55 protein-coding genes and 2 tRNA genes (2 of these 57 running past the window's edge) are annotated in these 55,844 nt (G+C 67.0%); 40 read left to right on the top strand and 17 right to left on the bottom strand.

What is annotated here, in order from left to right:
- On the bottom strand, positions 1-69 hold the 5' end (the start) of the coding sequence (locus tag IEV64_RS06470) for a radical SAM protein (RefSeq protein WP_188423470.1). 927 nt of this gene lie to the left of the window's left edge; the window shows 69 of its 996 coding nt (coding positions 1-69); it begins with the start codon at positions 67-69; its stop codon lies beyond the left edge, outside the window.
- 108 nt (positions 70-177) lie between these two features.
- On the opposite strand from IEV64_RS06470, the gene IEV64_RS06475 reads away from it, so the two are divergent.
- Positions 178-2,049, top strand: a complete 1,872-nt coding sequence (locus IEV64_RS06475; protein WP_188423471.1) for a PAS domain S-box protein — start codon at positions 178-180, stop codon at positions 2,047-2,049.
- A gap of 126 nt (positions 2,050-2,175) precedes the next feature.
- A complete protein-coding gene (locus IEV64_RS06480) occupies positions 2,176-3,309 on the top strand; it encodes a DUF373 family protein (protein WP_004969013.1) in 1,134 nt (377 codons plus the stop codon).
- Positions 3,310-3,387: 78 nt separating this feature from the next.
- On the opposite strand, the gene IEV64_RS06485 is transcribed toward IEV64_RS06480, so the two are convergent.
- The 5 genes from IEV64_RS06485 to IEV64_RS06505 form a co-directional block, all read right to left on the bottom strand.
- Positions 3,388-4,230, bottom strand: a complete 843-nt coding sequence (locus IEV64_RS06485; RefSeq protein WP_004973663.1) for a polyprenyl synthetase family protein — start codon at positions 4,228-4,230, stop codon at positions 3,388-3,390.
- A 121-nt stretch (positions 4,231-4,351) separates the two neighbouring features.
- Entirely contained in the window at positions 4,352-4,531 is a 180-nt protein-coding gene (locus tag IEV64_RS06490; RefSeq protein ID WP_007275460.1) for a DUF4177 domain-containing protein, read from the bottom strand.
- 255 nt (positions 4,532-4,786) lie between these two features.
- Positions 4,787-5,740, bottom strand: a complete 954-nt coding sequence (locus IEV64_RS06495) for an electron transfer flavoprotein subunit alpha/FixB family protein (RefSeq protein WP_188423472.1) — start codon at positions 5,738-5,740, stop codon at positions 4,787-4,789.
- Entirely contained in the window at positions 5,737-6,534 is a 798-nt protein-coding gene (locus IEV64_RS06500) for an electron transfer flavoprotein subunit beta/FixA family protein (RefSeq protein ID WP_188423473.1), read from the bottom strand. The genes IEV64_RS06495 and IEV64_RS06500 overlap by 4 nt, the downstream gene beginning before the upstream one ends.
- Before the next feature lie 85 nt (positions 6,535-6,619).
- The gene (locus IEV64_RS06505) at positions 6,620-7,780 is read right to left on the bottom strand and encodes a helix-turn-helix transcriptional regulator (protein WP_188423474.1); all 1,161 of its coding nucleotides are present in this window, start codon (positions 7,778-7,780) and stop codon (positions 6,620-6,622) included.
- 144 nt (positions 7,781-7,924) lie between these two features.
- On the opposite strand from IEV64_RS06505, the gene IEV64_RS06510 reads away from it, so the two are divergent.
- Positions 7,925-9,316, top strand: a complete 1,392-nt coding sequence (locus IEV64_RS06510; RefSeq protein ID WP_188423475.1) for a DUF7094 domain-containing protein — start codon at positions 7,925-7,927, stop codon at positions 9,314-9,316.
- A gap of 39 nt (positions 9,317-9,355) precedes the next feature.
- The gene (locus IEV64_RS06515; RefSeq protein ID WP_188423476.1) at positions 9,356-9,838 is read left to right on the top strand and encodes a type IV pilin domain-containing protein; all 483 of its coding nucleotides are present in this window, start codon (positions 9,356-9,358) and stop codon (positions 9,836-9,838) included.
- A gap of 76 nt (positions 9,839-9,914) precedes the next feature.
- Here the strand turns inward: IEV64_RS06515 and IEV64_RS06520 are convergent, their stop codons facing one another.
- A complete protein-coding gene (locus tag IEV64_RS06520; RefSeq protein ID WP_004969020.1) occupies positions 9,915-10,538 on the bottom strand; it encodes a methyltransferase domain-containing protein in 624 nt (207 codons plus the stop codon).
- Between the two features lie 155 nt (positions 10,539-10,693).
- Between IEV64_RS06520 and ahaH the strand changes: the two genes are divergently transcribed.
- The 11 genes from ahaH (at position 10,694) to IEV64_RS06575 (ending at position 22,188) form a co-directional block, all read left to right on the top strand.
- Positions 10,694-11,026 carry an ATP synthase archaeal subunit H gene (gene ahaH, locus IEV64_RS06525; protein WP_004969021.1) on the top strand — a complete coding sequence of 111 codons (333 nt, stop codon included), beginning with the start codon at positions 10,694-10,696 and terminating at the stop codon, positions 11,024-11,026.
- On the top strand, positions 11,013-13,202 hold the full coding sequence (locus IEV64_RS06530) for a V-type ATP synthase subunit I (protein WP_229722529.1): 2,190 nt from the start codon (positions 11,013-11,015) through the stop codon (positions 13,200-13,202). Before ahaH ends, IEV64_RS06530 begins: the two co-directional genes overlap by 14 nt.
- A 173-nt stretch (positions 13,203-13,375) precedes the next feature.
- Positions 13,376-13,633, top strand: coding sequence for a F0F1 ATP synthase subunit C (locus IEV64_RS06535; RefSeq protein ID WP_007275011.1), 258 nt, complete (start codon positions 13,376-13,378; stop codon positions 13,631-13,633).
- 21 nt (positions 13,634-13,654) lie between these two features.
- Positions 13,655-14,239, top strand: a complete 585-nt coding sequence (locus tag IEV64_RS06540; protein ID WP_004969024.1) for a V-type ATP synthase subunit E — start codon at positions 13,655-13,657, stop codon at positions 14,237-14,239.
- A complete protein-coding gene (locus IEV64_RS06545; RefSeq protein WP_004969025.1) occupies positions 14,236-15,282 on the top strand; it encodes a V-type ATP synthase subunit C in 1,047 nt (348 codons plus the stop codon). Before IEV64_RS06540 ends, IEV64_RS06545 begins: the two co-directional genes overlap by 4 nt.
- Entirely contained in the window at positions 15,279-15,599 is a 321-nt protein-coding gene (locus tag IEV64_RS06550) for a V-type ATP synthase subunit F (protein WP_004044608.1), read from the top strand. The genes IEV64_RS06545 and IEV64_RS06550 overlap by 4 nt, the downstream gene beginning before the upstream one ends.
- A gap of 6 nt (positions 15,600-15,605) precedes the next feature.
- The gene (locus tag IEV64_RS06555; protein WP_007275010.1) at positions 15,606-17,366 is read left to right on the top strand and encodes an ATP synthase subunit A; all 1,761 of its coding nucleotides are present in this window, start codon (positions 15,606-15,608) and stop codon (positions 17,364-17,366) included.
- A gap of 4 nt (positions 17,367-17,370) precedes the next feature.
- The gene (locus tag IEV64_RS06560) at positions 17,371-18,777 is read left to right on the top strand and encodes an ATP synthase subunit B (protein WP_007275009.1); all 1,407 of its coding nucleotides are present in this window, start codon (positions 17,371-17,373) and stop codon (positions 18,775-18,777) included.
- 129 nt (positions 18,778-18,906) lie between these two features.
- Complete coding sequence (locus IEV64_RS06565; protein ID WP_049920533.1) at positions 18,907-20,886, top strand: bacterio-opsin activator domain-containing protein; 1,980 nt, start codon at positions 18,907-18,909, stop codon at positions 20,884-20,886.
- A 134-nt stretch (positions 20,887-21,020) separates the two neighbouring features.
- Positions 21,021-21,716 carry a V-type ATP synthase subunit D gene (locus tag IEV64_RS06570; RefSeq protein ID WP_007275006.1) on the top strand — a complete coding sequence of 232 codons (696 nt, stop codon included), beginning with the start codon at positions 21,021-21,023 and terminating at the stop codon, positions 21,714-21,716.
- An 88-nt stretch (positions 21,717-21,804) separates the two neighbouring features.
- A complete protein-coding gene (locus IEV64_RS06575; RefSeq protein ID WP_188423477.1) occupies positions 21,805-22,188 on the top strand; it encodes a DUF6276 family protein in 384 nt (127 codons plus the stop codon).
- A 57-nt stretch (positions 22,189-22,245) separates the two neighbouring features.
- Here IEV64_RS06575 and prf1 read toward each other — a convergent pair whose 3' ends face one another.
- Entirely contained in the window at positions 22,246-23,490 is a 1,245-nt protein-coding gene (prf1, locus tag IEV64_RS06580; protein ID WP_188423478.1) for a peptide chain release factor aRF-1, read from the bottom strand.
- A gap of 155 nt (positions 23,491-23,645) precedes the next feature.
- Between prf1 and minD the strand changes: the two genes are divergently transcribed.
- A complete protein-coding gene (gene minD / locus IEV64_RS06585) occupies positions 23,646-25,427 on the top strand; it encodes a cell division ATPase MinD (RefSeq protein WP_188423479.1) in 1,782 nt (593 codons plus the stop codon).
- A gap of 39 nt (positions 25,428-25,466) precedes the next feature.
- Positions 25,467-25,604, top strand: coding sequence for a hypothetical protein (locus tag IEV64_RS06590; RefSeq protein WP_004969033.1), 138 nt, complete (start codon positions 25,467-25,469; stop codon positions 25,602-25,604).
- Positions 25,605-25,649: 45 nt separating this feature from the next.
- On the opposite strand, the gene argS is transcribed toward IEV64_RS06590, so the two are convergent.
- Positions 25,650-27,413: an arginine--tRNA ligase gene (argS, locus tag IEV64_RS06595; RefSeq protein ID WP_188423480.1), complete on the bottom strand. Its 1,764-nt coding sequence runs from the start codon at positions 27,411-27,413 to the stop codon at positions 25,650-25,652.
- A gap of 211 nt (positions 27,414-27,624) precedes the next feature.
- Here argS and IEV64_RS19945 point away from each other — a divergent pair, with 211 nt between their 5' ends.
- The 3 genes from IEV64_RS19945 to ribB all read left to right on the top strand — a co-directional run bounded on the left by IEV64_RS19945 (position 27,625) and on the right by ribB (position 29,636).
- Positions 27,625-27,777: a DUF7563 family protein gene (locus tag IEV64_RS19945; RefSeq protein ID WP_198526076.1), complete on the top strand. Its 153-nt coding sequence runs from the start codon at positions 27,625-27,627 to the stop codon at positions 27,775-27,777.
- Positions 27,778-28,209: 432 nt separating this feature from the next.
- A complete protein-coding gene (locus IEV64_RS06600; RefSeq protein WP_007274997.1) occupies positions 28,210-28,950 on the top strand; it encodes a DUF120 domain-containing protein in 741 nt (246 codons plus the stop codon).
- Positions 28,947-29,636: a 3,4-dihydroxy-2-butanone-4-phosphate synthase gene (ribB, locus tag IEV64_RS06605; protein WP_007274996.1), complete on the top strand. Its 690-nt coding sequence runs from the start codon at positions 28,947-28,949 to the stop codon at positions 29,634-29,636. Before IEV64_RS06600 ends, ribB begins: the two co-directional genes overlap by 4 nt.
- A 39-nt stretch (positions 29,637-29,675) precedes the next feature.
- Here the strand turns inward: ribB and IEV64_RS06610 are convergent, their stop codons facing one another.
- The gene (locus tag IEV64_RS06610) at positions 29,676-30,566 is read right to left on the bottom strand and encodes an NAD-dependent epimerase/dehydratase family protein (RefSeq protein WP_188423481.1); all 891 of its coding nucleotides are present in this window, start codon (positions 30,564-30,566) and stop codon (positions 29,676-29,678) included.
- Between the two features lie 90 nt (positions 30,567-30,656).
- On the opposite strand from IEV64_RS06610, the gene IEV64_RS06615 reads away from it, so the two are divergent.
- On the top strand, positions 30,657-31,595 hold the full coding sequence (locus tag IEV64_RS06615; RefSeq protein WP_004969041.1) for a branched-chain amino acid transaminase: 939 nt from the start codon (positions 30,657-30,659) through the stop codon (positions 31,593-31,595).
- A gap of 96 nt (positions 31,596-31,691) precedes the next feature.
- Here the strand turns inward: IEV64_RS06615 and IEV64_RS06620 are convergent, their stop codons facing one another.
- Together IEV64_RS06620 and IEV64_RS06625 are read right to left on the bottom strand one after the other, a co-directional pair.
- Complete coding sequence (locus IEV64_RS06620; RefSeq protein WP_007274994.1) at positions 31,692-32,339, bottom strand: DUF502 domain-containing protein; 648 nt, start codon at positions 32,337-32,339, stop codon at positions 31,692-31,694.
- 81 nt (positions 32,340-32,420) lie between these two features.
- The gene (locus tag IEV64_RS06625; RefSeq protein WP_188423482.1) at positions 32,421-33,260 is read right to left on the bottom strand and encodes a proline dehydrogenase family protein; all 840 of its coding nucleotides are present in this window, start codon (positions 33,258-33,260) and stop codon (positions 32,421-32,423) included.
- Positions 33,261-33,386: 126 nt separating this feature from the next.
- Between IEV64_RS06625 and IEV64_RS06630 the strand changes: the two genes are divergently transcribed.
- The 6 genes from IEV64_RS06630 (at position 33,387) to IEV64_RS06655 (ending at position 39,267) form a co-directional block, all read left to right on the top strand.
- Positions 33,387-33,929 (top strand): CDP-2,3-bis-(O-geranylgeranyl)-sn-glycerol synthase, encoded by a 543-nt coding sequence (locus IEV64_RS06630; RefSeq protein ID WP_007274992.1) that lies wholly within the window; start codon positions 33,387-33,389, stop codon positions 33,927-33,929.
- A 580-nt stretch (positions 33,930-34,509) separates the two neighbouring features.
- Positions 34,510-35,040, top strand: coding sequence for an orotate phosphoribosyltransferase (pyrE, locus tag IEV64_RS06635; protein WP_007274991.1), 531 nt, complete (start codon positions 34,510-34,512; stop codon positions 35,038-35,040).
- A gap of 74 nt (positions 35,041-35,114) precedes the next feature.
- Positions 35,115-35,828 (top strand): phosphoribosyltransferase family protein, encoded by a 714-nt coding sequence (locus IEV64_RS06640; protein ID WP_004969046.1) that lies wholly within the window; start codon positions 35,115-35,117, stop codon positions 35,826-35,828.
- A 186-nt stretch (positions 35,829-36,014) separates the two neighbouring features.
- Positions 36,015-37,427, top strand: a complete 1,413-nt coding sequence (locus IEV64_RS06645) for an NCS2 family permease (protein WP_007274990.1) — start codon at positions 36,015-36,017, stop codon at positions 37,425-37,427.
- A gap of 94 nt (positions 37,428-37,521) precedes the next feature.
- Positions 37,522-38,910: an aryl-sulfate sulfotransferase gene (locus IEV64_RS06650; protein WP_007274989.1), complete on the top strand. Its 1,389-nt coding sequence runs from the start codon at positions 37,522-37,524 to the stop codon at positions 38,908-38,910.
- Between the two features lie 102 nt (positions 38,911-39,012).
- Positions 39,013-39,267, top strand: a complete 255-nt coding sequence (locus IEV64_RS06655) for a glutathione S-transferase N-terminal domain-containing protein (RefSeq protein WP_007274988.1) — start codon at positions 39,013-39,015, stop codon at positions 39,265-39,267.
- A gap of 58 nt (positions 39,268-39,325) precedes the next feature.
- On the opposite strand, the gene IEV64_RS06660 is transcribed toward IEV64_RS06655, so the two are convergent.
- Entirely contained in the window at positions 39,326-40,300 is a 975-nt protein-coding gene (locus tag IEV64_RS06660; RefSeq protein WP_007274987.1) for a transcriptional regulator, read from the bottom strand.
- A 142-nt stretch (positions 40,301-40,442) separates the two neighbouring features.
- On the opposite strand from IEV64_RS06660, the gene IEV64_RS06665 reads away from it, so the two are divergent.
- On the top strand, positions 40,443-41,711 hold the full coding sequence (locus tag IEV64_RS06665; RefSeq protein ID WP_007274986.1) for a tRNA(Ile)(2)-agmatinylcytidine synthase: 1,269 nt from the start codon (positions 40,443-40,445) through the stop codon (positions 41,709-41,711).
- 24 nt (positions 41,712-41,735) lie between these two features.
- Here the strand turns inward: IEV64_RS06665 and IEV64_RS06670 are convergent, their stop codons facing one another.
- Positions 41,736-42,179 carry a DUF7382 domain-containing protein gene (locus IEV64_RS06670; RefSeq protein WP_007274985.1) on the bottom strand — a complete coding sequence of 148 codons (444 nt, stop codon included), beginning with the start codon at positions 42,177-42,179 and terminating at the stop codon, positions 41,736-41,738.
- Between the two features lie 75 nt (positions 42,180-42,254).
- On the opposite strand from IEV64_RS06670, the gene IEV64_RS06675 reads away from it, so the two are divergent.
- The 3 genes from IEV64_RS06675 to IEV64_RS06685 are packed head-to-tail and all read left to right on the top strand — an operon-like array spanning position 42,255 to position 44,013.
- On the top strand, positions 42,255-43,304 hold the full coding sequence (locus IEV64_RS06675) for an ATP-binding protein (protein WP_007274984.1): 1,050 nt from the start codon (positions 42,255-42,257) through the stop codon (positions 43,302-43,304).
- Positions 43,305-43,324: 20 nt separating this feature from the next.
- Positions 43,325-43,660: a CrcB family protein gene (locus IEV64_RS06680; protein WP_007274983.1), complete on the top strand. Its 336-nt coding sequence runs from the start codon at positions 43,325-43,327 to the stop codon at positions 43,658-43,660.
- Positions 43,657-44,013 (top strand): fluoride efflux transporter FluC, encoded by a 357-nt coding sequence (locus IEV64_RS06685; RefSeq protein ID WP_188423483.1) that lies wholly within the window; start codon positions 43,657-43,659, stop codon positions 44,011-44,013. The genes IEV64_RS06680 and IEV64_RS06685 overlap by 4 nt, the downstream gene beginning before the upstream one ends.
- Before the next feature lie 260 nt (positions 44,014-44,273).
- On the opposite strand, the gene IEV64_RS06690 is transcribed toward IEV64_RS06685, so the two are convergent.
- Positions 44,274-44,346: transfer RNA gene (locus IEV64_RS06690), tRNA-Asp, on the bottom strand.
- 29 nt (positions 44,347-44,375) lie between these two features.
- Positions 44,376-44,448, bottom strand: a tRNA-Asp gene (locus IEV64_RS06695).
- Positions 44,449-44,715: 267 nt separating this feature from the next.
- Here IEV64_RS06695 and IEV64_RS06700 point away from each other — a divergent pair.
- The 9 genes from IEV64_RS06700 (at position 44,716) to IEV64_RS06740 (ending at position 55,168) form a co-directional block, all read left to right on the top strand.
- A complete protein-coding gene (locus IEV64_RS06700) occupies positions 44,716-44,943 on the top strand; it encodes a DNA-directed RNA polymerase subunit H (RefSeq protein WP_004044577.1) in 228 nt (75 codons plus the stop codon).
- Positions 44,940-46,505, top strand: a complete 1,566-nt coding sequence (locus tag IEV64_RS06705) for a DNA-directed RNA polymerase subunit B'' (protein ID WP_004969057.1) — start codon at positions 44,940-44,942, stop codon at positions 46,503-46,505. The genes IEV64_RS06700 and IEV64_RS06705 overlap by 4 nt, the downstream gene beginning before the upstream one ends.
- 1 nt (position 46,506) lies before the next feature.
- On the top strand, positions 46,507-48,336 hold the full coding sequence (gene rpoB / locus IEV64_RS06710) for a DNA-directed RNA polymerase subunit B (protein ID WP_004044575.1): 1,830 nt from the start codon (positions 46,507-46,509) through the stop codon (positions 48,334-48,336).
- A 12-nt stretch (positions 48,337-48,348) separates the two neighbouring features.
- Positions 48,349-51,273: a DNA-directed RNA polymerase subunit A' gene (locus tag IEV64_RS06715; RefSeq protein WP_004969059.1), complete on the top strand. Its 2,925-nt coding sequence runs from the start codon at positions 48,349-48,351 to the stop codon at positions 51,271-51,273.
- On the top strand, positions 51,266-52,525 hold the full coding sequence (rpoA2, locus tag IEV64_RS06720; RefSeq protein ID WP_004969060.1) for a DNA-directed RNA polymerase subunit A'': 1,260 nt from the start codon (positions 51,266-51,268) through the stop codon (positions 52,523-52,525). Before IEV64_RS06715 ends, rpoA2 begins: the two co-directional genes overlap by 8 nt.
- 2 nt (positions 52,526-52,527) lie before the next feature.
- Positions 52,528-52,947 (top strand): NusA-like transcription termination signal-binding factor, encoded by a 420-nt coding sequence (locus IEV64_RS06725; protein WP_004044572.1) that lies wholly within the window; start codon positions 52,528-52,530, stop codon positions 52,945-52,947.
- A 54-nt stretch (positions 52,948-53,001) separates the two neighbouring features.
- Positions 53,002-53,895, top strand: a complete 894-nt coding sequence (locus IEV64_RS06730) for a mechanosensitive ion channel family protein (protein ID WP_007274978.1) — start codon at positions 53,002-53,004, stop codon at positions 53,893-53,895.
- A 227-nt stretch (positions 53,896-54,122) separates the two neighbouring features.
- Positions 54,123-54,551, top strand: coding sequence for a 30S ribosomal protein S12 (locus tag IEV64_RS06735; protein ID WP_004044570.1), 429 nt, complete (start codon positions 54,123-54,125; stop codon positions 54,549-54,551).
- Between the two features lie 2 nt (positions 54,552-54,553).
- On the top strand, positions 54,554-55,168 hold the full coding sequence (locus IEV64_RS06740) for a 30S ribosomal protein S7 (RefSeq protein WP_188423484.1): 615 nt from the start codon (positions 54,554-54,556) through the stop codon (positions 55,166-55,168).
- A 100-nt stretch (positions 55,169-55,268) separates the two neighbouring features.
- On the opposite strand, the gene IEV64_RS06745 is transcribed toward IEV64_RS06740, so the two are convergent.
- A protein-coding gene (locus IEV64_RS06745; RefSeq protein ID WP_188423485.1) for a DUF5781 family protein crosses the window boundary here: on the bottom strand, positions 55,269-55,844 show its 3' portion. 180 nt of this gene lie beyond the right edge of the window; the window shows 576 of its 756 coding nt (coding positions 181-756); its start codon lies off the right edge, out of view; it ends in the stop codon at positions 55,269-55,271.

Here is a 55,844-nt window from a genome sequence, read left to right on the forward strand (position 1 = left end):
GCAGTACCCGTAGACGAACAGCACCATCTTTCCGCCCATGGCGCACTGTTCGCATCCCTTCGAGATCATTCGATTACGGATGTCTACTTGGCGCATCGTCAAAAGGCGTCCGAATTCGGTCGGTTGCCTGTCCATTCCGCCGGTACGGTTATTGTTGTATATGACTGACAATACGCCATGTCTCTCGGTTCCGTCGTTCGTGCTGAGCCCCCGGTGCGGGTTCTCCTCGTCGACGACGACCCCGAGACCGCCGCGGACACGGTATCGGCGCTCGACGAATGCGACAGCCTCGACGTCACGGCGGTCGCCGATCCGACCGCGGCGCTCGACGCGCACGCCGAGTCGCCGTTCGACTGTATCGTCACCGAGTTCGAGTTCGACGGTACCTCCGGTCTCGACACGCTTCTCCGCGTCCGCGAGTCGCCGAACCCGCCGCCGGTGATTCTGTACACGCGACTCGACTCCGAGGACGTGGTCGCCGAGGCGTTCGCCGCCGGGGTCTCCGACGTGGTCGACAAGCGGCCGGCCGACGCGCAGACCGCGGTGCTCGCCCACCGCGTCTCGAACGCGGTCGTCGCGGCCCGCCAGTCGACCGAACTCGGCGAACTGCACGCGTGGCTCCGGCTCATCGCCGACCAGTCGCTCGTCGGCCTGTACGTGATACGCGACGGCCGGGTCGAGTTCGTCAACGAGTACCTCTCGAACCTGCTCGGCTACGACACGGACGAGGTGGTCGGTCGACCCATCACCGACTTCGTCGTCGAGGAAGACCGCGCCATCGTCGACGAGAGCCTGCGAAACAGGTCCCACGGGAGCGTCGAATCGATGTCGTACACCGTCCGCGTCCGCAACTACGACGGCGAGCTGACCGCGCTGGAAATCACGGGCCAGCGGACGGCGGTCGACGGCGAGCCGGTCGTCGTCGGGACCGCGATGGACGTCACGGCCCGACTGGAGTCCGAACGACTCCTCAGGCGCTCCGAGCGCCTCACCAGACAGATAATCTCGTCGCTCCCGGACATGGTGTTCATCTCGGAACCGACCGAGTTCGACGTCGTCTACATCAACGACCAGTTCGAAGACGCGTGGGGACGAGACGTGTCGTTCCTCTACGACGACCCGCATTCGTTCCTCGACCTCATCCACGTCGACGACCGCGACCAACTGATGCGGGCTATCGACGAGATGTACGCCGACATCCGAGACGGTTCCGTCGACGACCAGTACGAGTTCGAGTTCCGGTTCGTTCCCGAGGGGAGCGAAACCATCCGCTGGGCCACCGCCCGCGCGGTCCCGCTTCTCGGCGAGAACGGCGACGTGACGAACATCATCGGCGTGATTTCCGACCTCACGGAGCGCATCAGCCACGAGCGCGAACTCGCCCAGCAGAACGCCCGGCTCGACGCCTTCGCCCGCGTCCTCTCCCACGACATCCGCGGGCCGCTGGCGGTCGCACAGGGCCGACTCGAACTCGCCCGCGAACTCGACGATGACTCCCACCTCGACCACGTCGAGCGCGCCCACCGGCGCATCACCGACGTGGTCGAAGACGTCCTCTCTCTCGCCCGCGACGAGCACTCCGTCCTCGATGCGTCGACGGTCTCGCTGGCGGACTCCGCGGCCACCGCGTGGGACATGTGTTCGTCGAACGCAGGCGACGTGCGCTGTGAAATCGGCGAGCTCCCCGTCGTCGAAGCCGACGAGAGCCGGACGACGCGCCTCTTCGAGAACCTGTTTCGGAACGCGCTCCAGCACGCTCGGAGCGGCCGCGGCGACGACGCCGAGCTCATGATTCGCGTCGGCGCGCTCCCGTCGCGCCGCGGCTTCTTCGTCGAGGACAACGGTCCGGGCATCCCGTCGTCGATTCGCGACCGCGTCTTCGACTCCGGCTTTTCGACGAAAGGCGGCGACGGAACCGGCCTCGGACTCGACATCGTCCGCCAGATAGTCGACTCTCACGGCTGGATAATCCGCGTCGCCGACGGCGCGGCCGGCGCGCGCTTCGAGGTGCTTTTCGACCCCGTCGGGGAAGCCGGCGCGACCGTGTGACCGGCGGCGCACAGATGGGCCGCGACCGCGCCGCGGGGATGCCCGCTTCTCCGCGAGACCGACGGACCGCGCCACCGCGGCCGCGCCCCCGAAAGCAGATATATCCCCGTGGCATAGGAGTCAACGATGCTCTTGGTCCTCTGTGTCGACCTCGACGACGACCTCGGTCGCAAGACGGGACTGTCGACGCCCGTCGTCGGCCGACAGCGCGTCGAGGACGCCGCGGTGGCGCTGGCCACCGCGGACCCGGAGGACTCCGACGTGAACGTCCTCTTTCAGGGCATTCAGGTCCACGACGAACTGCTCGAATCGGAGGACGAGGAAGTCGAGGTCGCGGCGGTCACCGGGTTGGAAGGGAGCGACGTGAAGGCGAACCGCGCCATCGGCGACGAGATCGACACCGTCCTCGCGAGCCTCTCGACCGGCGAGCCCGTCCACGCCATCGTCATCACCGACGGCGCACAGGACGAGTCCGTCCTCCCGGTCATCCGCTCGCGCGTCCCCATCGACGGGGTCCGCCGGGTCGTCGTCAGGCAGGCCCAGAACCTCGAATCGATGTACTACACGATGAAGCAGGTGCTCGCCGACCCCGAGACCCGCGGGACCATCCTCGTCCCGCTCGGCATCCTGCTTCTCATCTACCCCTTCGTCACCATCGCCAGCTTCTTCGACGTGCCCGGCGCGGTCGTCCTCGGCCTCATCTCGGCGCTCCTCGGGCTGTACACGCTGTTCCGCGGGCTCGGCCTCGAATCGGCCGTCGACGAGGCGGCCAACCGCGCGCGGAACGTCCTCTACGCCGGCCGCGTCACCATCATCACCTACGTCGCCGCCGCCGCGCTCCTCGTCGTCGGCGGCGTCCGCGGGGCGGAACTCCTCGAAACCGTCTCGGACAGCGTCGCGGGCGACCCCGCGCCGGGGCTCGTCCTCGCCACGCTCGTCCACGGCGCGGTCGAGTGGTTCGCCGCCGCCGGCATCACGAGCAGTCTCGGGCAGGTGACAGACGAGTACCTCCACGACCGCTTCAAGTGGCGCTACCTCAACGCGCCGTTCTACGTGTTCGCCATCGCCATCGTGCTGTACGCGCTGTCCGGCTTCTTCCTCCCCGAGGGCGTCGCCGGGGTCCGGAAGTTCTACCTCCCCGGCCTCGCCGTCGCGCTCACGGTCGGCACGCTCCTCGGCGTGCTGAGCACGCTGACGTTCGCGGTGGCCGAGTCCCGGTATCCGACCGGCTCCGACGGCGAAAGCGAGCAACCGGCGTAATCAGTCGCGGGCGGTCGCGCCGCTCGGGGTTGTCTGTGGCTTTTTGCTATCGTCTGTTCGGAACTCGACCCAGAGTCGTCAGCTCTCGCGGACGATGACGAACTCCGCGAGGTCGCGGAGATACTCCAGCGGCTCCGAGTCCTCGACGCCCGAGGAGTCGAGGGCCGAAAGCGCCTCGTCGGCCTGCTGGCGGGCCCGGCGGTTCGCCTCCTCGGGCGTCAGGTCCGTCACCTGCACGAGCGACGGCCGGCCCATCTCGGCGTCCTGCCCCGTCGGCTTGCCGAGTTCTTCCGCGTCCGCCGTGGCGTCGAGCACGTCGTCGCGAATCTGGAAGGCGACGCCGACGCGGGCCGCGTAGTCGCCGAACGCCTCGACGACGTGGGCGTCGCCGCCCGCGGCGACCGCGCCGAGCTCGGCGGCGGCGCGGAACAGCGCGCCCGTCTTGCGGTGGGCGAGTTGCATGTACTCGGCCTCGTTGGAGGGGACCGCGACCAGTTCGGTCGCCTCGCCCTCGCCGAGTTCGACCATCGACTCGGCGACGATGCGGGTGGCGCGGTCGGACGACGACAGGAGGGCGAACGCCTCGCCGAGCAGGCCGTCGGAGGCGATGATGGCCGGCCCGTAGCCGTACTCGGCCCACGCGCTCGGCGTGCCGCGGCGGATGTCGGACCGGTCGATGATGTCGTCGACGACGAGCGAGGCGTTGTGGACGAGTTCGACGCCGACCGCGAAGTCGACGGCGTCCTCGGGGGTGCCACCGACGGCCTCGCAGGCGAGGATGGTCACGGCGGGGCGGACGCGCTTGCCCCCCGCGAGAGCGACGTGGTCGAGTTGGTCGGCGAGTTCCGACGGCTCGACCGCCGAGACGACCTCCTCGAGGCGGTCGTTTACCATCGTGACCCGGCGCTCCAGGTATTCCATTGTCGGTTCGTAGGGTTGGGTAGGGAAGTACGTACCGGATTTGGAGAAACCGAGAGCGGGAGCGGTCGTTCGCGGCCGTTTCTGACCGAAAATAGAGGACGTGATTCCCGCTGTGCGGTGTCTAGTCAGTGACCTCGCGCGCGAGGATGAGCAGTTGCGTCCCGCCGAACTGCTGTTCGACTCGTTCGACCAGTTCGAACCCCTCTCGGCCCAACCTGTTGAGCGCCTCTTCGGGGTCTTCTTTCTTCAGACCGGGGACCTTCGACGCGAGGTCGACTGTCCGGTATTCGTATCGTGGCATGCGTGTTCCCCTCAGTAGAGAGTCGCACGCGACTCGGAAATGCACCCGGACGCTTCTCACCCGGTGGGAGTCGCCCGCCCGGCCGCCCCTCCGGTCGCGGTCGCTCACGAGTTCGCGTCCGCAAAAAGCTGGACCAAAAACCGCTGGGCGCTTACTCGAACTGCTCGATAAGCTCCGGCACCACGTGCGACCACCTTTTTCCGGACGCTCACGAGTTCGCGTCCGCAAAAAGCTGGACCAAAAACCGCTGGGCGCTTACTCGAACTGCTCGATGAGCTCCGGCACCACGTCGAAGAGGTCGCCGACGATGCCGTAGTCGGCGATGTCGAAGATGGGCGCGTCGGGGTCGGTGTTGATGGCGACGATGTTCTCGGCACCTTTCATCCCGGCGACGTGCTGAACGGCCCCGGAGATGCCGATTGCGATGTAGAACTTCGGCGTGACGACCTTCCCGGACTGGCCGACCTGCCGGTCCTTCGGGAGCCAGCCGTTGTCGACGATGGGCCGCGACGACGACAGCGTCGCGCCGAGCGCGTCGGCGAGCCTTTCGACGAGTTCGATGTTCTCTTCCTCTTCGATGCCGCGGCCGACGGAGACGAGCACGTCGGCGTCGGCGATGTCCACGTCGCCGCTTCCGACCTCCTCGAAGCCGGCCACGCGCGAGCGCACCTGAGACTCGTCGAGGTCGAACGAGAACGACTCGACGGCGGGCTCGCCCGACTCCTCGGCGGCGTCCCACTCGCCGGGGCGGACGGTGACCGCGGCGCGGTCGGCGTCGACCTCGACGGTCGATTCGACCTTCGAGGCGTACATCTCGCGGGTGACGACGAGGCCGCCGTCGTTCTGGAGGCCGATGGCGTCGGTCACGAGCGGGAGGCCGAGGCGCTCCGCGACCGCGGGGGCGTAGTCGAGGCCGTTGACAGTGTTGCCCATGAGGACGTACGTGGGGTCGAGTGCCTCGTACAGGGCCGCGACGGCCTGCACGGACACGTCGTGGTTGAACTCGTCGCCCTCGGCGACGGTGTGAATCGCGTCCACGCCGGCGAGCGAGAGCTCCTCGGCGAAGGCGTCCACGTCGCCGCCGACGACCGCGAGGTGGAGGTCGCCGCCGGTGTCGCCGACGAGGTCGGCCCCGGCGGTCACGAGTTCGAACGACACGTCGCGGAGGCTTCCGCGGCGGTGCTCGACGACGGCGAGCACGTCGCTCATTGCGCGCCCACCCCCTTCTCGCGGAGGACGGTCGCAAGCTCGGCGGCCTGCTCTCCGGCGTCGCCCTCGAAGTAGATCGCGTCGGACTCGGTCTCCGGTTCGTACACGTCGGTCAGGACGAGGTCGGACTCCACCGCCGCGGCGTCGAGGCCGAGGTCGGAGAGCGCGAGCGGCTTGATCTCTTTCGACTGGGCCTGTCGAATCCCGCGCAGGCTCGCGTACCGCGGTTCGTTGATACCCGTCTGGATGGTGAGGACCGCGGGGAGGTCGACTTCGGTGAGCTCCTCCACGCCGCCTTCGAGTTCGCGGCGGACGTTCGCCACGCCGCCCTCGGCGTCGAGGTCGAGCGCGTTCACGACCGCGGCCCACTCGAAGCCGATTGCCGAGGCGAGCGAGACGCCGGTCGCGCCGAAGCTGTCGTCGTTCGCCTGCACGCCCGTCAGGACGAGGTCGGGGTCCTCGTCCTCGACGACCGCCGAGAGGAGGCGCGTCTTCGCGCCCACGTCGAGCAGGTCCACGCTGTCGAGCGCGTCGTCCCACACGCGGACCGCGCGGTCGACCCCCTTTGCGAGCGCCATGCGGATGGTCTCTTCGGACCGCTCGGGGCCGATGGTGACGGCGACGACCTCCACGTCGTCGTCGCTCTCCTCGGCGATTTGGACCGCTTCCTCGACCGCGTACTCGTCCCACTCGTTGAGGTCGTAGTCGAGGAACTGGTCCGCCACGCGGAGTCCGTCGAGCTCGAAGTCCTCTTCGACCTCGGCCACCTCCTTGACGGTTACGAGAATTTTCATCAACGTTCACTACCGACCGGGGCAAATAAACGTTTTCGCACCGCGGCCACCGGCGCCCCCGTCGTCCGATTACACCTCGTCTTCGTCACGCCTCGTCTTCGTCCTCGTCGGGCAGTGAGATGAGGTTCTCACGGCCGAGGCGGAGCTTTTCGACGCGCCCCTCGTCGGCCATCGCCGACAGGAGCTGTGAGACCTTGGCGTCGGACCAGCCGGTCTCCTTGACGATGTTCGCCTGCTTCATCCGCCCGCCGCTCCGCTCCAAGAGGAGTTCGACCCGCTCTTCGTCCGAGAGCAGGTCGAGGTCGACGTCGACGTCGTCGGGCTCTTCGGCGGGCGCGGGCTCGTCGTCGGTCGGCTCCTGTGCCGACTCCTGCCGCGGCTCGGGCGTCGCCGTCGCTGTCGACGTTCCGTCGGGAGTCCCCCCGTCCGGTCCCCGCCGAGTGAACAGGACGACGCCCGCCACGAGCACCGCGAGGACGACCGCACCGCCGCCGACGAGCGTCCACGGAATGGCGCTGTCCGTGCCCGTCGAGACGTACGTGACGGTCAACTGGTCGATCGATTCGAAGGTCCGGGGCCCCTCGACGACGACGGCGTTGTTTTCGAGCGGCAGGTTCGTGTCGCTGACGGCGTAGCCCGGCGGCGTCTGAATCGTGAGGTTCTGATTCGACCGAAGCGACGTGAGCCACGTCTCGTCGTCACCGGCCGACAGCGCGTCACCGAGGCGCAGTCCCTCGTCGGTCTGTTCGAGGAAGTTGGTCCACGTGAACGTCAACACGAGGACGCCGGTCCCGTTTTCGACGTAGCCTCTCGTCGTCGCGTTCTGAACCGTCATCGACCGGCCGGTCTGCTCGGTGGCCGTCTGACTGATGCGTCCGAAGAACGCCGCGTCTGGACCGGTGTCGGCGGTTCCCTGCTCGTACTCCTGTGCGTACTCTTCGAACGCCGCGGTCTCGTTTTGCGTGTCGAGCTCGTAGCGCATCTCGACCCGCCAGTCCGCAGAGCGGTCGGCACGCAGTTGAATCGATATCTCCGTCTGCGGCGACCGGTCGAGATTCGTCTGCTGGGCTACGAGCGACGAGCGACCGAGACTGAGTACTTCTTCCGCGCCCGCGCGCGAGCCGGCGTCTCCGACGACCGTGTCCGCGCTCTGCGTGCCGGCAGCAGCCGCGTCTGTGGCCGCCACCGGCGCTGTGACGCCGGCGACGATGGTGAGGAGGGCAACGATGAGGGCGGCGCTCCGCATACGTAAATCCGTTTCATCCGGCGATGAAACGCTTTCCATCGATTCAACAGTGTCAGACGCCGTCGAGATGCGTCCCTCGATGTCGGCGACGGCGACCGCGTCAAGAGGGTCATTTTAGTACTGCCCCCGTGTACCCTCACGGCGATGAAAGCCCTCCCGCTCGTCGTCGTCATGCTTCTCGTGGCGTCGCCGGTGCTCGGTGCGGCCGGTCCCGCCGACGGGTCGACCCACTCGATGGCTCCCGATGAAGCGGAGCCCGCACAGGTCGAGTCGCCGTCCAACGAGACGATTCACGTCCTCGACATTCCGTCGTCGGAGCTGGCCCGGGCGACGGTCGAGGCCCATCACGTCGACCTCGGCCCGTCCCTCGATTTCTCCGCCCTCGGGGCCGGCGGCCAGATTCAGACGGGCGCGTCAATCGAGCGCATCGAGTCCGCGACCGACGACAGCACCCGGCAACAGCTCATCCTCGACGAGCTCAACACCATCGAACAGCGGGCGATTGCGCTCCAGAGCGCACAGCGCTCCGCCATCGAGCGGTTCAACGCCGACGACATCACCGCGCGAGACCTCCTCATCGAACTCGCGCGAATCGACGCCGAGGCACGGGCGCTCGACGACCGGCGGGTCGCCCTCCGCGAAATCACGAGCGAGACGCCGGACTTCTCGATTAGCTCCGGGCGGCTCGCGGCGCTCGAACGCGAACTCGACACGTTCACCGGCCCCGTTCGGACGCACGCCGTCTCGGTCGTGACCGGCCGGTCCGACGCCGCGCGGTTCTCCGTGCGGACGAGCGAGACCGGGTTCGTCCTCAGCGTCGTCGCCGACGGCGAGTACGTCCGCGAGGCCTACCGCGCCGACCTCCGCAACCGCGACCAGAACACGGTCTCCTACGAGGAGGCGCTCGACATCGTCGCGGAGAACTACCCGACGATCTACTCGAACCGCGCCGCCCAGAACGGGACCAACGTCATCAGTGCCGGCGACAGCCACCGGGTGCAGATTAACTACCGGGACGGGCAGTTGACCGCGTACGTCGACTCCGGAACCGGGCGAGTGTTCAAGGAGTCCCAGACGCGCCCCCTCGAATCGATCACGACCCGCGACACCGCGAGCGGGGTCAGAGACGGGCTGGCGCTCACCGTCGACCGGACCTACCCCGGCGGACCGCTTCGCATCCAGTTGAACGAAAGCGAGACGGGCGACCCGGTAGACGCGAACGTCACGATCGGCCTCGAAGCCAGCCAGGAGAGCACGCTCTTGGGTCACACCGGTTCGGACGGGACTATCTGGACCGTCTCGCCGTCGGCGTCCTACACCGTCACGGTCATCAGAGGTAACTCGGCGGTCGTGCTCACCACCGCGCCGACGCCCATGCCCTACCTCGCGGGGAACGCGACCGCCGCGGAAAACGACACGTCTCCGACGGTCACGTCGACGCCGACCGAGTCGACCGGAACCGGGTCGACCGAGTCGGCCGATTCCGTCTCGGCGGTCTCGCAGGCCGGCCTGCCCGCCCCACCCGGCGGCGGCTGACCGGAGCTTCTTATCCGATGACGGGGCCACCCCGTCTCGATGCCTCGCCAGTTCCGCACCTCGACTCGCGGCTCGTCCGTGCTCCTCGGGAGCGTGCTCCTCGTCGGTCTCGTGGTCGTCGTCGCGGCCGCCGTCGGCGCGGCGGCGTTCGACGCGGCCGACTCCGCGCCGTCACCGACGCGACCGACGGCGCTGTCGCTGTCCGTCTCGGGTGACACGCTGTCGCTGGTTCACGAGGGCGGCGCGCCGCTGGACGTGGATTCGCTCGCGGTTCGAATCTCCGTGAATGGGGAGCCGCTCGCGCACCAACCGCCCGTACCGTTCTTCTCGGCCAGCGGCTTCCGACCCGGCCCGACCGGCCCGTTCAACGCCGCCGCCGACTCGCGGTGGACCGTCGGCGAGACGGCGACGCTCGAACTGGCTGGGACGAACGACCCGGGCATCGAACCGGGTGCGACGGTGACCGTTCGCGTCTTCGACGGCGACACGCCGGTCGCGACGCTCGAAGCGAGAGCGTCGTAAATCGGCCGCGGCGAAAACGAGCGCCCGAGTCGACCTCGGCGCGGTTGGCCTGAATCGACCGCGGCGCGGTTGGGGCTTACTCCTCCGGCACGCGCGCGATAGTCACGATGGCCCGCGGGCTACCGGGTTGGCGCTGGAGGATGTGGTGTTCGATGTCGACGAAGCCGGCGGCCTCGAACATCCGGTCGGCCTCCTCCTCGTCGTAGAACAGCATGATGGCGTCCGCCAGCTTCTGGAAGACGCCGGACTTGGGGTCGTCGGGGCCGACGACGAGCACCTTGTTCCCCGGTTTCACCACGCGGCGGAACTCTTCGAGCGCGGTGACCGGGTTCGGCCAGTACTCGATGGAGCCGGACGACCAGATGACGTCGAAGGCGTCGTCCGCGAAGGGGAGCCGCTCGGCGTCCCCGCGGTAGAACCGGACCTCGTCGTTCTTGCCGAACTTCTCCCACGCCTTCTGCATCTGGTGGATGCTCTGGTCGAGGCCGTGGACGTCGTCGGTGTAGCGGAGCAGTCCCTCGGTTCCGAAGCCGGTGCCACAGCCCACGTCGAGGACGCGGTCGCCCTGCTGGATGTCGAGCATCTCCAGCGCCTCGTCGCGCATCTCCTCGTTCCAGATGAACGGGTTCACCCGGTCGTACACCTTCGAGAGGTACTTGTAGAACAGGCGGGCCCGCGCTTTGTTTTCGAGGACTCCCATCGCGCCGGGATTAGAACTCGCCGATGATAACGGTGCGGATTCGCCGCGCCGGTCGGCGTTCGAGGGGGGTAAACCGCCGCGTTTTCCGAGCGACTGTCACAGACTTTCCGCAAACACCTTATACAGCGCTTGTGCAACGTTCCTGTGATACGAGTATGCCGAGACAAGAGGTTCTCGAACGAATCAAAACGGCCGAGCAGGAGGCCGACGACATCGTTGAAGAGGCCGAGGCCGAACGTGAGGAGCTCGTCGCGGAGGCGCGTGAGGAAGCCGATGAGATTCGCTCCGAGGCCGAAGAAGAGGCCGCAGAGCTCGAATCCGAGCGTCTACAGGAGGGACGCACGGAGATAGAGACGGAGCGGGAACGCATCCTCGAAGAAGGCGAGGACGCCCGCGACGAACTGGTTGCCGAGGCGGAAGACCACATCGACGACGCGGTCGAGTTCGCCATCGGCAAATTCGAGGAGGCGGTGGATGCTCAGACCTGAGCAGATGAGCAAGGTCTCGGTGACCGGTTCCAGGGGCGTCATGCCCGAGGTCATCGAGGCCGTCCACGACCTCCGACTGCTGCACGTCACCGAATACGACGGCTCGTGGCAGGAGGAGTTCGGATTCGAGACGGGGTCGCCCATCGAAGGCGCCGAGAGCGCCTCCGATAAGCTCGTCACCGTCCGCTCGCTCAAGAGCATCCTCGGGGTCGAAGACACCGACTCCGGCCGACAGCGCATCGTCCCCGACGACGCGCTCGGCGAGCCCCTCGAAGAGATCCAAGCCGAGGTCAACGAACTGGACGACCGCCGCGCCGAGCTCGAAAACGAGCTTCGCGCGGTGGACGAAGAAATCGACGCGATGGAGCCGTTCGTCGACCTCGGACTCGACCTCGACCTGCTTTCGGGGTACGAGACCCTGCAGGTCGTCGTCGGACAGGGGAAGGTCGACCCCGTCGAGCGCGCCGTCGTCGACGCCGACGACATCAGCGCCTACGAGATCTTCTCGGGCGAGCGCACGCACGCCGTCTTCGGCCGCCCGGTCGATGGCGCCGACGAGATGGCGCTCGCCGACGCGCTCGTCGGCGTCGAGTTCACCACGCTCGAAGTCCCGGACGCCTCGGGAAGCCCCGAAGAGCACATCCGCGACCTCGAACAGCAGAAACGCGAAGTCGAGTCGAAGCTCGAGACCGTCGAGTCCGAGCTCCACGACATCGCCGTCGAGGAGGGCGAGTTCCTCCTCGCCGCCGAAGAGCGCCTCGCAATCGACGTCCAGAAGACGGAAGCGCCGCTTTCGTTCGCGACGACGGAGAACGCCTTCGTCGCCGAGGGCTGGATTCCCAGCGAGCGCTACAACACGTTTGCGGGAACGCTCAAAGACGAGGTCGGCGAGCACGTCGCCGTCGAAGAGCTCGAACGCGCCGAGTTCTCGCGTGACGGGCACGACCACGCGCGCGAGGACGTCGCCGAGAGCGGCGGTACGGTCGCCGCCACCGACGGCGGCACGGTCTCGATGGCCAACGACGACCCGCCGGTCGTCCAGAAGAACAGCGGCGCGGTCAAGCCGTTCGAACTCCTCGTGCAGGCGGTCAACCGCCCGAGCTACTACGAGTTCGACCCGACCATCATCCTGTTCCTGACGTTCCCGACGTTCTTCGGGTTCATGATCGGTGACTTCGGGTACGGTGTCATCTACACCGCCATCGGCTTCTTCCTCTACTCGAAGTTCGACGACGGCGCGCTCAAGAGCATGGGTGGCGTCACCATCGCCGCGGGGCTGTTCACGACGTTGTTCGGCATCCTCTACGGCGAGATATTCGGCTTCCACCTCATCACCCAGTACTTCTGGGAAGGCTTGCTCGGGCTGTCGCACCCGCCCATCGAGAAGGGACTGTCGCCGGCCACCGCTGAGTGGGCCCTCGGTTGGCTCACCGTGAGCGTCGCCGTCGGTATCATCCACGTCAACGTGGGCTACGTTTTCGACTTCTTCGAGAACTACCAGCTCCACGGTCCGAAGGACGCGGTCCTCGAAAGCGGTTCGTGGATCCTCATGCTGAACGGGCTGTGGATCTGGATCTTCAGCGACGCGCTCGGTGGCGTGCCGCCGGAGTTCCTGTTCACCACGTTCGCGGCTGACGGGCTCATCCCGCTCGGTTTCTCCGGCTTCTCGTTCATCGTCGGCTGGGGTGGCTTCGGGCTGTACATCCTCGGCGCGGTGCTCCTCGGGATGGGCGAACTGGCCGAACTCGTCGAGTTCGCCGCCCCGCTTTCGAACGTCCTGTCGTACACGCGTCTCGGCGCGGTCCTCATCGCGAAGGCGTCGATGGCGTTCGCCGTCAACCTGCTCGTCTTCGGCGTGTTCGTCACGGGCGAAGGGAGCGAGGCGGAGTGGCACTTCGGCCTCGGCCACATGTACCACGTCGGTGACATGTACCACGGCCACGAGGTGACCGACGTCCTGTTCGGCGGCATCTTCCACTCGGGTGCCGCGGGCGTCGTGGGCGGACTGCTCGTCCTCGTCGTCGGTCACTTGGTCGTTCTCGCGCTCGGCGTCACGAGCGCCGGCCTGCAGGCCGTGCGTCTCGAGTACGTCGAGTTCTTCAACAAGTTCTTCGAGGGAGGCGGCCGCGCGTACAACCCGTTCGGCTACGACCGCGAGTTCACGACCGAAGACTAACGCTCGTCGCCGATTCTTTTTTGACTATTGTCCGCTCGGAGCGACTGCTTTTGCAATGACGACGATTCCGCCGTCGTAGACAGACCGCTCCAGACGTTTTGGGAACCTTTATGATACGGCTGACGCCACATGCAGACGTTCGGAGACGACAATCCGGTACTCAGGAACACACAATGATTGAAGCAATCGAACCCCTCATGACTGCACTGCAGAGTGAAGCCGCTTCCTCGCCCGCTATCACCGCCGACGCCGCGGCGGCCCTCTCCGTCGGTATCGCCGCCTTCGCCGCAGGCTACGCGGAGCGTGGCATCGGTTCCGCCGCGATGGGTGCCATCGCGGAAGACGAGGACCTCTTCGTCAACGGGCTGGTCCTTACGGTTCTCCCCGAGACCCTCGTTATCCTCGCACTGGTCGTTGTCTTCGCGGCCTAAGCACCCCCTCTCTTTCCCATTATGAGTTTGGACAACGTCGTTGAGGACATCCGAGACGAAGCCCGCGCACGCGCAGAGGACATCAGGCAGGACGGCCAGGAACAGGCAGACGACATCGTCGCCGAGGCCGAGGCCGACGCCGAAGAGCTCCTCGAATCGCGGAAGGCGGACGTCGAGCAACAGCTCGAACGGGAGCGCGAACAGGCGCTCTCCAGCGCGAAGCTCGAAGCCAAGCAGGCTCGACTCAGCGCCCGTCGTGACGTGCTCCAGCGCGTCCGCGAGCAGGTCGAACACGAACTCGCCGAGCTGGAAGGCGACCGCCGCGAGGAGCTGACCCGCTCGCTTCTCGACGCGGCGTCGGTCGAGTTCGAAGACGAAGACGAGGTCTTCGTCCACGGCCGCGCCGACGACGAGGAGTTGCTTTCGAGCATCCTCGAAGACTACGACGGCTACGAGTTCGCCGGCGAGCGCGACTGCCTCGGTGGCGTCGTGGTCGAGGGCTCGAACTCGCGCGTCCGGGTGAACAACACCTTCGACTCGGTCCTCGACACAGTCTGGGAGGACAACCTGAAGGAAGTGAGTGCGCGACTGTTCGACGACCAATGAGCACTACAGGCGGCTCGAATCCCGAATACGTCATCGCTCGTGTTCGAGCGCGACGTAGTGCCCTGTTCGGCGACGAGGAGTACCGCAAACTGGTCCGCATGGGACCGGCCGAAATCGCTCGGTTCATGGAGGAATCGGAGTACGAGACCGAGGTCAACGCGCTCGGGAGCCGTTTTTCCGGCGTCGACCTCATCGAGTACGCGCTGAACCGGAATCTGGCGAAGCAGTTCAACGATATCCTCGACTGGGCAGACGGCCGCCTCTACGACCTCATCGCGCGGTACCTTCGCAAGTTCGACGCGTGGAACGTGAAGACGATTATCCGCGGCGTCTACTCCGGCGCGCCACGCGATGAGGTCGAATCCGACCTCATCCGCGCCGGCGAGTTCGACGACCGCCTCATCTCGCGGCTTCTCGACGCGGGCGAGATGGAGGAGGTCGTCGACCTCCTCTCCGGTACCATCTTCGGAGACGGCCTCGCGGCCGCCTACGAGGAGTTCGAGGACGTCGGCGTCCTCGTCCCGCTGGAGAACGCGGTCGACCGCGCCTTCTACGAGCAGTTGCTCGACGGCCTGGTCGTCGGCGAAGAGGCAAAGCAGTACCGCGAGTTCCTCGAAGCCGAAATCGACTTCCGAAACGCCCGCAACGCGCTCCGCATCGCCCGAAGCGGTGCCGACCTCGACCCCGTCGACTACTTCATCGAGGGCGGTACGCTGTTCCGAGCGTCGGAGCTCGCGTCGCTGGCGGCCAGTCCGGACGAACTGGTGTCGAAGATTCGTGACAGCCGGTACGGCGACCGCCTCTCGACGGCCCTTTCGGACCTCGAAGAGGCCGACAGCCTCATCGGCTTCGAGCGCGCCCTCGACGCGGCGCTCTTGGAGTACGCGGACACGCTCGGTTACGTGTTCCCGCTTTCTGTCACGCCAATCGTCTCGTACATCCTCGCCAAGGAGCGCGAGGTCGACAACATCCGGGCCATCGCCCGCGGTCGCGAAGCCGGGCTGGACCCCGATGCAATAGAAGCGGAGCTGGTCATCCTATGAGCCAGGAAATCGCAGTTATCGGCAGTCCGGACTTCACCACGGGATTCCGGCTTGCGGGCGTCCGCAAGTTCGAGAACGTCCCGGACGAAGCGAAGGACGACGAACTCGACGAGGCCGTGACGCGGACGCTGGAGGACGAGGACGTCGGCATCATCGTGATGCACGAAGACGACCTCGACCACCTCTCGCGCAACGCGCGGCAGTCGGTCGAGCGAAGCATCGAGCCGACGCTCGTGACGCTCGGCGGTTCCGGCGGCGCGAGCGGCCTCCGTGACCAGATCAAGAGAGCAATCGGTATCGATCTGATGGACGAATAACCAAACATGAGTCAGGCAACACAAGATTCCGTTCGCGAGGACGGTGTCATCGCAAGCGTGAGTGGTCCGGTCGTGACCGCCCGTGGCCTCGACGCCCGCATGAACGACGTCGTCTACGTCGGCGACGAAGGGCTGATGGGCGAGGTCATCGAAATCGAGGGCGACCTCACGACTATTCAGGTGTACGAAGAGACCTCCGGCGTCGGCCCCAGCGAACCCGTCGAGAGTACGGGCGAACCGCTGACCGTCGACCTCGGTCCCGGGATGATGGACGCCATCTACGACGGCGTTCAGCGCCCCCTGGACGTGCTGGAGGAGAAGATGAACTCGGCGTTCCTCGACCGCGGTGTCGACGCGCCGGGTATCGACCTCGAAAAGAAGTGGGAGTTCGAACCCACCGTCTCCGTTGGCGACGAGGTCGCCTCCGGCGACGTCGTGGGCACGGTCCCCGAGACCGTGACCATCGAACACAAGGTCATGGTCCCGCCGGACTTCGAGGGCGGCGAGGTCGTCGCCATCGAGGACGGCGAGTTCTCCGTCACCGAGACGGTCGCCGAACTCGACAACGGCGAGGAGATCACGATGCACCAGGAGTGGCCGGTGCGTCAGGCTCGCCCCGCCGCCGAGAAGAAGACCCCGCGCGAACCGCTCGTGTCGGGACAGCGCATCCTCGACGGGCTGTTCCCCATCGCGAAGGGCGGTACGGCCGCGATTCCGGGACCGTTCGGCTCCGGAAAGACCGTCACGCAACACCAGCTCGCCAAGTGGGCCGACGCGGACATCGTCGTCTACGTCGGCTGTGGCGAGCGCGGTAACGAGATGACCGAGGTCATCGAGGACTTCCCGGAACTCGACGACCCGAAGACGGGCAACCCGCTCATGGCCCGGACGTGCCTCATCGCGAACACGTCCAATATGCCCGTGGCGGCCCGCGAGTCCTGTATCTACACCGGCATCACCATCGCGGAGTACTACCGCGACATGGGATACGACGTTGCGCTCATGGCCGACTCCACCTCCCGGTGGGCCGAGGCCATGCGCGAGATTTCGTCGCGTCTCGAAGAGATGCCCGGCGAAGAGGGGTACCCCGCGTACCTCGCCGCGCGTCTCTCCGAGTTCTACGAGCGCGCCGGCTACTTCACGACCGTCAACGGCGAGGAAGGCTCCGTCTCCGTCATCGGCGCGGTTTCGCCGCCGGGCGGCGACTTCTCCGAGCCGGTCACGCAGAACACCCTGCGTATCGTCAAGACGTTCTGGGCGCTCGACGCGGACCTCGCAGAGCGCCGTCACTTCCCGGCGATTAACTGGAACGAGTCGTACTCGCTCTACCAAGAGCAGCTCGACCCGTGGTTCGTCGAGAACGTCGAGGACGACTGGGCCGAAGAGCGCCAGTGGGCCGTCGACGTGCTCGACGAGGAGAACGAACTGCAGGAAATCGTTCAGCTCGTCGGTAAGGACGCCCTGCCGGAGGACCAGCAGTTGACCCTCGAAATCGCTCGCTACCTCCGTGAGGCGTACCTCCAGCAGAACGCGTTCCACCCGACGGACACGTACTGCTCCCCCGAGAAGACGTACGGTATCCTCACCGCCATCCACGCGTTCAACGACGAGGCGTTCAAGGCGCTCGAAGCCGGCGTCCCCGTCGAAGAGATTCAGGCCATCGAGGCGGCTCCCCGGCTGAACCGCATCGGTGTGCAGGAAGACTGGGAGGCGTACATCGAGGACCTCAAAGCAGAGATCACCGAGCAGCTCCGCGAGCTGTACTGAGACCATGAAGGAATACCAGACCATCACCGAAATCAGCGGCCCGCTGGTGTTCGCCGAGGTCGACGAGCCGATCGGTTACGACGAAATCGTCGAAATCGAGACGCCCCAAGGCGAAACCAAGCGCGGACAGGTTCTCGAATCCTCCGAGGGCCTCGTCGCGATTCAGGTGTTCGAAGGCACGAGCGGTATCGACAGGAACGCGTCCGTCAGGTTCCTCGGCGAGACCCTCAAGATGCCCGTGACCGAGGACCTCCTCGGGCGCGTGCTCGACGGGTCCGGCCAGCCAATCGACGGCGGCCCCGAAATCGTTCCCGACGAGCGTCGGGACATCGTCGGCGCGGCAATCAACCCCTACTCCCGCGAGTACCCCGAGGAGTTCATCCAGACCGGCGTCTCCGCCATCGACGGCATGAACACCCTCGTCCGCGGCCAGAAGCTCCCAATCTTCTCCGCGTCGGGGCTTCCCCACAACAACCTCGCGCTCCAGATCGCCCGTCAGGCGACGGTGCCCGAGGACGAAGAAAGCGGCGAGGAGTCCGAGTTCGCAGTCGTCTTCGGCGCGATGGGTATCACGCAGGAAGAGGCGAACGAGTTCATGGAGGACTTCGAGCGCACGGGCGCACTCGAGCGCTCCGTCGTCTTCACGAACCTCGCGGACGACCCCGCAGTCGAGCGGACGGTCACGCCGCGTCTCGCGCTGACGACCGCCGAGTACCTCGCGTTCGACAAGGACTACCACGTCCTCGTCATCCTGACCGACATGACCAACTACTGCGAGGCGCTCCGCGAGATCGGTGCGGCTCGCGAAGAGGTCCCCGGTCGCCGTGGCTACCCGGGTTACATGTACACCGACCTCGCACAGCTCTACGAGCGCGCAGGTCGCATCCAGGGTCGCGACGGGTCTGTCACGCAGATTCCCATCCTCACGATGCCGGGTGACGACGACACGCACCCGATTCCTGACCTGACCGGCTACATCACGGAAGGCCAGATATACATCGACCGCGACCTCAACTCGCAGGGCATCCGCCCGCCGATCAACCCGCTTCCGTCCCTGTCGCGTCTCATGGACGACGGTATCGGCGAGGGGCTCACCCGCGAGGACCACGCCGACGTGTCCGACCAGATGTACGCGGCGTACGCGGAGGGTGAAGACCTGCGCGACCTCGTGAACATCGTCGGCCGCGAGGCGCTGTCGGAGCGCGACAACAAGTACCTCGACTTCGCCGAGCGCTTCGAAGCCGAGTTCGTCAATCAGGGCTTCGACACGGACCGGTCCATCGAGGACACCCTCGACATCGGCTGGGACCTCCTGTCGACGCTCCCGAAGTCCGAGCTCAACCGCATCGACGAAGAGCTCATCGAGGACTACTACCGCGAAGACGCCGAGTCGGTCGAAGCGGAAGCCTAGACCGCGGCGAACGCCGCGTTCGTCCCTCGGTTCGATTCTCCTCTTCTATTCGCGCTTCGAATCCTCCGAGCCGCGCGGCCGCGCGTCGCCCGCGAGAACTTCCTTACGTCTCGCCGTCTACGTCTCGGCATGGACGCCACTTCGTCTCCCGCCCGTGTTCTCGCGGTCGTCGGTCCCGCCGTCGACCGGGAGCGACTCGTGGACGTACTCTCGTCGCTTTCGGTGTCGGTCGCCGAGTCCGCCGCGGCCGTGGTTCGACGCGCCGAGGCCGAACGGGTCGACTGCGTCGTGCTCGCGACCGACCACCTCGCGGACATCGAGGCGGTCCACGGTGCAATCGCGGTCCCGCTCGTCGTCGTCGTCCCGCCCGACGGCGACCTCTCGGCGGCGGCCGCCCGCGACGCCGGCGCGGCCGACGTGGTCCCGGTCGTCGGTTCGAACCTCTTCGAGCGACTCCCCGAGCGCATCGAGAGCGCCGTCGCGTGGCGTCGCCGCGGCGCGGCGGCCGCGAGAAAGATAACGGAGGACCTGAAGGAACAGGCGATAGACGAGGCCCCCGTGGGTATCACCGTCGCCGACTGCTCGTTGCCCGACCGACCGCTCGTCTACGTCAACGAGGCGTTCGAGACGATGACCGGCTACTCGGCCGACGCGGCGCTGGGGCGGAACTGCCGATATCTTCAGGGACCGAACACCGACCCCGCGCGCGTCGCCGAACTCCGCCGCGCCATCGAGGCCGAGGAGTCGGCGTCGGTCGAACTGCTGAACTACCGCGCGAACGGCGAGACGTTCTGGAACCGGGTCGACGTCGCGCCGCTGAGCGGGCCGGACGGCGAGGTGACTCACTACGTCGGCTTCCAGACCGATATCACGGAGCGCGTGCGCGCCGAGGCGGCCGCCGAGCGGTACGCCGCCGGAGTCGACGAGGAGCGCGCGCGCCTCCAGACGCTCGTCGAGCACATCGAGGGGCTGTTGGGTGACGTGACGAGCGCACTCGTCCGCGCCGAGAGCAGACGGGAGCTCGAAGCCGCCGTCTGCGACCGGGTCACCGCCACCGGCTCGTTCGACTGCGCGTGGGTCGGTCACTGCGACCTCTCGCCGGCGGTCATCGTCCCGAACGAGTGGGCCGGAGCCGACGCGGGATTCCTCGACGACCTCGAAATCGACCGGTCGGACCCCGACGACCCAACCGCTCGCGCCGCCGAGACGCGGACCGTCCAGTCGGCGGCGGTCGGCGAGGGGGGCGCCGACGCCGAGCCGGTCGTCCCGTTCGACTCGGTCATCGCGGTTCCGCTGGTCCACCGAGAGACGCTCTACGGCGTGTTGACCGTCTACACCGACGCCGCGGAACTCGACGACGAAGTACGGGTGGTGTTCGGGACGCTCGGGCGGGCCGTCGGCGCGGCCATCGACGCCTTCGAGAGCCGGCGGTCGTTGCTGTCCGACGAGCGACTCGAACTCGAAATCGAGGTGCGCGACGAGACGCAACCGCTGGTCCGACTCGCCGTCGCGGGGGCGTGCGCGCTCGACTACGAGGGCGCGATTTCTCACGACGACGGGACGCTCAGCCTGTTCGTCTCGACGGACCCACCGACAGACGGACTCGCAGACGATGAGTTGAAATCGACCGGCGTGGCCGACGTGACTCGGCTCCCCCGCGGCGACGGCGTCGGGCTCTACGAGGTCGTCTTCGACGCGGGGTCGCTGACGCACCTCGTTGCCGACGCGGGCGGGCGGCTTCGCGGCCTCGAAGCCGACCGCGACGGCTGTCGGTTCACCGCGGTCGTCCCGGACCGCGGTGCGGGGCGGGCGCTACTCGACGACCTCTCGGCGGCGGCCGCCGGGGTCGAACTCCGGGCGGTCAGAGAGCGGTCGGCCCCGCCGCGGACGGGGCGGGGGTTCACCGCCGAGGTGAACGCGGCGCTCACCGACAGACAGCAGACCGCGCTCCAGCTCGCGCATCTCGGCGGCTTCTTCGAGTGGCCCCACGCCGTGACCGGCGACGAGCTCGCGGCGGCGATGGACGTCTCGCGGGCGACGTTTCACCAGCACCTCCGCGCGGCCCAGCGAAAGCTCGTCGCCGGCTTTTTCGAGGAGGGGACGCGGTAGCGCCGCGCCGACCGTCGGGAGGTGGCTCGACCACCCGGTGCTATCAGCGGACCGAGCGTTCCGACCGATTTCGGGCGGTCCGGCCGGCCAGACAGTAAAAGATTAACACCCCAGGCGAACAACCCCCGGCAACGATGGCCGAAGACGTCAAGCCGACCCGCAAGAACTTGATGGCGATCGAAGATCGCATCGAACTCTCCGAGCGGGGCCACGACACGCTCGAACAGAAGCGTGACGGGCTCATCATGGAGTTCATGGACATCCTCGACCAGGCCCAGGACGTGCGGGCCAACCTCAATCAGGACTACGTGCGCGCGCAGAACAAAATCAACATGGCCCGCGCCATGGAGGGAGACGTGGCGGTCCGCGGCGCGGCCGCCGCGCTGAAGGAGTACCCGGAAATCACGACGCAGTCGAAGAACATCATGGGCGTCGTCGTCCCGCAGATCGAGTCCTCGCGCGTGAAAAAGAGCCTCGACCAGCGCGGTTACGGCCTGCTCGGCTCCTCGGCCCGCATCGACGAGGCCGCGGACGCCTACGAGGAGCTCCTCGAATCCATCATCCTCGCCGCGGAGGTCGAGACGGCGATGAAGAAGATGCTCGAAGAGATCGAGACGACGAAGCGCCGCGTCAACGCGCTCGAGTTCAAACTGCTCCCGGAGCTGTACGAGAACCAGGAGTACATCGAGCAGAAGCTCGAAGAACAGGAGCGCGAGGAGATTTTCCGCCTGAAGAAGATCAAGGCGAAGAAGGAAGAAGAAGAAAAGGAAGAACGCGCCGCGGAGAAGGCGGCGGCCGAAGCGGAAGCGGAAGCGGCGACGGCCGACTGACCGGACTCGCCCGGTTTCTCTCTCGATTCCGTTTTCTCTCGGTCGGGTCTCCGACCGCTTTTCATCGCACCGGCGCGTAGGGACTCCCATGTCCTGTCCCGACTGCGACGGCGAGCTCGCCGTCTTCGCGGTGCCCGAACCGCTCGAAGCCCACGCGCCCGAGGCGGCGTTGACCGTCGGACTGTGCGCCGACTGTCTCGGGCTCCACCCGACCGACGAGCCGGTGACGGAGGGTGATTCGCGGCCGCTCGCGGTCGCGCTTCCCGAGGGCGACGCGGGCGCGGCGGTCGCGCTCCTCGTCGGTATGCTCGACTCGCTGGCGCTCAACCGCGCCGGCATCGTCGACTGCGTGGAGTTCGCCGAGCGGTCCGGTACCGACGTGCATCTCACCCTCGACCGGCTCCAGCGGGCGGCGACAGACCCCCACTTCGACGTCGCCCGCCGGCAGAGCCAGTTGGACGCGTTCCTCTGAGCGCCGCCGCTCTGTGCTGTCGAAACCGTGGCGTGAAGACGCCGAGGAGGAGGTCGCTTAGACGCCGGTGGAGTACCGGAGGATGCCGGCGATGCCGCCGAACGCGTCGTAGAGCTGTTCGCCTTTCTCGAAGTCGGTGCTGATGAACTTCGTCTCGGTGCCGCGCTGGTCCGCGAGGTCCATGAGCCACTCGATGACGTCCTCGCGTTCTTTCAGTTCGGCCTCCGAGCCGCCTTCGCACTCGTGGGTGGGCGTGTCGCGACGGTGGTCGACGATTTCGTACTCCTCTTGGCCGTCGCAGTCGTAGATGGCGATGTCCTTTCGGAGGTCCTCGGAGATGAGGAGGCGGTCGACCGACCCCATCACGAGGTTCTTCCGGGTCGCCTCGAACCCGTAGGTGGACTCGTTGCCGCGGTGGAGCTTCTCGAAGAACTCCTCCATCTGCTTTTTGTCCTTGATGACCTCTTGGTCGGCCAGCGCGTCCTGACCGGCGTCGACGAGATCGTAGAGGCCGGACTCGTCGGTGTAGGCCACGTCGAACTTCCCGACGACGAGGTCCTGCAGTTCGTGGTGGAGGTAGTCGCCGTCGAGGAACTCGTCTTTCGTCGGCGAGGGACCGCCCACGAGGATGCCGTCCATCTCGTGTCGCTTGGGGACGAACAGGTCGTTGGCCATGCCGGCGACCTCCTGATAGAAGTTGTCGATGGCTTCGAGGCGGAGGCGGGCGAAACGCTGGGCGGACTGACCACCTTTGCGCTGTTTGCCGGGGACGAGCGACGAGGCGCTCTTGACCGGCTCGACGCGCTTGCCCTTGAGCCAGCCGACGTTGGCCTCGCGGCGGTCGAGGACGATGAGGCCGAACAGGCCCTTGTCCATGAGCATGTCCTCGAGCGGCCCGGTGAGGAAGTTCGAGTCGCAGTGGTACCGGAACGACTGAATCGGCTCCGGCGGGCTTTCGAGTACCTTGGTGACCATCGTCGTCTGGCCGCCGCCGGCGTCGACCGCGCCGGAGAACATCACGATGCCGTTGTCCGGCGGGAAGTTCCCGTAGTACCGGAGCCGGTCCTTGATGCTCGTCAGGGCGTCTTGGACGTTCGTTCGCGTCTGCTTCGATTTGATGTTAGACGCTTCGCTGTGCTCCGTGATGACGTGTTCGACCACGTCGGAAATCTGCTTGTCTTCGGGGATGTAGATGGTGACGAGCTGAGTTCCCGACCCTTCGTACTCTCGCAGGTCCTCGATGACCTTCTTGAACTCGTACTTTCGGCGGTCTTCGCTCGCCTCCTCGGCGTCGCTACTCATCACTCCACCTAGTCCCTCCAGCGGCTAAGTAACCTTTGACTGGGCACGCGCCGCGGTATCTCGCCGCACGAGGGACCGTATGACCCGACTGCGGAGACGGGCGCGGTCGGAGAACATTTATGTGGCTGTCACGGGTGGACTTCGACGTTGGAATTATGGCCCGGGTGTACGCAGTTGCCAGCGCGAAAGGCGGGGTTGGAAAGACGACGACCACGGCCAACCTCGGGACGACGCTCGCGATGGCCGGTCACGACGTCGTCGTCGTCGACGGTGACCTCGGGATGCCGAATCTCGCCGGCGCGCTCGGCGTCGACCCCGACGGGGCGACGCTCCACGACGTGTTGACAGGCGAGGCGGCGGTCGAGGCGGCCGTCTACGACGGACCGGCGGGACTCTCGGTGGTCCCCGGTTCGAACGCCCTCGAAGCGTTCGCGACGGCGAACGTGCGGGAACTCGACGCCGTCGTCTCGGCGCTCGAAGCCACCCACGACATCGTCATCATCGACACCGGCGCGGGGCTGAGCGACGACACCTTCGTCCCGCTGAAGCTCGCCGACGAGGTCGTCTTGGTCTCCACGACGGAGCGCGAGGCGCTCGGCGACACCGAAAAGACCCGACAGCTCGGCGACCGCATCGGTGCTGACATCGTCGGCGTCGTCCTCACGCGGGTCGACCAGTCGAACCCGAACGCCGAGGTGGTCGCCTCGCTCCTCGACGCCGGGGTCATCGCCGTCGTCCCGGAGGACCCGGCCATCCGCGAGGCGCTCAACACGCAGATTCCGGTCGTCGCCCGCTCGCCCGACAGCATCGCCGCCGCGGGCTACCGCGCGCTCGCCGAGGCGCTCACCGGCCAGCCGGTCCCGATTCCGGACGCCGCGGGGGACGCCGCCGAGTCGGAGACGGACGCGGCCGACGGCGACGCCGCCGAGCCGGAGACGGACGAACACGTCTCGGTCGTGCAGGCCGACGACGACCCCGCAGACCCCGCGGGCGAGTCGGCGTCGGCTCCGGCTCCCGAGACGGACCCGGATTTGGACCCGGACCCCGCCCCTGCACAGGTGTCGGCCCCCGAGGCCGTCCCCGACGACGTCGCCGCCGCGGTCGCGGACGAAGACCGGGTCACGGCGGAACCGGAGGCCGAATCCGAACCGGAGGCCGAACCAGAAGCCGAGGAACGTGTGGAAGCTGACGCCGGCTCCGACGACGAGTCCGTGACCGACGACGAGCTCGCGGCGTCGGTCCCGTTCTCCGGCGGGTCAGTCGCGGACTCGGACGCGTCCGTCACGGAACCCGACTCGTCCCCCGCCGAAGGCGTGGACGACTCCGGCGCGGTCGAGGAAGTCGACCCCGCCGACCCCGTCGCCTCCGGTCAGGACGACGCGACGGACGCGCCGGCCGACCCGCTGGCCGCCGACGCGACCGACGATTCGGTGGTCGCCGCCCCCGAGCCGGTCGGCGACGACGAACCCGACACCGACCCGCTGGCGGCGGACCTCGAAGCGGTCACTCGCGGGACTTCGACGGCCGAAGAGGAGTCGGTCGGCGACGCCGACGGCGAATCCGTCTCGGATATCGACGCCACTCCCGGTCCGGATGTCGACGCCGACGCCGGCTCGACGGGTGCGGACCCGCTCGCGGAAGGGGCGGCCGTACCCGACTCGGGAGACGACGCGCCCGCCCGCTCGGACTCGGACGAGCCGACCGAGGCGGCGGAACCGGAGGTAGACGCGCCCGACGCGGCCGAACCGCTCGTCGCCGAGGCCGAGCCGAGCGCGTCCGGGACCGACGCCGAAGCGGACGCGGACGACGAGGCCGACGAGGCCGACGACGGCGACGAGGAGGGCGTCTACACCACCTCGCTCGTCGAGGAGGTCGAGTCGTTCGACGACGACGGCGACGAGAAGAAAAAGGGCTTTTTCAGACGCTTCCTCGGCTAAACGGGAAGGCCTTTTACTCGCGTCTGCGGAATGGCCTCTATGGCAGAATCTGAGTCCGTTCCCTTCTGGTGGATAGTGCTGTTTCTCGTCCTTGCGCTCGGCAGTGGTGCCGCCGTCGTCTTCTCGGTCGGCGGGTCGCTCATCTCCGGGACCGCGGCGCTCCCGCTTTTCTTCTGAATCGCTCGAAAAAAGCCGTCGCCGAAGAACTCGCTTAGCCCGCGGTCACATCGACTCGGGCGCTTCCACGCCCACGATGGAGAGCGCGTTCGCCACCGCGTTCCGCGAGGCCTCGACGAGCGCGAGGCGGGCCGCACCGACCTCCTCGTCGGCGTCGAGCACGGGGCACTCGCGGTAGAAGGTGTTGAACACCTCGGCGAGTTCGCGGGCGAACGTCGCCACGGTGTGCGGTTCGAGGTCGTCGGCCGCGGTTTCGACGACCGCGGGGAACCGCGCGATGGTCGCCAGCAGGTCGCGCTCGGCGTCGGTCGTCAGCACCGAGGGGTCGACCTCGCTCGCGTCGAGGCCGGCGGCGGCCGCCTCGTCGGCGATGCCGCAACAGCGCGCGTGGACGTACTGGATGTACGGCGCGGACTGGGCCTCGAAGTTGAGCGCCTGGTCCCACTCGAAGGTGATGGTCTTCGTGGGCTGTTTGGAGACGATGTCGTAGCGGACCGCGCCGATGCCGACCTGCCGGGCGATGCGGTCGATGTCGGCCTCGCCGAGGTCGTCGTCGCGGGTGCGGCCTTCGAGGCGGGTCTCGACCTCGTCGCGGGCGCGGTCGATAGCCTCGTCGAGGAGGTCGTCGAGCATGACGCCCGTCCCCTTGCGGGTGGACATCGTCTCGCCGCCGGGGAGGTTGACCCACGAGTAGATGACGTTCTCCAGTTTGTCCACGTCGTTGCCGAGGATGTCGAGCGCGGCGCGGAGCTGGCCGGACTGGAGCTTGTGGTCCTCGCCGAGGACGGTCACGGCGCGGTCGTAGTTGTCGAACTTCCACTCGTGGTGGGCGAGGTCGCGCGTCGTGTACAGCGAGGTGTCGTCCGAGCGGAGGAACACGAGGTTCTTCTCGAAGCCGTAGTCGTCGAGTTCGAGTTGCCACGCGTCTTCCTCGTAGACGGCGTGGTCGGTCTCCTTGAGGCGCTCCGCGAGGTCGCGGGTGCTCCCGTCGAACATGAACCGCGTCTCCTTGACGAACTCGTCGAACTCCGCGGGGAGGCGTTCGAGGCACTCGCGCATGCCGCCGAGCACCTGGTCGACCACGGTCTCGACGCGGGCGTAGGTCTCCTCGTCGCCCTCCTCGATGCCCTGGAGGATCTCGGTGATTTCGGCTTCGGCCTGTTCGACTTCCTCGGGGTCGGCCGCTTCGAGGAAGGCGTTGCCCTTGCGGTAGTAGCGAACGAGGTCGTATTCGACGCGCTCGCGGGCGGGTTCGCTTTCGAGGTCGTCCTCGTCGAACGTCTCGTAGGCCCACGTGAAAACGGCCATCTGGCGGCCGGCGTCGTTCACGTAGTAGTGGCGCTCGACGTCGTTGCCGGCGAAGTCGAGCAGGTTGGCGACGGCGTCGCCGATGACCGGGTTGCGGGTGCGGCCGACGTGGACCGGACCGGTCGGGTTCGCGCTCGTGTGCTCGACGACGACGCTGTCGCCGGTCGCGGGCAGGCGGCCGTACGCCTCGTCAGTCGCGGCCGATTCGAGGGTGTCGTCGTAGTAGGCGTCCGAGACGTGGAAGTTGACGTACGGCCCCTGCGTGTCGACCGCGGCGAGGTAGTCGTAGCCCTCGACGGAGAGCTCCTCGGCGATGTCGGCGGCGATTTTCGGCGGCGGCGCGCCGACGACTCCGGCGAGTCGGAAGGCGACGCTGGAGGCGAGCGTCGCGGGTACGTCCTCCGGCGGCTCCTCGACCCCGAGGTCGTCGGTGGGCAGGTCGAGCGACGAAAGCGCCGCGGAGAGCGCCGTCTCGACCTCCTCACGGAACTGTCTGAACATGTACGCGGATTCTCGATAGGCGGCTAAAGGCCTTTCCGAACCGTCCGAGCGACCGCGGACCACGACGGGAAGGGACGTTCGTTTCCCCCGGTTCTGGGGGCGGTGTTAGCGCCAACCGCACCGATACCTTACCAGTTAGGTAATAGTGGTATATCGTACGCGGACGACTGTCAAACCACGGGCGGCGACCCGCCGCTCTCACCACCCACCCATGAGTCAATGCAACCACTGCGATGCGTTCGTGTCGAACAACTTCGTCCGCGTCTTCGGCGACGAGGACGGCAACGTCTACGCGTGTCCCAGTTGCTCGGCGAACGCGGGTATCTCACAGGTCAGCACCGAGCGGCGAGCGTCGTCTCTCTGAGGTCGCCGTTCGGTCGTCGACCCCGACGGATTCGGACGCGCGGAATCGCACGCACGGCGTCACGCCGTCACTCCCCCCCACAGCGCCCCCCTGCCGTCCCTCACCGTTCCACGCGCTTCCGGCCCGTCCCACTTTGCCCCCAACTCGGCCCGACGCGCCCCGATTCGGTCCCGGTCTATCGCCCCCCGACCGCGGACCGCCACCTCGGCCATGAGCCGCACCCCGTCGATTTCAGCGGCTGACGCCCGCTCGTGGAATCGCGCGGTACGACCGCGTTTCCCCCCGGAACGACCCCTTCTCGCCGCGGTAGACTGACCGACGGACTTACCCGTCCGCGATTGGAACTATCGCGTATCTGTGGGGCCCCGCCTCGCCACCTCACTTCTCGCCAACCACCTCACTTTTGGAACGCATTCCACTTACGATACGCTTATGGGGCGCGCGTTCGAAGCCGAGGGTATGTCAGAATCGGCAGTCGCCGCGGCGGTCGGGTACGACGAGTTGGCCACGCTCAAGCTCGTCGCGCTCGACGGCGGGCGCTCCGGCCCGGTCAAGCTCTCCTGTTCCGGCGTCGCGAATCGGCTCGACGTGTCGAACCAGACGGCCTCGCGCCGCCTCCAACGCCTCGAAGAGGCCGACTTCGTCGACCGCGAGGTCGTCGCCGACGGCCAGTGGATAACCATCACCGACGCGGGCGAGTCCGCGCTCAGACAGGAGTACGCCGACTACCGGCGCATCTTCGAGACGCCTTCCGTGGTCGTCCTCGACGGCGAGGTCACCGGGGGGATGGGCGAGGGCCGCCACTACATCTCGCTTTCGGGGTACATGAAGCAGTTCAAAGACCGACTCGGCTACGAGCCGTTCCCCGGCACGCTGAACGTCCGCCTCGGCGACGACGCGGTCCGCGCCCGCGCCGGGATGACCGCCCTCGACGCGGTCCCGATAGACGGCTGGGAAGACGACGAGCGCACCTTCGGCCCGGCGACGTGCTACGCCGCCTCCGTCGCGGTCGGCGGCGACTCCTACGAGCCGGTCCACATCATCGTCCCCGAGCGGACCCACCACGACGAGTCGCAACTGGAGATAATCGCGCCCGACAAGCTCCGCGACGAACTCGACCTCGACGACGGCGACGCGGTCACGGTCCGCGTCGAGGAGGCGGCGTACGAATGAGCCGAACCGCCGAGTCGACCGGCGACTTCGACGCCGTCTCGCGCGTCCTCGACGCCTTCCGCGCCGGCGAGCCGGTGCTCGTCCACGACTTCGACGACCGCGAGGGCGAGACGGACCTCGTCTACCCCGCGGGGGCGGTCGGCCCCGCCGACGTGGCCCGGATGCGCAACGACGCCGGCGGCCTCGTCTGCGTCGCCCTCCCGAACGACGTGTCCGAGTCCCTCGGCCTCCCGTTCATCGACGACGTGCTCGACCACCCGGCGGCGTCCTCCCACGACCTCGCCTACGACTCGCGGTCGTCGTTTTCCTTCACGGTGAACCACCGCGAGTCGTTTACGGGCATCACCGACCGCGACCGCGCGATGACCATCTCGCGGCTCGCGCCCGTCGCCGAGGCCGCCCGTACCGGCGAGTACGACGCCGACGACTTCGGCGGCGAGTTCCGCGCGCCCGGCCACGTCCACCTGCTCCGCGGCGCGCCGAACCTGCTTTCGGACCGGCAGGGCCACACCGAACTCGGCCTCGCCTTGGCCGACGAGGCGGGCATCCCGCCCGCGGTCGTCGTCTGCGAGATGCTGGACGACGAGACCGGCGCGGCGCTCCCGAAGGACGCCGCCCGCGACTACGCCGACCGACACGGCTTCGCCTTCGTCGACGGCGACGGCCTCATCGACGAACTCGTCTGAGCGACCGAAGGGGTCGCCGGTCGCCCCCAACTTATCTTCTCACGCGCGCCCGTCGCGCCACGACCACGTCGGCTCCCACCCCAGCAGTCGCTCCGCCTTCTCGGTCGAGACGAGCGCCTCGTGGCCCGAAAGCGGCCCTTTGGTCTCCGCGCCGGGGTAGACCTCGCTGGCGAGCATCGCCGACTCGACGGTCGTCGAGGTGTCGGCGGCCGCGGCCCAGAACACCTCGTGGCCCGCGAAGTCGGCTTCGAGTGCCCGCCGGACGAGTCGCGCCGCGTCCTCCCGACCCAGATACGCAAAGAGCGTGTTGCGCGCGGTGTGGAAGTGTCCGGCGTCCCGCAGTCCCGACAGCGAGCGGTCGGCCTCGGCGAACGTCTGTCTCGCCTCCTCCTCGCTCGGCATCCACGGGAACCGGAGGCTGGCGACCGCCTCCGGGGCGTCGTCGCGGCGGACCACCCCCGCGGCGGTCCGTTCGGCGACGTACTTCCCGAGGCCGTAGGGGTTCGAGGGCGTCGCGCGGTGGGTCTCGTCCACCGGGAGGAAGTCGATTCGGGCCGGGTCGGGCTCGAAGCTCCCGCCGATGGCGCTCATGCTGGAGGCGACGACCACGCGGTCGATGCCGAGCGCGGCGGCGACTTCGAGGACGACGTAGGTCGATTGGACGTTGCTCTCGAAGACGCGGTGGCCGGGGTCGTTCGTCGGCGTCGAGATGGCTCCGAGGTGGACGATGGCGTCGGCGTCGACGTCGCTGAGCGCCGCGGTGAGGTCGCCCGGGTCGAGCGCGCTCACGCGGTAGTCGTGGTCCGCGAGCGACGACTCGCTGTGCCGCGAGAGGTTCGTGACGGTGTAGCCGCTCGCGCGGAGGTGGGCGACGACGGTCGGCCCGAGATTCCCGGTCCCGCCCGTGACGGCGACGGATTCGAGGCTCATACCCCGTCATGGCGGCCCGCGGACAAAACCGCGGGGGCCGCGGTAGTCGGGTCGTCATGATTTTAGAGGGGGGCCGCCGAAGGCCACTACATGGGATTTGACGAGATGGATGTCTCGACGATCTGGATGAGTGGAGAATATACGGACTGGGAGGACGCGACGGTGCACGTCCTCACCCATGGTCTCCACTACGGAACGGGCGTCTTTGAGGGGGTCCGCGCTTACGACACCGACCGCGGCCCGGCCATCTTCCGCTGGGAGGAACACCTCGAACGGCTCTACAACTCCACGAAACCCTACGACATGGAGATTCCGTACACGCGCGAGGAACTCACCGAGGCGACGCTGGAGGTCATCCGCCGCAACGACCTCGACGGCGGCTACATCCGCCCCATCGCCTTCTACGGCTACGACTCGCTCGGCGTCAGCCCCAAGGACAACCCGACCGAGGTCGCCATCGCGGCGTGGCCGTGGGGGACCTACCTCGGCGAGGACGCGCTCGAAAACGGCGTCGACGTGATGGTCTCGTCGTGGCGCAAGCACGCCTCCAGCCAGATTCCGACGAACGCGAAGACGACCGGGCTGTACGTGAACTCCATGCTCGCGGGCGAGGAAGCCCGCCGCAACGGTTACGTCGAGGCTATCGTCCTGAACAAGGAGGGCAACGTCGCCGAGGGCCCCGGCGAGAACATCTTCATGGTCCGCGACGGGAAGCTCTACACGCCCGGCCTCTCCCAGAGCATCCTCGACGGCATCACCCGCGACACCGTCATCACGCTCGCCCGCGAGCGCGGCTACGAGGTCGACGACAGCGCGACCATCAGCCGCGGCGAACTCAACACGGCCGACGAGCTGTTCTTCACGGGGAGCGCCGCCGAAGTGACCCCCATCCGCAAGGTCGACAACGTCGTCATCGGCGAGGGAACCCGCGGCCCTGTCACGGAGGAACTCCAGACCGCCTTCTTCGACCTCGTGGAGCGCCGCACCGACGACCACGAAGAGTGGTTCACCTACGTCGACGAGCAGTAACCGGAGACGGCCGCGAAAACGAGCTTTCTTTCTGTCGTCGCCCCGCCGCGAGCGATGGCGACGGCCGCGGGCGACGACCCGGTGGGAGCGCCTTCCTTACTCGTCGGCGACGACCCGCCTGTCGCCGGACTCCTCGGTCACTTCGATGTCGAACTCGTCGACGCCTTCCTGTTCGGCGAACCCGGCCGAGAGGACGCGCGTGAGGGCTTCTTCGACCTTCTCACCGGTCTCTTCGATGTCTTCGGGGTCGACCTCCATCACGAACCCGGTGGTGATGTTCGGCGCGGTCGGCATGAAGATAATCTCCCTCCCGTCTTTCGTCGTCTTCCCCGTCTTGAACGCGGTCATGCGGATGCCCGGCCACGTCTCCAGACGGACCGGCTTCTGGAGGTCTTCGGTGCCGGTGAGCGCGGTTTCGACCGCGAGCTTAGAAGCGTTGTAGACGATTCGGACGAGCGGGACCTTGTTCATCGCCGCGTCGATGCCCGATTCGAGCACGCGGCCGACGGTGGTCCGCATGAGATAGCCCACCGAGAGGACGAGAAGGAGAAAGATGATGATCGCAATGAAGAACCCGAGCACCTGCGATTCGGTGGTCGGCTCCTGCCCCGGCTCTAACAGGACCGTCGAAACGAACGGTAGCTGTGTGATGCCATTGTAAAATATCGAAAATATGTATATGATGACAATGAGCGGGACGAGGACCACGAGGCCGCTGGCGAAATCGCGTCTCCACGAGGACATTGATATCGGGTATGTGAACCCGCGGACATAAGGGGATTTCTAGTGGGAGACGAGAGGCACGCGCCGCGTTCCGGCGCTCGCTCAGACACCGACGACGGCGCGGAGCGCGAACAGCGCGTTTTCCTTGCGCTCGCGGACGCGCCGGTAGAAGTAGGAGAACCACTTGTCACCGTAGGGCGCGTACTGCCACACCTCGACGCCGTCGGCGGCGAGTTCGCGCTGGGCGACCTCGCGCACGCCCATGAGCATCTGCACCTCGTAGTCGCGGTCGTACTCCGCGCCGAGGTCCCGGGCGTAGGCTATCATCTCGGGGTCGTGGCTCCCGACGGCGATGCCGCCGTCGTACTCCCGGAACAGGTACGCCAGAAGCTCCTTGTACGCCTCGTTGACCGCCGATTTCTGCTTGTGGGCGACCGCGGCGGGCTCGTCGTACGCGCCCTTGACGAGGCGAAGCTTTCCCGGCACGTCGGCGAGGCGTTCGAGGTCGTCGGGCGTGCGCTTGAGGTTCGCCTGCACGCACAGCCCCATTCCGCCGTCGAACTCGCGGGCGAGTTCCTCGAAGGCGTCGAGGGTCACGTCGGTCGTCTCGTGGTCCTCCATGTCGCACCACAGGAAGACGCCGCGTTCGTCCGCCGCCTCGGCGATGCGCCGGTAGTTCTCCTCGAACACGCGGTCGCCCGCGTCGAGGCCGATTTGGGAGGGCTTGACCGACACGCAGGCGTCGATGCCGGTCGAGGCGATGTCCTCGACGAGTTCGACGTACGCCGCCGCGTCCTCGTCGGCGGGCGCGCGCTCGTCGTAGTGCTCTCCGAGGAGGTTGAGGATGACCGCCACGCCGTCGTCGTTCATCCGTCGGGCGTGGTCGAGCGCTCCCGCCGCGGACTCTCCGGCGACGAACCTGCTCGCGATGGGCGGAATCATAACGAACGATTGCGACCGTCAGCTATTGAGGGTTATCATCGATTCGGACGCGAAATCGAACGACTCCGGCGCGTCGAGCGGCGACGAACCGTCGGAACTTACATTCCTCGCCGCGGACGGGTCGGTATGGTCGTCTCTCTCGTCGCCACCGCCTTCTGGGCGATGTTGCCCGCGTACGTGCCGAACAACGCCGCCGTCCTCGCGGGCGGCGGTCGCCCTATCGACGGCGGGCGCACGTGGGGCGGGCGGCGCGTCCTCGGGGACGGAAAGACGTGGCGCGGTACCGCCGCCGGGACGCTGGCCGGGACGTTCCTCGCCGTCGTCCTCAACGCCGTCGGGCCCGCGGTCTCGGACCCGCTCGGCGTCGCGCTTCCGACGTTCCCGCTCGCCGCCGGGTTCGGTCTCGCGCTCGGCGCGATGCTCGGCGACATCGGCGCGTCGTTCCTCAAGCGCCGGTCGGGCCGGGAGCGCGGGGCCGCCTTCCCCGGTCTCGACCAACTCGACTTCGTCGTGGGCGCGCTCGCCCTCGCGTTCGTCGCCGCGCCCGGGTGGTTCTCGGCGACGTTCACCCTCCCCGTGCTCGCGGTCGTGCTCGTGATGACGCCCGTGCTTCACGTCGTCACCAACGTCGGCGCGTACCTGCTGGGACTGAAAAACGAGCCGTGGTGACCCACTTTTTTCTGCGTCGGGGTCGCCTCCGGCGACCCACTCCTTGAAAAACCTGGAGGAAAAAAGGCGGCGGGACTCGGCCTTCGGCCTCGCTCGCGGTACAGTAACAGAACGATTGCTGAACCGGTTCAACCGGACCTCGCCACGTCAGTTCTCCACGAAATGTCGAATATCGTCGGCAACGTCTCTCCTGTTCCTCAGGAACTCCTGCAAACCAGCTAAGCACCCGGTCTTCCTGTTTCTGTGTCTCCTCAATAACTACATCATCAGATACTGAAGCACGAAAGACCGCGTTGTGCATCGTGGTGCGTCCGTCGTCCTCGTCCGCGGATTGAAACTCGATACAGCGGACGAACTCAACCATCTCTAAGACGACTGAGGTATCGAGAAGTGACTCGGTTTCCTGTCGAGCCACAGCCAGCCAGTCTTTGCCGTATTCCGCAGGTGGTCCGGGTCGGAGAACGAATTCATATCTTCTCTCACAGGTAGGATGATATATTTCTCGGGTACGGCCGACTATTTGTGCCGCTCACCCCGAACCAACCCGCTTAAGCGCCTCCCTGAACCCTCTCGAAACAAGATGGCGAACACAGCACTCATCGAGGCGCTCCGAGCCGCCGACGCGGTCCAGTTCGGCGAGTTCGAGCTCTCTCACGGCGGCACGTCGAGCTACTACGTGGACAAGTACCTCTTCGAGACCGACCCCCGGTGTCTGAAGCTCATCGCCGAGGCGTTCGCGGAGCGCGTCGCGGACGACGACAAACTGGCCGGCGTCGCGCTCGGCGCGGTCCCGCTCGTGGCCGCGACCGCGGTCGAGACGAACAAGCCGTACGTCATCGCCCGGAAGAAGGCTAAAGAGTACGGCACGGCCAAGCGAATCGAAGGCGCACTGGAGGAGGGCGAGGAGGTCGTCGTCCTCGAAGACATCGCGACGACGGGCCAGAGCGCCGTCGACGCCGTAGAGGCACTCCGCGAGGCGGGTGCGGTCGTCAACCGCGTCATCGTCGTCGTGGACCGACAGGAGGGCGCGGCGGAACTGCTGGCCGACCACGACATCGAACTGGAGTCGCTTCTCACCGCCGAGGACCTGCTGGCTGACGCCGACAGCTAATACACGCTTGTGACTAATTCACTCGGAATCGGTAATCGAAGTATTCATTTTTGTGCAAGTACGAAGGCGGAGGCATGAACAGAGCAGAGAAGGCCGCACTCCAGTTACAGGCTGTCTCCGTGCTCCGGATGCTCAAAGAGACCCGGACGTACGACGAGCTGGCCGAACTCACGGGACTGCCGGCCGGCGACCTCAACCGCTACGTCAACGGGCACGTCCTGCCCGGGGTCGAACGCGCCCGCGAGGTCGTCGAGGGCGTCGGCCGCGACGCGCTCGCCGACGAACTCGAAGCCCGCGTCCGATTCGACGACGAGGGCTACGTCGACAACTCCGGCGTCGTCTTCGACCAGTCGTTCCTCGACCTCGTCGCGCCCGTCGCGGCGAACACGCTGAACCTCGAACGCCCCGACGTGATTCTGACCGCGGCGACGGACGGCATCACTCTCGGCGCGGCGATGGCGAGCTACTTCGGCGCGCGCCTCGCGTACGCGAAGAAGTCGAAAGAGACCGCCGTCGAGGACTTCATCGAGTCGCGCCAGCGCCTCGCGTCCGGCATCGAACTCACCTACTACCTCCCCGCCAGCGCCATCGACGACGGCGAGCGCGTCCTCGTCGTGGACGACCTCATCCGCTCGGGCGAGACCCAGGAACTCCTCTTGGACATCGCCTTGCAGGCCGACGCCGACATCGCCGGCGTCTTCGCGCTCATCGCCGTCGGCGACGAGGGGACGAACCGCGCCCGCGAACTCACCGACGCGCCGGTCGGCGCGCTGAGCAGTTTCGACTGACGACCCGCGACCGCGCCGGTACACTGTTCTGAACTACTTAGTTCAATTACACGTGGTGTGAAAATGGGCACTTCTGTGCCGTTCGTTCACGTCGAACGAGTCGTTTAACCCACGTTTGTGGGTAAATTTCTCCGTCAGGATGGTAATGCTTATGTGTGGAATCATGGGTATGCTTAGTCGTGCATCATGGGGCTCTCTGAAACCCTCGCAAACTACTTCGACGTGCATAAACACGGGTCCACGGTCAGGACCGAGATTCTCGCGGGCTTGACGACGTTCCTCACGATGTCGTACATCGTGGTCGTCAACCCGTCGCTTCTCACAGACCAACCGTACATCGAGGGCGTCGACGGCATCGCCATCGCCGGCTACACGCCGGGTGAGGTCCAGTCGATGCTCGCCGTCGTCACTATCCTCGCGGCCGCAATCGCGACCACGGTCATGGCGTTCTACGCCAACCGACCCTTCGCGCAAGCGCCGGGGCTCGGCCTGAACGCCTTCTTCGCGTTCACCGTCGTCGGCGCGTTGGGCGTCCCGTGGCAGACGGCGCTCGCGGCCGTCTTCGTCGAGGGAATCATCTTCATCGCGCTCACCGCCGTCGGCGCGCGGGAAGCCATCATCAAGGTGTTCCCCGAACCGGTTAAGATGGCCGTCGGGACCGGTATCGGACTGTTCTTGGCGATTATCGGGTTGCAGGCGATGGGCATCGTCGTCGACGACACCGCGACGCTCGTCACGATGGGGAACCTCGCGTCGAACCCCGTCGCCATCGTCTCCATCGTCGGTCTGTTCTTCACGTTCGCGCTCTACGCGGCGAACGTCCCCGGCTCTATCATCATCGGCATCATCGGCACGTCGGTTCTCGGCTGGGGTCTCACCGTCTCGGGCCTCGTCTCGGCTGAGGCCGGTCTCGTCGCCGGTTCCTCGGCGGCCACCTACGACATCACGCCGCTGGCCGGGGCGTTCGTCTCCGGCTTCGGGAACGTCGAGGCGTTCAGCTTCGCCCTCATCGTCATCACGTTCTTCTTCGTCGACTTCTTCGACACCGCCGGCACGCTCGTCGGCGTCGGTCAGGCCGGGGGCTTCCTCGACGAGGACGGCGACCTCCCCGACATCGACAAGCCGCTCATGGCCGACGCGGTCGGCACCACCGCGGGCGCGATGCTCGGCACCTCGACGGTCACGACGTACATCGAGTCCGCCACCGGCGTCGAGGAGGGCGGTCGCACGGGCCTCACCGCGCTCGTCGTCGCGCTCCTCTTTCTCGCGTCGCTCGCAATCGTCCCGCTCGCGACGGCCATCCCGCAGTACGCCTCGCACATCGCGCTCGTCGTCATCGGCGTCGTCATGCTCCGCAACGTCGTCGACATCGAGTGGGACGACCTTACCTTCACCATCCCCGCTGGCATGACCATCCTCGTCATGCCGTTCACGTACTCCATCGCCTACGGCATCGCGGCGGGCATCGTCTCGTACCCGCTCGTGAAGGTCGCCGCCGGCGAGTACGACGAGGTCAGCGCCGGCCAGTGGGCGCTCGCCGTCGCGTTCGTCCTCTACTTCGTCGTCCGCACCTCGGGGATGTTGCAAGCGCAGGTCTGACTCCGGCTTCGACGACGCTCTCTCCGCGCTGATTTTCTCACGACCCGATGGGATTCATAAAGTATTGGGCAACCACGGTTCTAAGTCACTCCGTATGAACATTCCTACCGAGCGGCTCGCCCTCCGCGGAGCCGTTCTCCTCCTCATTATCGGCCTTCTCACGCCGTCTGCGGTCTCCGCGTTGACGTACGACCCCTCCCAGCAGACGAGCCTCGAACCCGGGACCGTCACCAGCTCCGCCAACGGCTCGACGCTGGTGAGCGTCCAAGGCTACACCTTCCAGGGCAACACGAACCCGAAGAAACCCGCTCGGGTCGTCTCGGTCGGCGAACGCGGGAGCCTCCAGTGGACGTACGACGACTCGGTCAACGGGAACGCGTGGTTCTTCGACGTCGACCCGCTTCCGAACGGGAACCTGCTGGTCTCGTCGCCCCGCGGGACCGACACCGTCGTCTTCGAACTCGACCCGGACACCCGCGAACGCGTCTGGGAACAGCGGTTCGACATGGAAGACACCCACGACGTCGACGCCTTCGGCGAGGACGAACTCCTCATCGCCAACATGCGCGAGTGGAACGACTCCGCCGGCGTCAGCGAGGACCGAATCGTCGTGTACAACCGGACCACCGACGAAATCACGTGGGAGTGGTACTTCAAGAACCACTTCCCCGCCGACACCGACGGCGGCTACAACGCCGACTGGAGCCACGTCAACGACGTGGACTACATCGGCGACGGCCGGCTCCTGTTGTCGCCGCGGAACTTCGACCAGGCAATCGTCGTCGACATGGAGTCGAAAGAGATCGTCGAACGGCTCGGGACCGACGACGACCACGGCGTGCTCAACGAACAGCACAACCCCGACTGGCTGGTCAGCGAGAACGGCACGCCGACCGTGCTCGTCGCCGACAGCGGGAACAACCGCGTCGTCGAGTACGCGAAGGAAGACGGCGAGTGGGTCCGAACGTGGTCCGTCGGGTCGAACACGCTCAGTTGGCCGCGCGACGCCGACCGACTCCCCAACGGGAACACGCTCGTCGTCGACACGCTCAACCACCGCGTAATCGAAATCACGCCGACCGGCGAGGTCGTCTGGGAGTACTACGCGACGTGGGGGCCGTACGACGCCGAGCGCGTCGCTCACGGCGACGAGTCCTCCGGGCCGACGATCCGGGACCTCAACGCCAGCGGGTCGTACCCAATCACCGGGAGCGCGAACCTCACCGCGGGCGGAAACGAGAGCGTCGGCTTCGCCGCGCGGGTCGAATCGACGTTCGCCGGGACGCCGCTCGAAGAGCCGATGAGCGGGCTTTCGACGCGACTGTCGCACGTCCTGCCGTGGCTCCGCCCGGTGTGGATGACGCCGTGGGACCTCTTTTCGGCGGCGTGCGCCGTCGGCGTCGGTCTCACCGCGACCGGCGGCGAACTCTATCTGATGCGCCGGCGGCTCCTCGACGCGCTCCGCGGGCTGTTCGAGTCGTAACCCGCTAACTCGCCCGCGACCCCCGGCGCTCCCGTCGGGGTCGTGTGGCGCGATTGCATAAGACCATGGCACTCATTAGCCGCGGCTCCATACCTCGGCGTGATGTCCGAGCTCATCCTCTACGAACTGCAAGGCTGTCCGTACTGCGCGAAAGTGAAAGACAAACTCGCCGAACTCGACCTCGAATACGAGTCGCAGATGGTCCCCAGCGCCCACGCCGAACGCACGGAGGTCGAAGAGGTAAGCGGCCAGACCGGCGTCCCCGTCCTCGTCGACGAGGAACACGGCATCGAGGGGATGGCCGAGAGCGACGATATCGTCGACTACCTCGAAGAGACCTACGGCTCGGCGGCGTAATCGCGCTCGTCACTGACTTTTCGACCGGCGGTACAGATAGCCGCGCACCCCGCGACGATTAGCTCTCGGCGGGGTCGCGGGTCCGCTCGCGAATCAGGTCGCGAATCTCGTCGGGGTCGTCGATGGCGGCGAGTTCCTCACAGCTGACGATGCCGGTGCCGTCGACCGACTCGCGCTTCTGCTGTTCCTCGACGAAGTACACCGAGCGCGTCCGCGTGATTTCGCCGAGCGACGACATGATTTGGGCGCGCTTTTCGGCGCTCCGGGTAAACGGCGAGTGTCCGGTGAGGACGTTCGTCTCCTTCTTACGTCCGGCGTCCTCGCTGACGGCCTTGAACGGCGCGCGGGCGGTCGGGTGGACGGTGAAGCCGGCGCGCGTCAGCACCGACAGGACGTGTTCGTCGTCGGGGTCCACGTCCGGGTCGTCCGGCGTCGGCTCGGCGTCGCGCACGTCCTCCGCGCCCGTGAGCACGTCGACCGGGTTCGAGAAGGGGCGGTCGAACAGCTCTTCGAGGTGAATCGCCACCTCGATGCTCGCGTTCATGCCGTTTTCGTACTTCGAGACGGTGCGCCGCGAGACGCCGAGCTCGGTCGCGAGCTGTCCGAGGCTCCATCCGCGTTCCTGCCGCTCTTCGGCGAGCACGTCGCCGTCGAGACTCACGTACAGCCCGCCGGGGGCGGCGTAGATGAGCGGGGGAACCTCCTCGACGAACAGGTCCATGGCGGTGTCGGGGTTCAACACCGGCACGCCGTGGCGGAAGTAGACGACGCCGGGTTTGAGGTCCTCGTCTCGGGTCCGAAGCCCGACGACCAACGGCGTGGCGTTGAGGTACGAGCCGAGGCGCCGCATCTCGGAGCCGGTGACGCCGTCGAACGCGTCGATGTTCCCCAGAATCTTGAGGAGCAACAGGTCCTCGCCCCTGCGAGCGGCGAGGTCGAAGCTCTTCGGCCGGATGGCGATGCGGTCGCTCACGACGAAGCCCGCGTCTTGGAGCATCGCGGCGACATTACCAACCAGCGCTGACCGGGACATAGGGGGCAATAAGCGATTCGGCCCATAAAGCGTTTTCCCCGATACCGCCGCCCTCGCCGTGATATATCCGTTCTCGATGCCGCATTTATATAGTCGCGACCGACCCGAAAGGCGTTACTGCGCCCTCCGGCAATCTCCGCCGATGACCGTCATCGGCCTCGACGACACCGACTCCCGCACCCTCGGGATGTGTACGACCTATCTGGCGACGCTCGTCGCCGAGGCCGTCGAGGCGCGCGGCGGGACCGTCGAGCGTCGGCTCCTCGTCCGCCTGAACCCCGCGGTCGAGCACAAGACCCGCGGGAACGCCGCGCTGGCGATTCACACCGACCTCCCCGCGGGCGCGGCGTTCGACGTCGCCCGCGAGGAACTCGACCGCTGGGCCGTCCTCGACGACGACCGAACCAGCCCGGGCGTCGTCGTCGCGCCGGGGTCTGCCGACACGGTTTCGACCGCCGTCGCCGAGTTCGCCCGCGACGCCGTCCGCGACTTCCACGACCTCGACGCCGCGGCCGACCTCGCCGAGCGCTCCGGGTTCCTGACCGAGGGCTGGCACGGCGGTCGCGGCCGCATCGGCGCGCTCGCGGCCGTCGGCGCGTGGGCCGCCTTCGACGAGTGGACCTACGAACACATCTCCTATCGAGAGTTCCACCGCTGTGGGACGCCCCGCGAGGTCGACTTCGACTCCGTCTTCGACGCCGCGGACGCGGCGTACCCCGAGGCGTGGGACACGGTGGACCGCGAGGAGGGCGAGGCCGTCTGCGTGCCGAACGCGCCGGGACCGATTCTCCACGGCATCCGCGGCGACGACGCCGACACCGTTCGCGAGGTCGCCGCCGCCATCGACTCGGAACCCGTCGACCGCTCGGCGACGTTTCTCACGAATCAGGGGACCGACGCGCACCTCCGCGACGGCGTCGTCTCGGACCTCCGCGACGGCCGCGCCTACCGCGTCGCCGGCACCGTCGCCACCGAACCGGAGACGCGCCCCGGCGGCCACGTCTTTTTCGACCTCGAAGCCGACGGCTCTGCGGTCTCCGTCGCCGCCTTCGAACCGACGAAGCGGTTCCGAGACCGAGTGCGTGCGCTCCGCGTCGGCGACGCCCTCACCGCCTGCGGCGAGGTCGGCGACGGGACGCTCAAACTGGAGAAGTTCGCGGTCCGCGACCTCGTGCGGACGGAGCCCGCGACGCCCGTCTGTCCCGACTGCGGGCGGACGATGAAAAGCGCCGGGAGAAATCAGGGGTATCGGTGCCGCGACTGCGGGACCGACGCGCCCGGGAAAGTCGAGCGAGCGGTCGACCGCGACCTCGAACTCGGCTGGTACGAGGTGCCGCCGTGCGCCCGCCGGCACATCGCCAAGCCGCTGGTCCGCGGGGGCTTCGACGCGGCGACGCACCCCGAACGCTGAGGCCGCGGCTCGGGCCTTCGGCGCTCAGTCTTGGACCACGAGGATGTTCGTGTTCTCGCGGCGGTCGACGAACGACCCCTCGGCGGGCGGTTTCACGTCCACGACGAGCGTTCCGTCTTCGCGGTTCGCGCCGAGTTCGGCGTCGACGCGAACGGTCGCGGACCCGCCGTCACCGCTTTTCGCCGTCGCCACGCCGTCGATTTCGGCGGTCCCCGATTTCACGATGACCGTCGCGCCCTCCACGGGGTTGCCCTCGTGGTCGACGACGGTGAAATCCAGCGCCTGTTCGCCCGGGCCGACCACGTCCGGCGTCGGCTTCACGTCGAGTTCCGAGGTGGCGAGTCCCTGCACGCCCGAGAGCATGTTGAGCATGACGCTCATGCTGGCGACGCCGACCACGAGGGCGATGACGAGGCGGACGGGGAGACCTTCGATAGCGCGCGTGTCTGACCGGAACATATCGAGCATGGACCGTCTGGCCGCGGATTCGTATATAAACCCTCGTCCGGGGGTTCAAGTCGCATCGCGCGGCCAGTCCGCGCCATGCACACTATCGGCCGCAAGTCGGACGAGGACGGCCCGGTCTGTCGGTTCGGATGTTACCGTGCCCGCGACGGGAGCGACGGCGCGGCCGTCGGCCTCGACGTGAACCGCCCGCACGCGGCCGTCGTCGTCGGCAAGCGCGGGAGCGGGAAGTCCCACACGCTCGGCGTCGTGGCCGAGGGGCTGGCGCGGGCTGGCGGCGTCGCGCCGGTCGTACTCGACCCGATGGGCGTCTTCGGCGGTCTCGCCGAGTCGCCGATAGACGCGACGGTTCACGACTCGCCGAGCGTCCGCGCCGACGCACTCCCGCCGAGCGCGTGGCCGGACCTGCTCGGACTCGACCCGACGGCCCCCGCGGGGTCGCTCGTCTGGCGTCTCGCGGCCGCGGAAGAATCGCTCTCGGCGATGCGCGGAGCGGTCGCCGACGCCGACGCCGCGCCCGAGGCGCGCAGAGCCGCGGCGAATCACCTCGCGCTCGCCGACTCGTGGGACGTGTTCTCCCCCGACGGCCTCGACCCGCGGTCGCTCTGCGGCCCTGCGCCCGACGTGCTCGACCTCTCGGGACTGGACGCGACTCCCGCGAACGCCGTCGCCCGCGTCGTCGCCCGCGGCCTCTACGACGCCCGCGTCGCGGGCTCGGTCTCCCGCATCCCGTGGTTGCTTCTCGACGAGGCCCACGCGTTCGCCGGCGGACTCGCCGAGCCGGCGCTTCGAACGATTCTCACGCGCGGGCGAGCCCCCGGCGTCGGCGTCGTCCTCGCTACCCAGCGCCCCTCGGCGCTCCCCGAGGTCGCCGTCTCGCAGGCCGACCTTCGGGTCGTCCACCGGCTCACCGCCGGCCCCGACGTGTCGGCGATGGCCGCCGCCGACCCGACGTACTTCGACGAGTCGCTCCGCGCTCGGCTCCCGCGGGAACGCGGCTGTGCGCTCGTCGTCGACGACACCACGGAGACCGTCCACGACGTTCGAGTCCGTCCCCGCGAGACGCCCGACTGCGGCGCGACGCCGAGGGCGGTCCCCGAGCGCGACCGTTCCGAAACCGTGGAGTAGTCTGGCCGGAGAAGAGCCGTATGGACCGCTCGGAACTGGCGCTTGTCGCCCTCGGTGGCTTCGCCGGCGCGACACTGCGCTACGCCGTCTCCGTCGCGATTCCCGGCGCGGCCGGCACGCTCGCGGTGAACGTCCTCGGGAGCTTTCTCCTCGGGACGTTCATCACGTCGGTCTCCTCCCGCCGGGCGCAGTTGTTCTTCGGGACCGGCCTGCTCTCGTCGCTCACGACGTACAGCACGTTCGCCGTCCAGACCGCGTCGCTGTCGCCGATGGGCGGCGCGCTCAACGTCGGCGCGAACTACGCGCTCGGCTTCGCCGCCGCCGCGGTCGGCCTCGCGGTCGGAGGGCGGCGATGACTCCCTCACTTCTCTCGGCCGTCCTCGTCGGCGTCGGCGGGATGGCCGGCGCTGTCTCCCGGCACACCGTCGACCAGCGAATCGTCGGCAAGTGGAGCACCGTCACCGTCAACGTCCTCGGGAGCGTCGCGCTGGGTTTTCTCGCCACCGCGCCCGTCGGCGACGCGGCCGCGACGCTCGCCGGAACCGGCTTCTGCGGGGCCTTCACGACCTTTTCGTCGTTCGCGGTCGGCGTCGCGGAACTCGCCGATGCGGGCGACTACGACACGGCGGCCCGCTACGCCTTCGGGACGCTCGTTGCGGCGTTGATTGGCGTGGCTGTCGGCGGGGCGCTCGGCGGGCTGGTTGGCTGAGTGGGTGACTCGGCGCTCAGTGAGTAATTCGTCGAAACGTACGCCCGAGGCGGGAGTTCACCGAACAGCGTGAGGTGAACTCAGGAACTCCCGTGAGTGAACGACGTGAACGAACGGGTGTGACGGGATTTGAACCTCAGTCGCTCCGCACGCTGACGCTCGCTTCACTCCTTGGTTCAAATCCCTCTGTCTGGCGGTTACAGCACGTAGGGGTCGCGACGCGACAAGACGCGTCGCTTGGCTTGTAACGTTCGGAAAAGCGCCCGAGGCGGGATTTGAACCCGCGTCACGACCGTGACAGGGTCGTATGATGGGCCACTACACCACCCGGGCTTACTGAAGTGAGTTTGCGGTACGGAGAGCGCCCGAGGCGGGATTTGAACCCGCGTCACGACCGTGACAGGGTCGTATGATGGGCCACTACACCACCCGGGCCCTCCGTCTGCACTCATTCGTAGCCGAGGTTTATAGATAAGACTTACCATCTGGGTTGCCCTTGGCCCGCGGTACCGCGATTCCTGCCCCGAAGACATTTATACTGCGATACCCCATGCCAAGGTGTGACGATTCGCGCATCTCCGGTGCGTGACTGCCGATAGCGTCGCCTTTCTTCGACGCAGTTGGCAAGTGTTAAATGGGTGCGTCCCAAAATCAGCCGTAGTATCCCGTGACAGCTTCTTCCAGCACCCAGCAGCACCATACATGGTAGACGTAAGCCAACACAAACTGGTTCCGGAACACACGAAACTCGACGACGAGGCCGTCGAGGACGTGTTACAGGAGTACAACGTCGAGAAGACGAACCTCCCGAAGATCAAGCTGAAGGACCCGGCGCTCCCCGAGGACGCAGAGCCCGGCGACGTCATCAAGATCGTTCGGAACTCTCGAACGACAGACAAAGCAGTCGTATACCGACTGGTGATTGAATGAACCGACAAGCGCGACGCGAGGTCTCTCGCAAGTACTTCTCCGAAGAACGGCTCGCTGAACACCACTTCCGCTCGTTTAACGCGTTCCTCGAACGCGGCATGATGGACGTCGTCGAAGAGAAGGCGACCATCGAGACCGACATCGGCGACAAGGAGGGCGAGGAACCCGTCTACGTCGAACTCGGTGGCGTCCGCGTGGAGACGCCCCGCGTCCGCGAGGCCGACGGCTCCGAGGAACTGCTCTTCCCGCAGGAAGCGCGCCTGCGCAACATCACCTACTCCGCCCCCGTGTTCATGGAGATGTCCATCGTCCGCGGCGGCGAGGAAGAAGAGGAAGTCGTCGTCGACACCGCCGAGACGAAGGTCGGCCGGATGCCCATCATGGTCGGCTCCTCGAAGTGCAACATCGCGGAGCTCTCCGACGAGGACCTCGTCGAAATCGGCGAGGACCCCGTCGACCCCGGCGGCTACTTCATCGTCAACGGCTCCGAGCGCGTGCTCATGACCTCGGAGGACCTGGCGCCGAACAAGATTCTCGCCGAGTACGACACGAAGTACGGCGACGAGATTCAGGTCGCGAAGACGTTCAGCCAGCGCCGCGGCTACCGCGCGCTCGTGCTCTGTGAGCGCAACCGCGAGGGGCTCCTCGAAGTGTCGTTCCCGTCGGTCTCCGGGAGCGTCAACTTCGTGACGCTCGTCCGCGCGCTCGGCCTCGAATCCGACGAGGAGATCGTCCACCGCGTCTCCGACGACCCGGAGATTGTGAAGTTCATGCTCGAAAACCTCGAAGAGGCCGAGGTGCAGACCCAAGAGCAGGCCATCGAGGCGCTCGGCAAGCGCGTCGCCGGCGGACAGGGCAAGAACTACCAGCTCAAGCGCGCCAACTACGTCATCGACCGCTACCTGCTCCCGCACCTCCACGAGGAGGGCGCGGAAGAAGAGGAAGTGCGCATGAACAAGGCGTACTACCTCTGTCGCATGGCCGAGGCGTGTTTCGAACTCGCACTCCAGCGCCGCGACTCCGACGACAAGGACCACTACGCCAACAAGCGCCTGAAGGTCTCCGGCGACCTCATGAAGGACCTCTTCCGGACGGCGCTCAACAAGCTGGCGCGCGACGTGAAGTACCAGCTCGAACGCGCCAACATGCGGAACCGGAACCTGACGGTCAACACCGTCGTCCGGTCCGACGTGCTCACAGAGCGGCTCGAACACCCCATCGCGACGGGCAACTGGGTCGGCGGCCGCTCCGGCGTCTCCCAGCTCGTCGACCGCACCGACTACATGGGTGTGCTGTCGCACCTGCGTCGCCTCCGGAGTCCGCTGTCGCGGTCCCAGCCGCACTTCGAGGCGCGCGACCTGCACGCGACCCAGTGGGGTCGCATCTGTCCCTCCGAGACTCCTGAGGGACCGAACTGCGGTCTGGTGAAGAACTTCGCGCAGGCGATGGAGCTCTCCCAGAACGTCGAAGACGAACAGTCGCTGAAACGAGAACTCGCGTCGATGGGTGTCGAGGGTATCCCCGGCATCGACAGCGTCGACGCCACACCCGCGGACGACTAACATGGCTCAGGCACAGCGAGAAGCGAAAGTATACGTCAACGGTAGTCTCGTCGGGACCCACCCGGACCCCAACCAACTCGCGGCACAGATTCGAGAGGCGCGCCGCCGCGGCGACGTGAGCCAGATGGTGAACGTCTCCGTCAAAGAGCGCACCCGCGAAGTCATCATCAACGCGGACGCGGGCCGCGCCCGCCGTCCGCTCATCGTCGTCGAAGACGGCGAGCCGCTCCTCGACGACGACCACGTCGAGGCGCTCGACAACGACGAACTCGACTTCGACGACCTCGTCGAGCGCGGGCTCGTCGAGTTCATCGACGCCGAGGAGGAAGAAGACATCTACGTCGCGGTCGACGAGGACGAACTCAACGAGGACCACACGCACCTCGAAATCGACCCACAGCTCATCTTCGGCATCGGCGCCGGGATGATTCCGTACCCGGAACACAACGCCTCGCCCCGCATTACGATGGGTGCAGGGATGATGAAGCAGTCCCTCGGGCTCCCCGCGGCGAACTACCGCATCCGCCCGGACACCCGCCAGCACCTCATGCACTACCCACAGCTCTCGATGGTCAAGACGCAGACCACGGAGCAGATCGGGTTCGACGAGCGACCGGCGGCCCAGAACTTCGTCGTGGCCGTCATGTCCTACGAGGGCTTCAACATCGAGGACGCGCTCGTCATGAACAAGGGCTCCGTCGAACGCGCCCTCGCACGCTCGCACTTCTTCCGCACCTACGAGGGCGAAGAGCGCCGCTACCCCGGCGGTCAGGAAGACCGCTTCGAGATTCCGTCGCAGGACGTGCGCGGCGCGCGCGGTGAAGACGCCTACTCGCACCTCGACGAGGACGGCCTCGTCAACCCCGAGACGGTCGTCGACGAGAACTCCGTCCTGCTCGGCAAGACCTCGCCGCCGCGGTTCCTCGAGGAACCCGACGACATGGCCGGTCTCTCGCCGCAGAAGCGCCGCGAGACCTCCGTCACGATGCGCTCGGGGGAATCCGGCGTCGTGGACACGGTCACGCTCATGGAGGGCGAAGACGGCTCGAAGCTCGCCAAGGTGTCCGTCCGCGACCAGCGCGTTCCGGAACTCGGCGACAAGTTCGCGTCCCGTCACGGACAGAAGGGCGTCGTGGGCCACCTGGCTCCCCAGGAGGACATGCCCTTCACCGCCGACGGCGTCGTTCCCGACCTCGTGCTCAACCCGCACGCCCTGCCGTCGCGCATGACGGTCGGCCACGTGCTGGAGATGCTCGGCGGGAAGGTCGGCGCGCTCGAAGGCCGACGCGTCGACGGCACCGCCTTCCAGGGCGAAAACGAAGAGGAACTCCGCTCGGCGCTCGAAGAGCGCGGGTTCATGTCCTCCGGAAAGGAGGTCATGTACTCCGGCGTCACCGGCGAGAAGATCGAGGCCGAAATCTTCGTCGGCATCATCTTCTACCACAAGCTGTACCACATGGTGAGCAACAAACTGCACGCCCGCTCGCGCGGTCCCGTGCAGGTGCTCACCCGCCAGCCGACGGAGGGTCGCGCCCGCGAGGGTGGCCTCCGTCTCGGGGAGATGGAGCGCGACACCGTCATCGGACACGGTGCCGCGATGGTGCTCCAGGAGCGCCTGCTCGACTCCTCCGACAAGGAGAAGGTCTACATCTCCGCCGACACCGGCATGGTCGCCGTCGAGGACCGCGACCAGCGCCGCATCTACGACCCGGTCACCGGCGACGAGGACAACATCCACGAAATCGAGATCAGCTACGCGTTCAAACTGCTTCTCGACGAGATGGTCGCGCTCGGCGTCCGCCCGCGAATCGAACTGAAGGACGCGGTCTAATCACTCATGTCAATGCAGACACCCAAAGAAATCGGCAGTATCCAGTTCGGGTTGATGGACCCGGAGACGTACCGAGACATGTCCGCGACGAAGGTCATCACCGCGGACACCTACGACGACGACGGCTACCCAATCGACATGGGTCTCATGGACCCGCGGCTGGGCGTCATCGACCCCGGTCTGCAGTGCCGCACCTGCGGCCAGCACTCCGGGTCGTGTAACGGGCACTTCGGCCACATCGAACTGGCCGCGCCCGTCATCCACGTCGGCTTCACGAAGCTCATCCGTCGCCTGCTCCGCTCGACGTGTCGAGAGTGCGGTCGCCTCTCGCTCACGCAGGAGGAGGCAGACGAGTACCGCGACAAGCTCGGTCGCACGAAGGAACTCGGCGACGACTGGAGCGACGTGATGAAGTCGGCGGTCCGGCAGGCCCGCAAGGCCCACCGCTGTCCCCACTGCGGCTCGCCCCAGCACGACATCAAACACGAGAAGCCGACGACCTACTACGAGGTCCAGAACGTGCTCGCCGGGGACTACTCCGAGCGCATCGCCGAAGCGATGCAACCCGACCCCGACGACGAGGACGACGAGGGCGTCGACCCCGTCACCCTCGCCAACGAGACCGGTCTCGACGCCGAGCGAGTCAATCAGGTGCTCGCCGGCGAGTTCCGCCCGGTCGGCGACGACCGCAAGGCGCTCGAAAAGGCGCTCGACCTCGACCTCACGGAAGAGGACATGAACAAGCTGATGCCCTCGGACATCCGCGACTGGTTCGAGGACATCCCGGACGATGACCTCGTCACGCTCGGCATCGACCCCGACCGGTCGCGCCCCGAGTGGATGATTCTGACCGTCCTCCCCGTCCCGCCGGTCACGGCGCGTCCCTCCATCACGCTGGACAACGGCCAGCGCTCCGAGGACGACCTGACTCACAAGCTCGTGGACATCATCCGCATCAACCAGCGGTTCATGGAGAACCGCGAGGCGGGTGCGCCACAGCTGATTATCGAGGACCTGTGGGAACTGCTCCAGTACCACGTCACCACGTTCATCGACAACGAGATTTCGGGCACGCCGCCGGCGCGCCACCGCTCCGGCCGCCCGCTGAAGACGCTCAGCCAGCGCCTGAAGGGCAAGGAGGGTCGCTTCCGCGGCTCCCTGTCCGGCAAGCGCGTCAACTTCTCGGCGCGTACCGTCATCTCGCCGGACCCGACGCTCTCGCTCAACGAGGTCGGCGTCCCGGACCGCGTCGCGTCCGAGATGACCCAGACGATGAACGTCACCGAGCGCAACATCGACGAGGCTCGGCAGTACGTCCGTAACGGCCCCGAGAGCCACCCCGGCGCGAACTACGTCCGCCGCCCGGACGGCCGCCGCCTGAAGGTGACAGAGAAGAACTGCGAGGAGCTCGCGGAGAAAGTCGAACTCGGCTGGGAGGTCAACCGCCACCTCGTCGACGGCGACATCGTCATCTTCAACCGACAGCCGTCGCTCCACCGGATGTCCATCATGGCGCACGAAGTCGTCGTGATGCCGTACAAGACGTTCCGCCTGAACACCGTCGTCTGCCCGCCGTACAACGCCGACTTCGACGGCGACGAGATGAACATGCACGCCCTCCAGAACGAGGAGGCCCGTGCCGAGGCGCGCGTCCTCATGCGCGTCCAAGAGCAGATTCTCTCGCCGCGCTTCGGTGAGAACATCATCGGCGCGATTCAGGACCACATCTCGGGAACTTACCTGCTCACCCACGACAACCCCGAGTTCGTCGAGACGCAGGCGCTCGACCTGCTCCGCGCGACGCGCGTGGACACGCTCCCCGAACCCGCGGGCGAAAACGAGGACGGCCAGCCCTACTGGACCGGCCAGCAGATCTTCTCCGAGCTTCTGCCGGACGACCTGAACATGGAGTTCACCTCGAAGGTCGGCGACACGGTCACCATCGAGGACGGCCAGCTCACGCAGGGAACCATCGACGAGGACGCCGTCGGCGCGTTCGGCGGCGAAATCGTCGACGCCCTCGCGAAGGACTACTCGAAGACGCGCTCGCGCATCTTCATCAACGAGATTGCCTCGCTCGCGATGCGCGCCATCATGCACTTCGGGCTGTCTATCGGTATCGACGACGAGTCCATCCCGGACGAGGCGACGGCGCAGGTCGACGAGGCCATCGACGCCGCCTACGACAAGATTCAGGAACTCATCGAAATCTACGAGGCGGGCGAACTCGAGTCCCTGCCGGGTCGCTCCGTCGACGAGACGCTGGAGATGAAGATTATGCAGCGCCTCGGCAAGGCGCGCGACTCCGCCGGCGAAATCGCCGAAGACCACTTCGAGGAGGACAACCCCGCGGTCGTGATGTCGAAGTCCGGCGCGCGTGCGTCCATGCTCAACCTGACCCAGATGGCCGGCTGTGTCGGCCAGCAGGCGGTTCGGGGCGAGCGTATCAACCGCGGCTACGAAGGCCGCACCCTGAGTCACTACCAACCGGGTGACCTCTCGGCAGAGGCCCACGGCTTCGTCGAGAACTCCTACCGCGCCGGTCTCACGCCGCGTGAGTTCTTCTTCCACGCGATGGGTGGCCGCGAGGGGCTTGTCGACACGGCAGTCCGGACCTCGAAGTCCGGTTACCTCCAGCGTCGGCTCATTAACGCCCTCTCCGAGCTCGAAGCGCAGTACGACGGCTCCGTCCGCGACACGTCGGGGACCATCGTCCAGTTCGAGTTCGGCGAGGACGGCACGAGCCCGGTGAAGGTCTCGTCCGACGACGAGAACCCCATCGACGTCGAGAACATCGCCGACCGCATCCTCACCTCGGAGTTCAGCTCCGCGGAGGAGAAGGAACGCTTCCTCGGCGAGCGCGAACCGCCGACCAACCTCTCCGAGCACGCCGAACCGCGTGTCGACGCCCGTGCGGGGGTCGAATCCGATGACTGAACACGACGCAACCGCCGACTACGAGTTCGTCGACGACGCCGTCGTCGACATCGTCGAGACCAAAGAGCTGTCTCGACGACTGAAGGACCGCATCTACCAGACCATCGAAGAGCGCGAGGGCGTCACCCTCGACCAGGCCGGCGAAATCGCGCAGGCCGTCGAGGCGCGCTACCTCGACACCCGCGTCGACCCGCTCGACCCCGTCGGGACGGTCTCGGCGCAGTCCATCGGTGAGCCGGGGACGCAGATGACGATGAACACGTTCCACTACGCGGGCGTCGCCGAAATCGACGTCACGCAGGGACTGCCGCGGCTCATCGAACTGGTGGACGCGCGGAAGACCCCCGACACGCCGATGATGACGGTGTACCTCGACGACGAGTACGCGAACAACCGCGAACTCGCCCACCAGGTCGTCTGGAACATCGAGTCCACGAAGATTCTGGCGCTCGGCGACATCTCGACGAACGTCGCCGACATGGTCGTGCAGGTCAACCTCAACGACGAGACGCTCCTCGAACGCTGGCCGACCTACGACGACGAGGGCGTCGTCGCAAGCGAGATTGCCGAGACCATCGAGGACGCGCTCGGCATCAAGACCCGCCGCGAGGGGACGCTCATCGAGTTCGGTCCCGAGAGCCCGAGCTACCGCCGGCTCCTCCAACTCGTCGAGGAACTGCGCGACATCGTGTTCAAGGGCATCGAGGAGGTCTCCCGCGTCGTCATCCGCAAGGAGGACAACGAGAACACCGACGGCGAGGAGTTCGTCCTCTACACCGAGGGCTCGGCGTTCGGCGACGCGCTCGCCATCGAGGGCGTCGACGCCTCCCGGACCACCTCGAACAACATCCACGAGGTGCACAAACAGCTCGGCATCGAGGCCGCCCGCGAGGCCATCATCGACGAGACGATGAACACGCTCCGCGAGCAGGGTCTCGACGACGTGAACATCCGCCACCTGATGCTCGTCGCGGACATCATGACGAACGACGGGACCATCGAGTCCATCGGCCGTCACGGTATCTCCGGGTCGAAGGACTCCGTCCTCGCCCGCGCCGCGTTCGAGGTCACGGTCAACCACCTGCTCGACGCCGCCATCCACGGCGAGGAAGACGACCTCGACGGCGTCATCGAGAACGTCATCGTCGGCAAGCCGATCGCTATCGGCACCGGCGACGTGGACCTCCGCATGGGCTCGCTCGACGTCGAGGACGCGGACGCCAACGCGGCACCCGAACCGTCCGACGACTGACGATGAAAGTTACGCTGTCGGATACGGCCCGGCGCTTCATCGCGCTCTTCGAGGAGGAGACGGAGGCGACCGCCCACGACTGTCTCGTCTTCGACGACCGGGTCGTCTTCCTCGTCGCCGCGGGCGACATGGCGACGGCCATCGGCCCCGGCGGGCGGACCGTCCAGTCGGTCGAACGCCAACTCGGCCGGACGGTCGAACTGGTCGAAGACGCCGACACGCCCGAGGCGTTCGTCGCGAGCGCGCTCGCGCCGGCGGCCGTCCGACACGTGACTCTCTCGCGGCAGAACGACACCGTCGCGTACGTCGAGGTCGCCGAGGCCGACCGCGGCGTCGCCATCGGCGCGAGCGGGAAAACCATCGACACCGCCCGCGAACTGGCGCGTCGCCACTACGACATCGACGACATCCAGTTGACGTAACGCGGCGGTCGACTCGACCACACGTTTTTGTCCCCGCCGAACGGCGAGCTACGCATGTCGCCGATACGACAGTCGTTGGGGGTCGCGGTCGGGCAACTCGACCCGACGCAGTTCTCGGAGTACGAGGAGCTCGCGAGCGCGACCGCGGGGTTCGCCGCCGCGGCGGTCGCGGTCTATCTCGTCGGCCGACTCCTGGTCGTCCCCGGCGTGACGCGACTCGTCAGCGCCCGGAACCGGAACAACCCGACGCTGAAGTCGGCGACGGAGACCTACGCGCACGCCTTCGTCATCGTCGTCGCCGCGCTCGCGGGCGTCGTCGGCGCGGGGTACGTCTCGGTGCTCACGGACACGGCGCTCGTCGTCGCGGCGCTGACGCTCGTCGTCGGCGTCGCCGGGCAGGAGGTCATCGGCGCGCTCATCAGCGGCCTCTTTCTCGTGGCCGACCCGGATTTCAACGTCGGCGACTGGATATCGTGGCCCGGCGGCGAGGGCGTCGTCGAGGCGGTCGACTTCCGGGTCACGCGCGTGCGGACGGTGAACAACGAGACCATCTCCGTGCCGAACACGGAGCTCACGACGAACGCGCTCACCCGGCCGTACGGCCGCGAACGGTACCGAATCACCGAGCGCGTCGACGTCGCGTACGCCGACGACACGGAGCTGGCGCTCCGCGAACTCGTCGAGACGGCGCGGGAGGACGACCGCGTGCTGGACGAGCCGGAGCCGACCGCGCGCATCCTCGAATTCGCCGGGAGCTCGATCGGACTGCAGGCGGAGTTCTGGGTCGCCTCGCCGATGGACGTGAGCCTCGTCGACGTTCGCTCGGGGTACCGACGGCGCGTCAAGCGGCGGTTCGACGAGGAGGGACTGACGCTCGGGCCGGCGTCGGGACGGGAGGTCAGCGGCCGCCTCGACGTGGACCTCGTCGGGGAGCGCGGCGGCGAGTGAGCCGGCGAACGGGGGCGAAAACGCCCAGTGTGACGACCGTTCACACGGAGGGGCGAAACGACACTATCTCCGGGCGGTTTAGTCGCTCTTCGACGCGGAGGGGCCGTCGTTCGAATCGGCGAAACGACCTCAGATTCCTCCTTAGGGGCCGCTAATCGCTCCTGAAGCCGTCTCGTCGGATTCGAAAAGGGAGGCTTAAGTAGCTCCATCTGGAACTGTTGTTCACTATGGCGAACGGCAAATACGCCGCGCGCAAGCTCAAGCAGGACCGGCAGAAGCGCCGCTGGTCCGACTCTGAGTACGCGCGCCGTGAGCGCGGTCTCGGCAAGAAGTCCGACCCGCTCGAGGGTGCCCCGCAGGGTCGCGGCATCGTCCTCGAGAAGGTCGGTATCGAAGCGAAACAGCCGAACTCGGCGATTCGGAAATGCGTCCGTGTTCAGCTCATCAAGAACGGAAAGCAGGTCACCGCTTTCTGTCCGGGTGACGGCGCGATTTCGTTCATCGACGAGCACGACGAAGTCACCATCGCCGGTATCGGTGGCGCGAAGGGTCGCGCGATGGGTGACCTTTCGGGTGTCAACTACAAGGTCGAGAAGGTCAACGGCGTCTCGATGATCGAACTCGTCCGCGGAAACGCCGAAAAGCCGGTGCGCTAACCATGTCGGAAAGCGACGCACCCGAGCCCGAGTCCCCCGCGAGTAGCGAGGAAGCAAAGGAGAACGCGCTTCTGTTCGGCGTCTGGGACGTCTCCGAGATGGAGTACACCGACCCCAGCATGAGCCGGTACATCAAGGCGACGCCCATCGCCCACACGATGGGTCGTCACGCCTCGAAGCAGTTCCAGAAGTCCGAAATCAGCATCGTCGAGCGGCTCATCAACCGCCTGATGCAGACCGAGGACAACACGGGACACAAACAGAAGACGAGCAAAATCGTCAAGGAAGCGTTCGACATCGTCAACGAGCGCACCGAGGAGAACCCCGTGCAGGTGCTCATCCGCGCGGTCGAGAACGCCGGTCCCCGCGAGGAGACCGTCCGCCTCAAGTACGGCGGCATCTCGGTCCCGCAGGCCGTCGACGTCGCGCCCCAGCGCCGCGTCGACGAGGCGCTGAAGTTCATCGCGCAGGGAACCCTCAGCGGATCCTACAAGACGACGACCACCGCCGCCGAGTCGCTCGCACAACAGCTCATCGGCGCGGCCGACTACGACGTCCAGACGTACGCTATCTCCCAGAAAGAGGAGAAAGAGCGCGTCGCCGAAGCGGCCCGGTAATCTCTCCGCTCTCTTTCGTTTTTCACCGCGACGAGTGGCGACGCCGGACGGCGGGGTCGTTGGTTCGTTCGCCCGCCCTCCCGCGGTCGGCGCGCGGCGTTCAGTCGGCGGCCATCCCCGGGTTGACGACGTAGTGTTTCACCACGTCGACGAGCGTCCGGCGGTAGTCGCTTTTCGAGGGGTCGTCGGCGAGCGTTCGGAACCGCTCTTTGAACGTGTCGAGCGACACCGACGGCGCGTCGTCGGCCGCGGCGTGCGCGAGGTCGTACAGCCGGTGGTCCGGTTCGACGAGGTCGTGCCGTTCGACGAGCGCGAGGGCGAACGCGGCGTTCACGGCCGTAATCTCGGGGTCCGACCCGGCGGTGACGAGCCGGGACCCCGGCCGCCCGGACGCCTGCGGTCGGTCGGCGAGCGCCGCGGCCAGTTGCGATTCGAGGAACTGGACGAGTTTGTCCGCGGGCGCGACAGACAGCGTCAGGTCGTCGGCGTAGATGTCCTTGCAGTGGTTGGCGATCTGGTAGCAGTGCGCGAGCTTTCGGCGCTCGACGGTGCGCCCCGCGAGCGCGAGAAAGACCGCCTCGCGCGTGGACTGGTAGTGCGAGACGTGACCCTCCTCGTTTCGGGCCATGTGCGATAGCTCGTGGAGCGCGAGCTCGCGGGCCATCGCGCTGGTGGC

This window comes from Haloferax sulfurifontis, assembly GCF_014635105.1.
Classification (GTDB): domain Archaea; phylum Halobacteriota; class Halobacteria; order Halobacteriales; family Haloferacaceae; genus Haloferax; species Haloferax denitrificans.

Coding starts and splice junctions, on each gene's coding strand:
- IEV64_RS06625 (WP_188423482.1), bottom strand. CDS start 33,260: ATGATTCCGCCCATCGCGAGCAGGTTCGTCGCCGGAGAGTCCGCGGCG.
- IEV64_RS06565 (WP_049920533.1), top strand. CDS start 18,907: ATGGACGCCACTTCGTCTCCCGCCCGTGTTCTCGCGGTCGTCGGTCCC.
- IEV64_RS06575 (WP_188423477.1), top strand. CDS start 21,805: ATGTCCTGTCCCGACTGCGACGGCGAGCTCGCCGTCTTCGCGGTGCCC.
- IEV64_RS06500 (WP_188423473.1), bottom strand. CDS start 6,534: ATGAAAATTCTCGTAACCGTCAAGGAGGTGGCCGAGGTCGAAGAGGAC.
- IEV64_RS06650 (WP_007274989.1), top strand. CDS start 37,522: ATGAACATTCCTACCGAGCGGCTCGCCCTCCGCGGAGCCGTTCTCCTC.
- IEV64_RS06735 (WP_004044570.1), top strand. CDS start 54,123: ATGGCGAACGGCAAATACGCCGCGCGCAAGCTCAAGCAGGACCGGCAG.
- IEV64_RS06590 (WP_004969033.1), top strand. CDS start 25,467: ATGGCAGAATCTGAGTCCGTTCCCTTCTGGTGGATAGTGCTGTTTCTC.
- IEV64_RS06480 (WP_004969013.1), top strand. CDS start 2,176: ATGCTCTTGGTCCTCTGTGTCGACCTCGACGACGACCTCGGTCGCAAG.
- IEV64_RS06485 (WP_004973663.1), bottom strand. CDS start 4,230: ATGGAATACCTGGAGCGCCGGGTCACGATGGTAAACGACCGCCTCGAG.
- IEV64_RS06645 (WP_007274990.1), top strand. CDS start 36,015: ATGGGGCTCTCTGAAACCCTCGCAAACTACTTCGACGTGCATAAACAC.
- pyrE (WP_007274991.1), top strand. CDS start 34,510: ATGGCGAACACAGCACTCATCGAGGCGCTCCGAGCCGCCGACGCGGTC.
- IEV64_RS06715 (WP_004969059.1), top strand. CDS start 48,349: ATGCAGACACCCAAAGAAATCGGCAGTATCCAGTTCGGGTTGATGGAC.
- IEV64_RS06740 (WP_188423484.1), top strand. CDS start 54,554: ATGTCGGAAAGCGACGCACCCGAGCCCGAGTCCCCCGCGAGTAGCGAG.
- IEV64_RS06610 (WP_188423481.1), bottom strand. CDS start 30,566: ATGAGCCTCGAATCCGTCGCCGTCACGGGCGGGACCGGGAATCTCGGG.
- IEV64_RS06545 (WP_004969025.1), top strand. CDS start 14,236: ATGAGCACTACAGGCGGCTCGAATCCCGAATACGTCATCGCTCGTGTT.
- IEV64_RS06665 (WP_007274986.1), top strand. CDS start 40,443: ATGACCGTCATCGGCCTCGACGACACCGACTCCCGCACCCTCGGGATG.
- IEV64_RS06705 (WP_004969057.1), top strand. CDS start 44,940: ATGAACCGACAAGCGCGACGCGAGGTCTCTCGCAAGTACTTCTCCGAA.
- IEV64_RS06515 (WP_188423476.1), top strand. CDS start 9,356: ATGCCTCGCCAGTTCCGCACCTCGACTCGCGGCTCGTCCGTGCTCCTC.
- IEV64_RS06510 (WP_188423475.1), top strand. CDS start 7,925: ATGAAAGCCCTCCCGCTCGTCGTCGTCATGCTTCTCGTGGCGTCGCCG.
- IEV64_RS06550 (WP_004044608.1), top strand. CDS start 15,279: ATGAGCCAGGAAATCGCAGTTATCGGCAGTCCGGACTTCACCACGGGA.
- IEV64_RS06520 (WP_004969020.1), bottom strand. CDS start 10,538: ATGGGAGTCCTCGAAAACAAAGCGCGGGCCCGCCTGTTCTACAAGTAC.
- IEV64_RS06725 (WP_004044572.1), top strand. CDS start 52,528: ATGAAAGTTACGCTGTCGGATACGGCCCGGCGCTTCATCGCGCTCTTC.
- IEV64_RS06640 (WP_004969046.1), top strand. CDS start 35,115: ATGAACAGAGCAGAGAAGGCCGCACTCCAGTTACAGGCTGTCTCCGTG.
- IEV64_RS06660 (WP_007274987.1), bottom strand. CDS start 40,300: ATGTCCCGGTCAGCGCTGGTTGGTAATGTCGCCGCGATGCTCCAAGAC.
- IEV64_RS06505 (WP_188423474.1), bottom strand. CDS start 7,780: ATGCGGAGCGCCGCCCTCATCGTTGCCCTCCTCACCATCGTCGCCGGC.
- IEV64_RS06630 (WP_007274992.1), top strand. CDS start 33,387: ATGGTCGTCTCTCTCGTCGCCACCGCCTTCTGGGCGATGTTGCCCGCG.
- ribB (WP_007274996.1), top strand. CDS start 28,947: ATGAGCCGAACCGCCGAGTCGACCGGCGACTTCGACGCCGTCTCGCGC.
- IEV64_RS06675 (WP_007274984.1), top strand. CDS start 42,255: ATGCACACTATCGGCCGCAAGTCGGACGAGGACGGCCCGGTCTGTCGG.
- IEV64_RS06530 (WP_229722529.1), top strand. CDS start 11,013: ATGCTCAGACCTGAGCAGATGAGCAAGGTCTCGGTGACCGGTTCCAGG.
- minD (WP_188423479.1), top strand. CDS start 23,646: ATGGCCCGGGTGTACGCAGTTGCCAGCGCGAAAGGCGGGGTTGGAAAG.
- rpoA2 (WP_004969060.1), top strand. CDS start 51,266: ATGACTGAACACGACGCAACCGCCGACTACGAGTTCGTCGACGACGCC.
- IEV64_RS06670 (WP_007274985.1), bottom strand. CDS start 42,179: ATGCTCGATATGTTCCGGTCAGACACGCGCGCTATCGAAGGTCTCCCC.
- IEV64_RS06680 (WP_007274983.1), top strand. CDS start 43,325: ATGGACCGCTCGGAACTGGCGCTTGTCGCCCTCGGTGGCTTCGCCGGC.
- IEV64_RS06570 (WP_007275006.1), top strand. CDS start 21,021: ATGGCCGAAGACGTCAAGCCGACCCGCAAGAACTTGATGGCGATCGAA.
- IEV64_RS06655 (WP_007274988.1), top strand. CDS start 39,013: ATGTCCGAGCTCATCCTCTACGAACTGCAAGGCTGTCCGTACTGCGCG.
- IEV64_RS19945 (WP_198526076.1), top strand. CDS start 27,625: ATGAGTCAATGCAACCACTGCGATGCGTTCGTGTCGAACAACTTCGTC.
- argS (WP_188423480.1), bottom strand. CDS start 27,413: ATGTTCAGACAGTTCCGTGAGGAGGTCGAGACGGCGCTCTCCGCGGCG.
- prf1 (WP_188423478.1), bottom strand. CDS start 23,490: ATGAGTAGCGACGCCGAGGAGGCGAGCGAAGACCGCCGAAAGTACGAG.
- IEV64_RS06490 (WP_007275460.1), bottom strand. CDS start 4,531: ATGCCACGATACGAATACCGGACAGTCGACCTCGCGTCGAAGGTCCCC.
- IEV64_RS06555 (WP_007275010.1), top strand. CDS start 15,606: ATGAGTCAGGCAACACAAGATTCCGTTCGCGAGGACGGTGTCATCGCA.
- IEV64_RS06685 (WP_188423483.1), top strand. CDS start 43,657: ATGACTCCCTCACTTCTCTCGGCCGTCCTCGTCGGCGTCGGCGGGATG.
- IEV64_RS06615 (WP_004969041.1), top strand. CDS start 30,657: ATGGGATTTGACGAGATGGATGTCTCGACGATCTGGATGAGTGGAGAA.
- IEV64_RS06700 (WP_004044577.1), top strand. CDS start 44,716: ATGGTAGACGTAAGCCAACACAAACTGGTTCCGGAACACACGAAACTC.
- IEV64_RS06600 (WP_007274997.1), top strand. CDS start 28,210: ATGGGGCGCGCGTTCGAAGCCGAGGGTATGTCAGAATCGGCAGTCGCC.
- IEV64_RS06495 (WP_188423472.1), bottom strand. CDS start 5,740: ATGAGCGACGTGCTCGCCGTCGTCGAGCACCGCCGCGGAAGCCTCCGC.
- IEV64_RS06535 (WP_007275011.1), top strand. CDS start 13,376: ATGATTGAAGCAATCGAACCCCTCATGACTGCACTGCAGAGTGAAGCC.
- IEV64_RS06560 (WP_007275009.1), top strand. CDS start 17,371: ATGAAGGAATACCAGACCATCACCGAAATCAGCGGCCCGCTGGTGTTC.
- IEV64_RS06730 (WP_007274978.1), top strand. CDS start 53,002: ATGTCGCCGATACGACAGTCGTTGGGGGTCGCGGTCGGGCAACTCGAC.
- IEV64_RS06620 (WP_007274994.1), bottom strand. CDS start 32,339: ATGTCCTCGTGGAGACGCGATTTCGCCAGCGGCCTCGTGGTCCTCGTC.
- IEV64_RS06475 (WP_188423471.1), top strand. CDS start 178: ATGTCTCTCGGTTCCGTCGTTCGTGCTGAGCCCCCGGTGCGGGTTCTC.
- ahaH (WP_004969021.1), top strand. CDS start 10,694: ATGCCGAGACAAGAGGTTCTCGAACGAATCAAAACGGCCGAGCAGGAG.
- rpoB (WP_004044575.1), top strand. CDS start 46,507: ATGGCTCAGGCACAGCGAGAAGCGAAAGTATACGTCAACGGTAGTCTC.
- IEV64_RS06540 (WP_004969024.1), top strand. CDS start 13,655: ATGAGTTTGGACAACGTCGTTGAGGACATCCGAGACGAAGCCCGCGCA.